The organism is Mycobacterium bulgaricum (assembly GCF_041287165.2).
GTDB classification, from domain to species: Bacteria; Actinomycetota; Actinomycetes; order Mycobacteriales; family Mycobacteriaceae; genus Mycobacterium; species Mycobacterium bulgaricum.
The window spans coordinates 1-55,939 of the sequence record NZ_JBGGKV020000018.1 but is presented as its reverse complement, the minus strand read 5'-3'; the positions used below and the strand labels follow the sequence as shown (position 1 = coordinate 55,939).

Genomic DNA, 55,939 nt, shown 5'->3' with positions numbered 1-55,939 from the left:
CCAGCGACGCCCGCATCCCGCAGGCCGTCGGCGACGACGTCGAATGGGTGGTGCTGTGCTCGGAGGGCTACACCTCCAGCCTGGCCGCCGCATCGCTGAAAGAGCTTGGGCTGCACCGCTCCACCGACGTCATCGGCGGTTACCACGCCCTCAAGGGCGTCCTCGTCTGACCCTACGACGATTCGCCGCTGTGCAGGAGCGGCCGCAACCTCTCCGTCTTCTGCTGCGTCCACCCCGGCGGTTCCATGATCGCCGCCCACGCGTCGGCGACGTTGCGCACGTAGACGTGGCCGTGTCCGTCGGGCACGTCGACCGCGACCGCCATATCCGCGGACACCTGCAGGAAGGTCACCACCGGAATCCACTCCATGTGCGGTGACACGTCATAGCCGCGCGCCTCGCGCAACCAGTCGGGTCGGGAGAACAGCAGATCGGTGTTCCACCACGCGATCGGGTCCGACGCGTGCTGCAGGTACACCACTCGCGGTGCAAGCCACGGATCGGAGGGGCGCTGCAGGTCCCGGGTCTCGGCGACGAAACGTACGTTGGCGCCGTTGTCGTAGATGGGCAGCCACTCCGGCGATCCGGCGTCGCGGTTGCGGGTGAGGTCGGTCCAGATCGTGTTGTTGAACGTCGGACCGCTGAACAGCGCACCGTCGGTGCGTGCGATCAGGTTGTTGAGTGCCAGGAACGGTGCCTCGCCGCCGAACGAACCCAGGCTTTCGCCGAAGACGACGAGCTTGGGGCGTTGCGCCTCGGGCATCTCGCGGATGAGTTCGTCGATTGCTTCGAACAGGTACTGGCCGGCTTGGCGGGCGTTCTCTCTGTCCACCAGGAATGACAACCAACTGGGCAGGAACGAGTACTGCATCGACACGATCGCGGTGTCGCCGTTGTACATGTATTCCAGCGCAGCGGCTTCCGCCGCGTTGATCCATCCGGTCCCGGTGGTGGTCGCCACCGCGACCACGGCGCGGTCCAGTCCGCCCGCGCGCTGCAACTCCCGGGCGGCCAGCGCGGCCGTCGCCTTGATGCCGTCCGCGGAATGCAGTCCGGCGTAAGCACGGATCGGCTCGATCGCCGGGACGCCGTTGAACTCCGACAGTTCTTCGACCGTAGGGCCGCTGGAGACGAACATCCGGCCTTGATGGCCCAGCGATTCCCAGGTGACAAGCGACTCGGGGCCGCCGGAGCGCAGATTGGATTCCGGCGCAGGGTTATCCGGGTCGGTCTCGTCGTTGACCGCGGCGAACGTCTTGTTGATGGTGCTCATCGCGAACCGGACGACGACGCCGTTCAGCAGCGCGATCGTCAGCGCGAGCAGCAGGGCGACCACGACGACGGCCGCGATCCGCGGCGGAGCGAATCTGTCCACCTGCCGAACCAGGAAGCGCACCAGCTTGCCGACCAACTGGCCGACCTCCACGAACAAGAACAGCGTCACCACCGAGATGACCGCGGCCAGTGGGTAATCCCAGAATGTCAGCCGGGGCACGCCCATCAGGTCGCGGACACTGTCCTGCCAGCTGTGGAAACGCCAGACCATGATCACGAGGCCGACCAGGCCGAGGACAGCCAGCGTCGGCCACGCCCACCGCGGGGCCGGGGGACTGGTGTCCTTGGAGCGCATGAAGCGCACCAGCCACACCGCGAACACGCCGAGGCCGTAGCCGATCGCACCGGCGCCGCCGCTGACGAGGCCCTGGAACAGCGGCCCGCGCGGCAGCAGCGACGGGGTCAGCGACAGGAACAGGAAGACCAGGCCGACCGCCGTGCCGGTGAACGTGTACCGGCGGATCCACCATCCGCGCCGCGGCGCCGGCGCCTGCGCGACCGGTGCAGGGACTGCCGGATCAGCGGACGCCCTCTCGTCAGCGGACGCGGTCTCGGTCACGCATGAACTTTAGCGATGCGTGAAGTTCGGCGAACGCTTCTCGGTGAACGCGTTCATGCCTTCGGTCTGGTCGTCGGTGGCGAAGGCCGAATGGAACAGCCGCCGCTCGTAGAGCAGGCCTTCGGCCAGCGTGGTCTCGAACGCGCGGTCGACAGCCTCCTTGGCCATCCGCGAAGCGGACAGCGACATGCCCGCGATGGTCTCGGCGACGGACTTGGCCTCTTCGAGCAACGAATCCGCGGGTACAACGCGCGACACCAGGCCCGCACGTTCGGCTTCCTCCGCGCCCATGTTGCGCCCCGTCAGGATCAGATCCATCGCCTTGGCCTTGCCGATCGCCCGTGTCAGCCGCTGCGATCCGCCCATGCCGGGCAGCACGCCCAGCTTGATCTCGGGCTGCCCGAATTTCGCGCTGTCCGCGGCGATCAGGATGTCGCACATCATCGCGAGCTCGCAGCCGCCACCCAGGGCGTACCCGGCAACCGCTGCGATGGTGGGGGTGCGGGTCGCGGCGAATCTGCCCCAGCCGGCGAAGAAGTCGGAGGAATAGACATCGGCGAACGACAGGCTCGCCATCTCCTTGATGTCCGCGCCCGCCGCGAACGCCTTTTCGCTGCCCGTGATGATGATGGCGCCGACCCCAGGATCGGCGTCCAGTTCGGCTGCGGCCGTGGTGACTTCGGCCATCACCTGGCTGTTGAGCGCATTGAGCGCTTTGGGCCGGTTCAGCGTGATCGTGGCGACGCGGCCGTCGCGGTCGACCAGGATCGTCTCGTAGGTCATGACTACTCCTCGAAGTTGATGTCGGGATCGGCGGAGACGAAGTACGCCTCGATGTCCTCGGTGGTCACCGCGGCGAGCGACCCGGGTTCCCACTGGGGGTTCTTGTCCTTGTCGATGAGCAACGCGCGGATGCCCTCGACGAGATCGTGCGACCGCAGCGCCGCGCAGGACGTCCGGAACTCCTGATGCAGCACGTCTTCCAGGGTGGCAAGCTTGGCCGCCCTTCGGACCGCTTCCAGCGCAACGGACGTGGCGACGGGGGAGCGCGAGGCGATCAGGTCCGCCGCTTTCCCCGCGGGTTCGGCGCCGTGCGCACGCAGCGCGGCGACGATGTCGGCGACCGTGTCACCGGCGTAGCAGCTGTCGATCCATTCTCGTTGCGCCATCAGCTCGCTCGCAGGCGGCTCCTGGACGTGCTCGGCGAGGGCGGCCTCGACACCCTCGACACGGACCTTCTCGGTGAACGCGTCGAGGTCGTCGTGCCGGACGAAGTGGTCGGCGAAGCCCATGGCGATGGCATCCGCCCCGGAGAACGGCGCTCCGGTCAGCGCCGCATGGACACCGAGCAACCCCGGCGTCCTGGCCAGGATGAAGGTGCCGCCGACGTCGGGGATGAAGCCGATGCCGACCTCGGGCATCGCCATCTTGGTGGTCTCGGTGACGACGCGGACACTGCCATGGGCACTCACGCCGACGCCGCCGCCCATCGTGATGCCGTCCATGACGGCGACGTAGGGCTTCGGGTACCGGCCGATGTAGGAGTTGAGCAGGTACTCGTCGTGCCAGAATTGGCGCGTTTCGGCGCCGCCCTTCTTCGCGTCGTGATAGATCGCGACGACGTCGCCGCCCGCGCAGAGCCCCCGTTCGCCCGCGCCGGTCAGCAGCACGGCGTTGACCGAGTCGTCGCGCTCCCACGACCGCAGGGCCTTCGAGATCTCGCCGACCATGTGGTGGGTGAGGGAGTTGATCGCCTTCGGCCTGTTGAGGGTGAGATGGCCGATTCCGTTGTCGACTGTTACTAGGACATCCTCGTTTTCGTCCACAGAATGCAATCTAGATCGTCTCCCGGGTCGAGGGCTGCCCGGGTAAGGTTTCCTGTGAAGCGCCTGGGAAGCTCGCAGTGAGATCTCACTGGGAACTGCGCAGGAACCTCGAACGTTGACCGTGTGATCGTCACAGGTCGAAAGCATTGATACGAGACAGGAAGGAACCGACGGTGCGCGAAAGCAGCAACCCGGTATTCCGCTCTCTGCCGAAAGAGCAGCAGGGCGGCTATGCGCAATTCGGTACCGGAGCCGCCGGCTACGGTGCCCAAGCGGTACACGCAGATCCCTACGTCGCGCAGCAGTACCCGGACCAGCAGCAGGCCGGCGTATCGCGCCCGCTGACCATCGATGACGTCGTCACCCGCACCGGCATCACGCTGGCCGTCGTGACCGCGGTCGCGGCGGTCTCGTACTTCATGGTCGACGCCAACCAGGGCCTGCTGTTCCCGCTGTTCCTGGTCGGCAGCCTGGGCGGTCTCGGCGTTCTGCTTCTGGCGATGTTCGGTCGCAAGCAGGACAACCCCGGCATCGTGATGACCTACGCGGCGTTCGAGGGCCTGTTCCTCGGCTCGGCGTCGTACCTGTTCGCGAACCTGGTCTCCACCGGCGGCCCTGCCATGATCTTCCAGGCGGTGGTCGGCACACTCGGCGTCTTCTTCGGCATGTTGGTCGTGTACCGCACCGGTGCCATCCGCGTCACGCCCAAGCTGACCCGCATGATCGTCGCCGGTATGTTCGGCGTGCTGGCCCTGGCGCTGGTGAACATCCTGTTCGCGGTCTTCACCGGCAACGCGCCGCTCACCAACGGCGGCCCGCTCGCCATCGGCTTCTCGCTGCTGTGCATCGCGCTGGCCGCGTTCAGCTTCCTGATCGACTTCGACGCTGCTGATCAGATGATCCGCGCCGGAGCTCCGGAGAAGGCGGCCTGGGGCATCGCGCTCGGCCTGACCGTCACCCTGGTCTGGCTGTACCTCGAGATCCTGCGCCTGCTGAGCTACTTCAACAACGACTAGCAGTTCGGCCAGAGAAAGGGCGTCCACGAAGTGGGCGCCCTTTTTCGCGCGCTCTGGCGGACGCCGGCCTCTCGCTTGTCCCGAGAGTGCGCCCAGATCGTCGAAAACTGCCATCCCGCGATCTGAGCGCCCTCTCGCTGGCAGTTATCCACAGCTCGAGCACCACGGACTGTCGACTTCGCCTTTCGGCACGCGAACCTCGAACCATGCAGATGCCCTTCATAGGGAGCGAAGCGGTGTCGGCTGGTCTGGTCGCGAAGCACCTACTGCGCACCAGGTTTGTCGCGCTCTATCCCGACGTGTACACCCGGCCCGACGCAGAACTGAGTGTGAAGCACCGGGCGACCGCAGCCTGGCTGTGGTCGCACCGCGAAGGAGTTGTCGCCGGACTCACCGCGGCAGCGCTGCACGGGACGCGATACGTCGACGACGCGCAACCGATCGAGTTGGTCTGGTCGAACGGGCGTGCGCCGCGCGGCATCACGACGCACAAGCAGCACTTGCATCCCGGCGAGATCGCGATGCGCCACGGGCTTCCGGTGACGACCGTGCAGCGGACGGCGTTCGACCTCGGCCGCAGATCGCCGCTCGATGTCGCGGTGGCCCGGGTCGATGCGCTCGGCAATGCCGCGACATTCGACGCCGCCGAACTGCTGCGGTGGGCGAAGGAGCACCATCCCGGTAAGCGTGGGATGCGACAGCTGGGGGAGGTGCTGACGCTGCACGACCCGGGTGCGCAGTCTCCGCGCGAGACCTGGCTGCGTCTGTTGCTGATCCGGGCCGGATTGCCTCGCCCGTCGACCCAGATTCCTGTGTTCAGTGCTGACGGCCGGCGGCGCTACTACCTCGACATGGGCTGGGAGAAGCTGAAGTTGGCCGTCGAATACGACGGCGACCACCATCGCGTCGACCCGTTGCAGTTCGCGCACGACATCCTCCGTGCCGAGGACCTCGACGAGCTCGAATGGACACGGATTCGCGTGGTCAAGTCCAACCTTCCGAGCGATGTCATCCGCCGGGTGAGGCGCGCCTACGACGCGAAAGTGCGCTCAGCGCGCGTCGCTCGGCCGATAGGCGATCTGGGCGCACTCTCGACGCAGGACTAGGGGACCCGGGGCGTGACGCGGCCCGCCGCCTCGACGGCGTTGCGACGCGCGGTGTCCACATCGTCGGCGTAGGCGAGGGCGACACCCATGCGGCGCTTGACGAAGCTCTCCGGCTTGCCGAACAGCCGAATGTCGGTGCGCGGCACCTGCAATGCCGCCTCGACCCCGTCGAACACCACACCTTCGGCGTCGACGCCGCCATAGATCACCGCGCTCGCGCCGGGAGACTTCAGCGTGGTGTCGACGGGCAGGCCGAGGATGGCACGAGCGTGCAGTTCGAACTCGTTCTGCCACTGCGTCACCATCGTCACCATGCCGGTGTCGTGCGGGCGCGGACTGACTTCGCTGAACCAGACGTCGTCACCCTTGACGAACAGCTCCACCCCGAAGATGCCCTGCCCGCCGAGGTCGGCGGTCACCGCTCCCGCGATCTGCCGCGCGCGTTCGAGCGCGGTCGCCGACATCGGGTGCGGCTGCCAGCTCTCGACGTAGTCGCCGCTGACCTGCCGGTGCCCGATGGGTTCGCAGAACCGCGTCTCGACCTCGCCGGAGGCGCCGACTGCCCGCACGGTCAGCAGCGTGATCTCGTAGTCGAAATCGACGAACCCCTCGACGATGATGCGCGTGTTGGTCACCCGACTGCCGGACATCGCGTACTCCCAGGCCGCCTCGACGCCGTCGGGGCCGTCGATCTTCGACTGGCCCTTCCCGGAACTGCTCATCACCGGTTTGACCACACACGGGAACCCGATCTCGGCGGCGGCGGCCTGCAACTCGGACAGCGAATCGCAGAACTGGTACGGGCTCGTCGGCAGGCCCAGCGTCTCGGCGGCCAGCCGGCGGATCCCTTCCCGGTCCATGGTCAGTCGGGCCGCGCGGGCGGTCGGGATCACTGTCACCACGCCCTCGGCTTCGAGCGCTTCGAGCGCCGGTGTCGCGATGGCCTCGATCTCGGGCACCACGAGACCGGGACGCTCGTCCTCGATCAGACTGCGCAGCTGATCGTGGTCGGTCATCGTGATCGTGCGCGCGTGGTGCGCGACCTGGTGTCCCGGCGCGTTCGGGTAGCGGTCGACGGCGATGGTCTCGACGCCGAGGCGCTGCAGGGCGATCAGCACTTCGCGGCCGAGCTCGCCCGAGCCGAGCAGCATGACTTTGGTGGCGCGCGGTGACAGCGGCGTTCCGATGGTGGTCATAGGAACGCCGATTCTAGGGGCGCAACTAGCTAAGGCGCTCCACGACCATCGCCATGCCCTGGCCGCCGCCGACGCACATCGACTCGATCCCGAACGTCTTGTCATGCGTGGTGAGGTTGTTCAGCAGCGTGGCCGTGATGCGGGCGCCGGTCATACCGAACGGGTGGCCCAGCGCGATCGCGCCGCCGGAGACGTTCAGCTTGTCCTCGTCCATCCCGAGCTCGCGCGCCGAACCCAGCACCTGCACAGCGAACGCCTCGTTGATCTCGTACAGATCGATGTCGCCGATCGACATCTTCGCGTTCGCGAGCGCCTTCTTGACCGCCTCGATCGGGCCGAGGCCCATGATCTCCGGCGACAGGCCCGACACACCCGTCGACACGATGCGCGCCAACGGCGTCAGGCCCAGCTCCTTGGCTTTGGTGTCGCTCATGATGACCACGGCGGCGGCGCCGTCGTTCAGGGGGCAGGCGTTGCCCGCGGTGATCGTGCCGTTGGGGCGGAAGACCGGCTTGAGCTGGCTGATCTTGTCGTAGGTGGTGCCGGCGCGCGGGCCGTCGTCCTTGGCGACGACGGTGCCGTCGGGCAGCGTCACCGGTGCGATCTCGCGGTCGAAGAAGCCGCTGTTGATGGCCTCCTCGGCCCGATTCTGCGACCGCACGCCCCAGTGGTCCTGGTCTTCGCGGCTGATGCCGGTGAAGTTCGCGACGTTCTCGGCGGTCTGGCCCATCGCGATGTAGACGTCGGGCAGCGAACCGTCCTCGCGCGGGTCGTGCCACTCCTCGGCGCCCGCGGCGGCCTGCTCGGAGCGGGACTGGGCGTCGGCGAAGATCGGGTTCTTCGAATCGGGTGCGCCGTCGGCGGCACCCTTGCCGAACCGCGACACCGTCTCGACACCCGCAGAGATGAACGCCGAGCCCTCGCCGGCCTTGATCGCGTGGAAGGCCATCCGCGTGGTCTGCAGCGAGGACGAGCAGTAGCGGTTCACCGTGGTGCCGGGCAGGAAGTCGTAGCCCAGTTCGACCGCGACGGCGCGAGCGATGTTGTAGCCGGCCTCACCGGCGGGCTGGGCGCAGCCCATCATCAGGTCGTCGATGTCGCGAGGATCCAGCGACGGCACCTTGTCGAGCGCGGCCCGCACCATCTGGGCGGCCAGGTCGTCGGGTCGCATGGAGACCAGCGAGCCCTTGTTGGCCCGGCCGATAGGAGAGCGTGCGGTGGCGACGATGACGGCTTCGGGCATGGGGAGCTCCTTGGCGAAGTACGAGTCCAGAACGTGTTCCAAGAACCTAGCCCGCGGCCACGACGATGGGCGCGGGGACCCCGGTCGAGCGGCGCCAGAGCCGGCTCAGCCCGCCGACGCGGGACAGCAGTGACGTGCCCTCACCGGTGCGCGACTCCAGCGCCTCCTCGGGAGGTTCGCCGGTGATGAACTCGCCCAACTCGTGGCAGAGCGCGGGCAGCAGCTGTTTGGCGGCGAGTTCGTACCCGGCCGCGGAGGGATGGAACATGTCCGCGGAGAACAGCAGCTCCGGGGTCTTGTAGAAGTGCGGTGAGAGCAGGTCGGAGAAGGGGACGGGGATGCCGCCCGCAGCCCGTACCGCCGCGGCCTGTGCGCGCGCGAGCCGCAGGCCCTGGCTGCGGGCCACCCATCGCAGCGGCTGCGGAATGGCCTTGATGACGCCGAAGTCGGGGCAGGTGCCGACCACGACGACCGCGCCCGCCGCCCGCAGGCGCCGGACCGCCCGGCCGACGCGCCTCGCGGACGGGCCGGTGCCGTTGGGTCTGGTGATGTCGTTGGCCCCGATCATGATCACCGCGGCGTCGGGGGGAGTGCCCGCGACGAACATCGCGTCGATCTGGCCGGCCAAACCCTTCGACGTGGCGCCCACGATGGCCTTGGTGCTCAGCCGGATCCGCTTGCCGGATTCCTCGGCCAGGCCGCGAGCGAGCAGCACCCCGGGCACCTCGTCGGCGACGACGCACCCGTACCCGGTGGCCGTGGAGTCGCCGAAGATCATCAGGTGCAGGTCGAACGGGATGCCGCGGTGCCAGCGTTCAGGCGGTCCGCCGCCGGGCGTGTAGACGCCGTCCGCGCGCGGGGGGACGTCCCAGGCCTTCGGGATGATCTGGCGGGCCTGGTCAGCCTGCCCGCTGAGCAGGTTCCTGGCTCCGACGTAGGCGGTGCCGGTCGACGCGAGCGTGGCCGCGGCCGCCAGGGCGACGGTCGATTTGCGCGGTGCGCTGAGGCGCACGCGGAGAGTGCCCACGGCGGCAAGTTTAGAGGGGGTTTCGGCGGATACGCGGGTGGTCGTGCGCCGAGGGGGTCACAGTGCGGTATCAACTCCGGTACCAAATGCGTTTAACCAATTGTGATAATGGTTACTAGTGCGAAGCTAAGTTACGAGGTTGTCTGACTAACTCGGCTCATCCCGGCTCTACATCGGCGTAGGAAGTGGTGGCGATGACGGCACCCAGCAAGGTTCCAGCAACTCCTCATGCTGCTATCAACGCAGCTCGTGGGCGTAAATCGCGGAAGTTCCCCGTTTCAGACGGCGCGCCGGTCGAGGTCGTCGAGGACGGACCGAGCGTCGCGGGCCGCCTGATGGGCCTGGCCGCGATGACCACGATCAAACCGTTCCTCGCCGTTGGCAGCTACGCCCCCAAACTCCCCTTTCCATGGGGATTGGTGGACTTCGCCGCGCGGGTGCTCAAGCCGGCGCCGGGAACCGTCCGCGCCACCATCGCACTGCCGCACTGCACGGCGCAGCTGGTCCGGGCGGCGGGCGTGCTGCCCGCGGACGGCAAGCGCACCGTGATTCTCTACCTGCACGGCGGGGCGTTCCTGACCTGCGGCGTGAACACCCACGGTCGCCTGGTGACGGCGCTGTCCAAATGTGCCGACGCGCCCGCGCTGGTCGTCAACTACCGGATGATCCCGAAGCACTCGGTCGGCACCGCGCTCGACGATTGCTACGACGCCTACAAGTGGCTGCGGCAGACCGGTTACGAGCCCGATCAGATCGTGCTGGCCGGTGACTCCGCGGGCGGCTACCTCGCACTGGCCCTCGCCGAGCGGCTGCAGGCCCAGGGCACCAACGGCTTCGTCGGGGAGACGCCCGCGGCGATCGTCACGATGTCGCCGCTGTTCGAGATCGACAACACGACGCGCGCCGATCACCCGAACGTCCGCTCCGACGCGATGTTCCCGCCGAAGGCCTTCCACGCGATCGTGGAGCTGATCGAGGATGCGGCGTCCCGCCGGATCGTCGACGGCAGGCCCGAAGAGGTCTACGAGCCGCTCGACCACATCGAGCCCGGGCTGCCTCGGACGTTGATCCACGTGTCCGGATCCGAGGTTCTGCTCAGCGATGCGCGGAAGGCAGCGCGCCTGCTCGCCGCGGCCGGCGTGCCGGTCGAGGTCCGCATCTGGCCTGGTCAGATGCACGTTTTTCAGCTCGGGGCGCCCGCCGTCGCGGAAGCGAGCCGTTCGATCAAGCAGATCGGCGAGTACATCCGAGAGGCCACCTGGTAGCCGCACGCCGGGCCTGAGAGCATGTACACATGCGCATCGCCCGGCACATCAGTGAGCTCATCGGCAAAACCCCTCTGGTGCAGCTGAACTCGGTCGTCCCGCCGGGATCGGGCACTGTCGCCGCCAAGGTCGAATACCTCAACCCCGGCGGCAGCTCGAAAGACCGCATCGCGATCAAGATGATCGACGCAGCCGAGGCCAGCGGCGAGCTGAAGCCCGGCGGCACCATCGTCGAACCCACGTCGGGAAACACCGGCGTCGGCCTTGCGCTCGTCGCCCAGCAGCGCGGCTACAAGTGCATCTTCGTCTGCCCCGACAAGGTGAGCGAGGACAAGCAGAACGTGCTGCGCGCCTACGGCGCCGAGGTCGTGGTGTGCCCGACGGCCGTGGCACCCGACGACCCGGCGAGCTACTACAGCGTGTCCAACCGGCTCGTCCGGGAGATCGAGGGCGCGTGGAAGCCCGACCAGTACTCCAACCCGATGGGCCCGGAAAGCCACTACGAGACGACCGGCCCGGAGATCTGGGCCGACACCGACGGCAAGATCACCCACTTCGTCACCGGCGTCGGCACCGGCGGCACGATCACCGGCACCGGCCGCTACCTCAAGGAGGTGTCCGGCGGGACAGTGAAGATCGTCGGCGTCGACCCGGAGGGTTCGGTGTACTCCGGCGGCACAGGGCGGCCCTACCTCGTGGAGGGTGTCGGCGAGGACTTCTGGCCGTCGGCCTACGATCCGAGCGTCCCCGACGAGATCATCGCGGTCTCGGATGCGGATTCGTTCGAGATGACGCGCCGGCTGGCGCGCGAGGAAGCGCTCCTCGTGGGTGGATCCTGCGGGATGGCCGCCGTCGGCGCGATCAGGGTCGCCGAGCGGGAAGGTCCCGACGCCCTCGTCGTCGTGCTGTTGCCCGACGGCGGACGTGGTTATCTCTCAAAGATTTTCAACGACGGATGGATGTCGTCCTACGGTTTCCTGCGCAGCAGGCTCGACGGTTCGGTCGAGGAGTCGACCGTCGGCGACGTGTTGCGCGGCAAGTCCGGGGCGCTGCCGGACCTCGTCCACACGCATCCGTCGGAAACCGTACGCGACGCCATCGGGATCCTGCGCGAATACGGCGTCTCCCAGATGCCGGTCGTCGGCGCCGAACCGCCGGTCATGGCCGGTGAGGTGGCGGGCAGCGTGTCCGAACGCGAGCTGGTCTCCGCCGTGTTCGAGGGACGGGCCAAGCTCGCCGACGCCGTGTCGCAGCACATGAGCCCGCCGCTGCCACTCATCGGTGCGGGAGAGCTCGTCAGCGCCGCGGCCAAGACCCTGCGGGAGTGCGACGCGGTGATGGTCGTGGAGGAGGGCAAGCCGGCCGGCGTGCTGACCCGCCACGATCTCCTCGGCTACCTGTCGGACGGCACGACGCGCCGCTGACACCCGCACGCGCGAGTCTGGCAAACATCGTCGGGCGGCGCGGGTGCCGCCGGTGTCGGAGGCGCGAAAACGCTGTACGAGCGGCGGTCTCGGGTAGGGTAAGCACGCTTGTTCCCAGCTCTGCGCGACCGGAGGGGCGTGATGACAGACCAACCGCCTGGTGCTGGGCCGCCCGTTTTGTCGCAGCAGACCTCCACGCTCGGGCATCTGCCGTTCCGTACACCGACGCTGGGCGGGCCCCCGCAAACGGGACCGTCTCTGTCGCCGTCGTCGTACATGCCGTGGCCGACAGCGGGCCGCCGCAGCCGTCATCGACCGTCTCGCACCGGTAACCATGGCGCCGCCACGTTCGGCCGGCCGATTGTTGATCTGTGTTGCGCTGTCGATTACCTTCCAGATCTGGAACCACGGCCATCGAACCGGGTTCAGCATCGGCAAGTCGGTCATGAAGTTTCACGTAGCGAGCGAGAAGACTTGGGAACCAAGTGGTTTCGGGCTTTCGACGGTCCGCCGGCTGGGCCACGCCATCGACGGGGCGATCTGCTACATCGGATATTCGTTCCCGCTGTGGGACATCAAGCGTCAAACCATTGCAGACAAGACAATGGGGACGGTCTGCACACCGCTGTGACCACTATCGAGATCAGGAGATATCGATGACAGAGAATCCGCCGCCCGGCGGCTACCCGCCTCCCCCGCCCGGGGGCTACCCGCCTCCGCCGCCGCCCAGCGGTGGTTTCCCGCCGCCCCCGCCCGGGGGTGGGTATCAGCCGCCGCCTCCGCCGCCCGGTGGCGGATTTTCTCCGCAGGATCCCGGCGGCTACCCGCCGCCTCCGCCTGCAGGCGGTTACGGGGCGCCGCAAGGCTTCGGACCGCCGCAGGGCGGCTTCGGACCGCCGCCGCAGGGCTACCCGCCCGTCGGCGGACCGCCCGCCTACAACGTCGGCGAAGCATTCGGTTGGGGGTGGAACAAGTTCACCAAGAACGCTGTCCCGCTCATCGTCGCCACGCTGGTGTTCCTCGTCGTCGTGGCGGCCCTGCAGGGGATCATCAACGTCGTCCAGATGCTGGTCTCGCCCGGCGACACGAGCTATGTCGCCGACGACAGCGGTCTGTCGTTCTCGTATGCGGCCACCGGTTTCGCCGGCATCCTCGTGTCGATCGTCGGCTGGTTCCTCACGCTCCTCGTGACGGCGGCCATCCAATCCGCCTACCTGGGCGGCATTTTCGACATCGCCAACGGCCAGCAGGTCAGCGTCGGGTCCTTCTTCAGGCCGCGCAACATCGGCAACGTCGTGATCGCAGGTCTGATCACCGGTGTCATCTCGACCATCGGCTACTTCCTGTGCGTCCTGCCCGGCCTGATCGCGAGCTTCCTGTTCATGTTCACGACCATCGCGGTGCTCGACCGCAACCTGTCGCCGATCGACGCGATCAAGTCGAGCTTCGAGACGGTGAAGAACAATCTCGGCCCCGCACTGCTGACCGCGCTGGCGATCGCCGCGGTCATGATCGTCGGCTTCCTGCTCTGCGGCGTCGGCCTCCTGGCAGCTGTCCCGCTCGCGACGCTGTTGCTGGTGTACGCCTACCGGCGGCTCAACGGCGGATACGTCGCACCGGTCACCCCGTAACCGCTCGTCTCTGATGTCGGCGTGCTCGATACTTCGGGCACGCCGACATCGCGTTGCGGAACGGCGGATGTGAACAGAAATCCCTATACCCGGTGGCTGACTCGGGTGGGGGCATCGGTGATCGACGGGACGCCCCTGCTGGTGGGGTGGGTCATCTGGGAAGTGGTGGCCGTCGGGAGTGCGCCCACCGATTGCGTGACCTACGACAACGGCGGGGTGTCGTGCACGGCCGTCCACTCACCGGCGGGCGGCATCGCGGGCGTGCTCACGGTCGTGTTCACCGTCGTCTACCTGGGATGGAACTTCGGCTACCGCCAGGGGCGGAGCGGGTCGAGCCTGGGCAAGGCGGTCATGGGTTTTCGGGTGCTCGCCGAAAGAACCTGGCAGCCAATCGGATTCGGAGCCTCGGTGCTGCGCGAGGCTCTTCATCTCCTCGACCTGGCACTGTGCGGCCTCGGCTTCCTCCTCCCGCTGCTCGACCCGAGGCGACAGACCCTGGCGGACAAGCTGATGGGTACGGTGTGCGTGCCGGTGCGGCCTAGCGGAACGCGCTGACGCCGGTCAGTGCCTCGCCGATCACCAGCTGATGCACCTCGGAGGTGCCTTCGTAGGTGAGCACCGACTCGAGATTGTTCGCGTGCCGAAGCACCGGATATTCAAGAGTGACCCCGTTGGCGCCCAGCAAGGTTCGGCACTGACGGGCGATCTTGAGTGCTTCGCGGACGTTGTTGAGCTTGCCGACGCTGACCTGCTCGGGACGGATCCGGCCGTCGTCCTTGAGGCGACCGAGGTGCAGTGCGAGCAACTGGGCCTTGCCGAGTTCGACGGCCATGTCGGCGATCTTTGCCTGCGTCAGCTGGTATCCCGAGAGCGGCTTGTCGAACACCTCACGCGTGCCGACATAGTCGATCGTGGCCTCCAGGCAGTCCCGTGCGGCCCCGACCGCACCGAACACGATGCCGAAACGCGCCTCCGACAGGCACGCCAGAGGGCCCGACAACCCCTGTGCGCCAGGTAGTCTCGCGTCCTCGGGCAAGCGCACGTCGTCGAGGCTGAATTCCGAGGTGACCGACGCCCGCAGTGACAGCTTGTGCGTCATCTCCCTGGCCGAGAATCCGGGTGTCGACGTCGGCACCGCGAATCCGACGATCCCCTCCTTGGATCTGGCCCATACGATCGCGACGTCGGCAATCGATGCATTGGTGATCCACATCTTGGAACCGTTGAGGATCCAGTCCGAGCCGTCGCGGCGGGCCGTGGTGCGCATCCCACCCGGGTTCGAGCCGAAGTCGGGCTCGGTCAGACCGAAGCAGCCGATCAGCTCACCGGCGGCCATTCCCGGCAGCCACTGCTCACGCTGCTCCTCGCTGCCCCAGCGATGGATCGCGAACATGGCCAGCGAGCCCTGCACCGACACCAGGCTGCGCAGGCCGCTGTCGACGGCCTCCAGCTCCTGACACACCAGCCCGTAGGCCGTCGCCGTCGACCCGCCGCAGCCGTAACCCGTCAGGTGCATGCCGAGCAGGCCCAGCTTGCCTATTTCGACGGCGAGCTCGCGGACCGGGACCTTGTCTTCGGGACGGGCGCTCTCGAACCATTCGGCGATGTGCGGGCGCAGCCGCTGCTCGCCGAACTCGCGCACCATTGTGCGCAGGTCGCGCTCCTCGGCGCTGAGCAGGGAATCGAGATCGAGAAGGCTTTCGATCGTCGTGGTTGCAGTGGTGGCCATGTCCAAGTTCTACACCGCTAGCCTTGCGACCATGAGCGAGCAGCGATCAGCAGCCGACCACTACCGCGCCTACGGCCCCGCCACCAAGGCCATTCACGCCGGTTATCGGCCGGATCCGGCCACCGGCGTCGTCAACCCGCCGATCTATGCGAGTTCGACGTTCGCGCAGGACGGTGTGGGCGGGCTGCGCGGCGGATTCGAGTACGCGCGGACCGGCAACCCCACGCGCTCGGTTTTGGAGAATGCCCTCGCCGCCGTCGAGGGAGCGTCCTACGGGCGGGCCTTCAGCTCCGGCATGTCCGCCACCGACTGCGTGCTGCGCGCGGTACTGCGGCCCGGCGACCACGTCGTGATCCCCGACGATGCGTACGGCGGCACGTTCCGGCTCATCGACAAGGTCTTCAGCCTGTGGGGCATCAGCTACACCGCGGTGGCCCTGTCGAACGTCGATCTGGTGCGCGCGGCGATCACCGACCGGACCAAGCTGATCTGGATCGAGACGCCCACCAACCCGCTGCTGTCGATCGCCGACATCGCCGCGATCTCCGCGCTGGGTGCCGAGAAGCGTACGAAAGTGTTGGTGGACAACACCTTCGCATCCCCGGCGCTGCAGCAGCCGTTGTCGCTGGGAGCCGACATCGTGCTGCATTCGACGACGAAGTACATCGGCGGGCACTCCGACGTCGTCGGGGGAGCGTTGCTGACCAACGACGAGGCCCTCGACGACGCGTTCGCGTTCCTGCAGAACGGTGCGGGCGCGGTGCCGGGGCCGTTCGACGCCTACCTGACCATCCGCGGCCTCAAAACGCTGCCGCTGCGGATGCAACGCCACAGCGAGAACGCCGCCGCCGTCGCGCAATTCCTCGACGGACACCCCGCGATCGATTCCGTCCTCTACCCGGGCCTGCCGTCGCACCCCGGACACGAGGTGGCGGCCAGGCAGATGAGCGGCTTCGGCGGCATGGTATCGGTGCGGCTCAAGGGTGGCCCGGAGGCCGCCCGCGACTTCTGCGCTCGCACAGAGATTTTCATTCTCGCCGAGTCTCTGGGCGGGGTGGAGTCGCTCATCGAGTACCCGGGCGCGATGACGCACGCGTCGACGGCAGGCTCCCAGTTGGAGGTGCCCGACGACCTGGTCCGCCTGTCCGTCGGCATCGAGGATGAGGCCGATCTGCTCGGTGACGTCGAGCAGGCGCTGGGCTCGCGGGGTTAGGACAGCTGCGCCAGCGCCTGCCGGACCGCGGACGCGGTGACCGCCAGGTTCACCTCGGGCAGCGCCGTCGGATACTCGTCAACCCAACTGCCGCCGGCGATTTCGCCCGCACGGGCGTGCACCCAGCGCCAGCCGCGGTCGTTGAGACTCAACAGCGCGCCGAGGCCGTCGACCGCGTGCAACACGGTGATGATCGCTGCCGTCACCGGCGCGGGCGGCTTCCGGTCGAACAGCGCAGCCATCAACGCGGCCCGCGCAGAGGCGACCCGGTCGCGATTGGTCAGCGGGAACGTATGGGTCCGCCGCAGAAGCTTGGCGGACGTGGTGGTTCGACGGATCTGTCCCGACCGTTCCAGGTGGGCGACCAGCCGTTCCTGGGTGTCTCTGCCCAGCTTCTTGATCGCCGCATCCGGGCGCAGCGGCTTGGCCTGCAGCAGTGAGAACGCCGGAGCCACCACAGGGTCGATCGGGCCCGCCGCGTCGAGTGCCACCAGGCGGCCGGGTTGCACCTGCTCGCCGTCGACAGCGGGACGGACGCGACAGTCCAGCGCCAGGTCGAGCAGTTCCGCCGCGGCCAGAACATGGTCACGGCGCGGACTGTCGAGCGCGGGCTCGGCAGATGCGTTGTCCAGCAGCAGCAGAAACAGGTCCTCTGCGATCTGGGCCATGCGGGGGAGACTAACCCGGCGTCACCGGGTGCGCCGAATCAGTTGTGGTAGGGCTCGGCGCTGAGCAGGGTGACCTTGACGGTGTTGCCGCTTGGCACGGTGTAGGACCGCGATTCGCCGACCTTGGCGTCGATCAGGGCGCCGCCGAGCGGGGAGTTCGGGGAGTAGACCTCGAGCTTGCCGTCGCTGACGCCCTGCTCGCGGGTGCCGATCAGGAACGTCTCGGTGTCCTTCTCGTCGTCGTCGTAATAGACCTTGACGACGGAGCCGGGCAATGCGATGCCGGACTGCTTGGGGGCCTCGCCGACCTTGGCGTTGTTCAGCAGTTCCTGCAGCTGCCGGATGCGGGCTTCTTCCTGGCCCTGCTGCTCGCGGGCGGCGTGGTAGCCACCGTTCTCGCGCAGGTCGCCCTCTTCGCGGCGGTCGTTGATCTCGGCGGCGATGACGGGCCGGTTGGCGATCAGCTGGTCCAGTTCGGCCTTCAGCCTGTCGTAGGACTCTTCGGTAAGCCAGGTGACCTGGGTGTCCGTCATGTCGCGCTCCTGTCGTCGTTAACTTCCGCGCTTTGCGTTGTAGAAGTGTGGTCTGTACACGGCGCCGGGAACTGCCGACGTGTATTGCCGCGATCGAGCTTCGGTTCTGAGCTCCAAAATGCAGCAATACACGGCCCCAGCAGGAACCGTGTATCGGTCAACCATACCACCGGGGGGCTACCCGAACTTCACGATTTCGCAGGCGGGCGTTTGTTGACGGTGGACCCGCTAGGGCTCGACGAGGTATCCGGGCACGTCTGTCCCGCAGCCGTAGACATCCCCCACGACGGCGGGCTTCGTCGACTTCACGGTGGTGATGACCTGCACCGTTGCCGCATCCGACGGCGGCACCAGCACCTCGCGTCGTCCCGTCTCGTGGCCGTCGTAGGACCGAGTCCGCACGATGCACACCACCGGCCGGGACGGGTCAGCCCTGGTGACGCTGATCGTCACGTCGACGGTGTTCGGGTCGACGATTTCGTATCCGGCCATCTCGCCCTCGACCTCGTTGGACCCGAAGCGGGTGAAGGCGATCGCCGCGACCGCCACGCCGATGACCGCCACCAGCGCGGTCAGCCCGATGGCGATCCAACGGCCGGTCCGCCGGTTCAGTCGCTGCCGCCCGTAGCGGGCGGTGGGACGCTCGATCATCTCGTTTTGCATGCCCGTCGGTCGGATGGGTCTACTAGACCTGGAACTATAGGGCCACTCTCGTGGTTGAACTGATGCGTGAGTGCCCAAGCAGCTGACCAGCTAAGAGGAACCAGGTTGAGCGAACTGCGGTTGATGGCCGTGCATGCGCACCCGGACGACGAGTCCAGCAAGGGTGCCGCGACGATGGCCCGCTACGTCGACGAGGGCGTGCGGGTGATGGTCGTGACGCTGACCGGCGGGGAGCGCGGCGACATCCTCAACCCGGCCATGGACATCCCCGAGGTGCACGGTCGCATCCACGAGATCCGCATCGACGAGATGGCGAAAGCCGCGGAGATCCTGGGCGTCGAACACCACTGGCTGGGGTTCGTCGACTCCGGACTGCCCGAAGGCGATCCGTTGCCGCCGTTGCCCGAGGGGTGTTTCGCGCTGGAGCCGCTCGAGCGGCCGACCGAGGCGCTCGTCAAGGTGATCCGCAACTTCAAGCCGCACGTCATCACCACCTATGACGAGAACGGCGGCTACCCGCATCCCGATCACATCAAGTGCCACCAGGTGTCCGTCGCCGCATTCGAGGCCGCCGCCGATCACGTGCTCTATCCCGATGCCGGCGAACCGTGGAGTGCGCACAAGCTCTACTACAACCACGGCTTCCTGCGTCAGCGGATGCAGGTACTGCAGGACGAGTTCGCCAAGCACGGCGAAGAGGGCCCCTTCGCGAAGTGGTTGGAGAAGTGGGACCCCGACGACGACATTCTCGACAAGCGCGTCACCACCCGTATCGAATGCTCGAAGTACTTCGCGCAACGTGACGAGGCGCTGCTGGCGCACGCCACGCAGATCGACCCCAAGAGCTTCTTCTTCACCACACCGATGGAGTGGCAGCAACGGCTGTGGCCTACCGAGGAGTTCGAGCTGGCGCGGTCGCGGGTACCCGTCACGCTGCCTGAGACCGACCTGTTCGCCGGGATTGAGGGACGCTAGTGAACGACGCGATGATGCTGGGCCTGGAGTTGATGACGCTGGCGCAGGAACCACGCCAGACGGGACCCGACTTCGGTAAGGCCAGCCCCGTCGGGCTGATCATCATCGTGCTGCTGCTGATCGGTGTGTTCCTGCTGGTGTGGTCGATGAACAAGCACCTCAAGCGGCTGCCCAAGAGCTTCGACGGCGACGCCGACGGCACGCCGGACGCCGATCCGGACGTGGCCACCGAGAACCCGGCCGACGGGACGAAACGTGAGTCGCCCTGACGGCAACGCGCTCGCCGAGGCGACCAGCCCGTATCTGAGGCAGCACGCCGACAACCCCGTCCACTGGAAGCAGTGGGGCGCCGATGCGCTCGCCGAGGCAGCTGAACGCGACGTGCCGATCTTGCTGTCGATCGGGTACGCGGCCTGTCACTGGTGCCATGTGATGGCCCACGAGTCGTTCGAGGATGCCGAAGTTGCCGCCGTCGCAAATCGGGACTTCGTCTGTATCAAGGTCGACCGGGAGGAGCGTCCGGACCTCGATGCCGTCTACATGAACGCGACCGTGGCGTTGACGGGGCAGGGCGGCTGGCCGATGACCTGTTTCCTGACGCCGGACGGCAGGCCGTTCTTCTGCGGCACCTACTACCCGAAACCGAGCTTCCTGCAGTTGCTCGCCGCGGTGCACGAGACGTGGCGCACCCGTCGCGCCGAAGTGGAGCAGACGTCGGACAACATCGCCGGCGAACTGCGTTCCATGGCGTCCGGTTTGCCCGGCGGCGGCCCCGCCGTGGCGCCCGAACTCTGTGACCATGCCGTCGCGGTGGTGCTGCGCGACGAGGACGCCGTCAACGGGGGTTTCGCGAACTCTCCCTCCGGCGCGCCGAAATTCCCGCCGTCGGCGCTGCTTGAGGCCCTGCTGCGCAACCACGAACGCACCGGGTCGTCGGCGTCGCTGGCGACGGTGACGCGCGCCTGCACGGCGATGGCCCGTGGCGGAATCTATGACCAGCTGGCCGGTGGCTTCGCCCGCTACAGCGTCGACTCCTCCTGGGTGGTACCGCATTTCGAGAAGATGCTCTACGACAACGCGCAGTTGCTGCGGGTCTATGCACACCTGGCCCGTCGTACCGCAGATCCGTTGGCGCACAAGGTTGCCGACGAGACAGCGCGGTTCCTGCTCGATGAACTGCGGCGCGACGGAATGTTCGTCTCCTCGCTGGACGCCGACACCGAGGGCGCCGAGGGGCTGACCTATGTGTGGACACCGGCGCAGCTGAACGCGGTGCTCGGTGAGGACGACGGATCCTGGGCGGCAACGGTTTTCGGAGTTACATCTGAGGGGACGTTCGAGCACGGAACGTCGGTGCTCCAACTGCGGTCCGGTCCTCACTCCGAACCTTGGAATGCCGACCGGTACGAGCGGGTGCGGTCCGCGCTGCGCGCCGCGCGCCGCGACCGGCCCCAGCCTGCGCGCGACGACAAGGTCGTGACGGCGTGGAACGGGTTGGCGATCACCGCGCTGGTGGAGGCGGCGTTCACGCTCGACCGTCCCGAATACTTCAGTGCCGCAAGCGACTGCGCGCGCGCACTGCTGGATCTGCACCTCGTGGGCGGCCGGCTCCGGCGCTCCAGCCTCGGGGGTGTGGTCGGCGAGAGCGTGGCGATTCTGGAAGACCACGCGGCATTGGCGACGGCGTTGCTGACGCTGCATCAGGCCACGGGCGCACCCGCATGGCTCGACGAGGCCCTCCGGTTGGTGGACATCGCGCTGGATCATTTCGCCGATCCGGAGGAGGCCGGCCGCTGGTACGACGCGGCCGACGACGCCGAGCGGCTGGTGCTGCGGCCGTCTGATCCGATGGATGGCGCGACCCCGTCGGGGGCGTCGCTGATGGCCGAAGCGCTGCAGCTGGCAGCGCATCTCGCCGAGGAAGGGTCCGCGGCGCGGTACGGAACCGCCGCCGACGCGACGCTGTCCAGTGCAACCGTGTTGCTGGATCGCGCCCCGCGTTCGGCCGGGCACTGGCTCGCTGTGGCGGAGGCGGCCGTGCGCGGACCGATCCAGATCGCGGTGGCGTGTGACCGGCCCGATTCCGAGTTGCTGGCTGCCGCCCGCGCGCTCGCGCCGGGCGGGGCCGTCGTCGTCGGGGGCGCACTGGATTCGTCGGAACTGCTGCGCGAGCGGCCCCGCGTTCGTGATTCCGACGCCGCGTATGTCTGCCGCGGACGGGTGTGTGACCTGCCCGTCACCACCGTCGAGGATCTCGCCGCCGCCCTGGGGCCGTCCGTGTAGCGTGCCGCACATGAGCTTCGAGCCCGATGTGCTGCAAGGTTTTGTCCAGCGCTACCTCGACACGGTTGCCGGCGGCAGCGCGGACGACGTCGCCGCGCTCTACGCCGAGGACGCCACCCTCGAGGACCCTGTCGGCGGCGGGGAGATCCACATCGGCCGGCAGGCGATCGCCGGTTTCTACAAGGTCATGGAAGCGGCCGAGATCAAGACGGAGCTCCTGAACTTCCGCGCGGGCGGACACGAGGCGGCGTTCGTCTTCGCCATCACCGTCTCCGGCGCGATGCGGATCGAGCCGATCGAGGTGATGAGCTTCAACGGCGACGGCCAGATCACGTCGATGAAGGCGTACTGGGGCCCGCAGAACATCACCCAGCTCTCCTAACCCTCCGCACCGCGAGCGCGCGTGTCTGCCCTGCGACACGCCAGGCGAGGCGGGGTTTTCCGCGCGCTCGTCGGCGCTGAGGGTGCGTGACATGCGCGAGGGGCCGGGGTGTCGACGGGCAGACACGCGCGCTCGCGGTGCGAGGCGGGCGGTGCGAGGCGGGCGCTCAGAAGACCGCGAACCACATCGCGATGTAGTGGCAGATCGCCGCGACGGCCGTGCACGCGTGGAAGAACTCATGGTGCCCGAACGTCGTCGGCCACGGGTTGGGCCACTTCAACGCATAGAGCACCCCGCCGATGCTGTAGAGCGCACCGCCGACGATCAGCAGCACCACAGCGGCGACCCCGGCGCCCTGCATGATCGGCCCGATGAACCACACCGCGACCCAGCCCAGCAGGATGTAGAGCGGCACACCGAGCCAGCGCGGCGACGACGGCCACAGCATCTTCAGAGCGACACCGGCCAACGCTCCGCCCCACACGATCCAGAACAGCACCATGCCGTCGTCGCCAGGCACGGCCAGCAGCGCGAACGGGGTGTAGCTACCCGCGATGAACACGAAGATCATCGAATGGTCGGCACGCTTCATCCACTTACGCGCCGTGTCGGACGTCCAGTTCACCCGGTGGTAGGTGCCGCTGACGGCGAACATCGCGACGATGGTGAACGTGTAGATCAGCGTCGCGATCCCGGCACGCGTCGACTCGAGTGACCAGGACACCGCGACCAGGGCGGCACCACAGATGACGGCGATGACCGCGGAGTACACATGGATCCAGCCGCGAAGGCGGGGCTTGCCCAGGAACTGAGTGACACCTTGGACCACCGCTTCGGGGAAATCCTCGGGTCCCCGTTCCGGTCCCTTCGAGGAATCTGCGGTGTACCACGGTTCGAGCGATGTCGGCATTTCACCTCCGCTGACTGGCCTTGGATGTCCCTGGCGCCACAGTAGTCTGGACCATCGTGGACCTCATTCCGCGGCGACTCAAGGAGCCGATGTACCGGCTCTACGAGATGCGGTTGCGCCAGGGGTTGTCACTCAAGAAATCCGAACTGCCGCGCCACATCGCCGTCCTGTGCGACGGCAACCGCCGCTGGGCCAGGGAATCGGGCTTCGACGATGTCAGCTACGGCTATCGCGTGGGGGCGCGCAAGATCGCCGACATGTTGCGCTGGTGCCAGGAGGCCGGCATCGAGATGGCCACGGTGTACCTGCTGTCCACGGAGAATCTGCAGCGCGACCGCGACGAGCTGACCTCACTGATCGACATCATCACCGACGTCGTCGAGGAGATCTGCGCACCGGCGAATCACTGGAGCGTGCGCACCGTCGGCGACCTGGAGCTCATCGGCGAGGAGCCCGCGCGGCGGCTGCGGGAGGCGGTCAACTCCACCGGGGGCAACGGCGGGTCTTTTCATGTCAACGTCGCCGTCGGCTACGGCGGCCGTCAGGAGATCGTCGACGCAGTCCGCGCACTGTTGGGCAAGGAGCTCGCCAACGGGGTCAGCGGCGACAAACTGATCGAATCCGTCACCGCAGAAGCCATTTCAGAGAACCTCTACACCTCTGGACAGCCCGATCCGGATCTGGTGATCCGCACCTCGGGGGAGCAGCGACTCTCGGGGTTCCTGCTGTGGCAGAGCGCGTACTCCGAGATGTGGTTCACCGAGGCGTACTGGCCGGAGTTCCGCCGGGTGGACTTCCTGCGTGCGCTGCGCGACTACAGCGCCAGGCACCGGCGTTACGGACGCTGACATGGTTGCCCTCTCCGCGCTGGTGTTCGCACTGAGTTGGTGGCTGGGGCTCTATCTGCTGGCTCGCGACCCGCGCAAGCTCGTGCTCGTCTTCGCAGCGATCGGCCTCACGAGTTTCGCGCTCGTGGTCGCGCTCGACGCGGTGCGCGTCATCAGCGGATCGGATGTGCTGAGCCGCCTGGAGATCTACCTCGTCGCGGTGCCGGGCATCGCATGGTTCGCGGTGCTGCTCGAGCTGTCGCAACCGCGCGATACGTGGCGCAGTCGCGCAGGCGAGGCCGGGCTGGTGGCAGCCGTGGCGGTGGTCGCGTTCCTCGGCGCGGCGATGGCCGGTGGAGTGGAGGGCCCGCTGCGGCTGGGCCACTGGGTGATGTTCGCGGCGGTGTCGGTGCCGTCGGTCGGCGCGATGATCCACGCCGTCGTCCGGCGTTCCCAGCCGCGGCCCGTGGTGCGCTTCATCGTCATAGCCACCCTGTTCTTCGCGCTCGGCAACGCGATCCTGGTGATTCCCCTGGGTCTCGTGCCGAGCTGGCTCGCGCTGGCGTCGACCGGCTTCGACGTGGCGTTACTCGGCATCGCGGTCGCGATCGGCGACGCGTTCGACGAAGGTCACGCGTTGCGCAAGGACATGCTGCGGTCGTTCGTGGGCACCACGGTCGTCGCGGTGCTGTTCGGTGGCCAGGTGCTCATCGGTCTGGCGGTGGCCGGACCCAGCGCGACACTCGCCGTGCTCCTCTTCACAAGCCTGGGCATCGCGATCGCGATCAACGTGCTCGCCGACCCGCTCGCCGACCTGCTGGACCGACTCGCGTTCTCGCGCTCGCCGGACCTGCGCGCTGACCGCGCCGCGCTGCGCAGCACCGAGGCTGCGTTGCCGCTGCGTTCGGCCAGCCCGCTCGACGGCATGGACGAGGAGACGTTCGTGCGGGTGACTCGCCGCGCACTGGGCCACTACGGCGACCTTTCCAAACTCGTCGCCAGCCCGCTGACGGCGCTGCCCGTCATCGACGAGCGTCTTGCACTGCGCGGAGCACCGGACCAGCCGCTGGAACGTGCCAACGAACTCCGCGCGCTGCTCGCCGAGCGCATCGCAGGCCTCAAGCCGCGCGACGGCGCCGACTTCGGGACCACGGAGCAGTGGCGGCACTACAACGCGCTCTATTTCCCGTATGTCGCAGGCGTGCGGGCCTACGCGCAGAACGCCACGGCCGCGGGACTGGACCCGCTCGCGCGGCAGGCCTGGCAGTGGTTCGTCACCGAGGTGCCGCAGCGCTCACTGCACAACTGGCAGAACGCGGCCGCGCGCGTCATCGCCACCGACCTGAGAAGCAACCTGGTCCCAGCGCGCTGACCTGCGGTTGGCAGTACTTGGCAGCGTCGTGTGCAGACCTGGCAGTGCAATCCGCGCACCGTAGGTGACATGACCGCCGTCACCACCCGGCACCGCCCGGCCACCCCCTCCGATCCGCAGTTGCTGCGCTTCGCGATCCGCGCCGACGCCACGCTGTGCGCCGGGCTCGGACTGTTCGTCGCGATGGCCGCCGATCCGCTCTCTCGACTCTCGGGTCTGACCCCCACCGCCGAATGGACTGCAGGCGCCGCGCTCGTCGCCTATGGAGCGCTGCTCTACTGCGCCGCCCGTCTGCGTGACATCCGCCGTGTCGGTGTCGGCGTCCTGACCGGCAACGTGGCCTTCACCGTCGCGGTCGTCATCGTCCTTGCGGCGGGATGGCTCCCTCTGACCCCGTTCGGCGTCGCGGCGACCGTCGCGTTCACGGCGGTCACGGTCGGCTTCGCCGGCCTGCAGTACCTCGGGGTGCGACGCACCCCCGCATGACTGGTCCGGAGTCGTCGCCTGAGAGGTCATGGCGCCGACTCCGGCACCGGTCGCCCGTCACCACACCGAGAAAGGAAGATCGATGACCGCAACCACCACTCCCGCCACAGGTGCCCGGGACGGACTGCTGCGATACGCCATGCGCCTCGACGCCGTGCTCGTCGGGATCACCGGCATCCCGTTCGTCGTCGCCGCCGGCTGGCTGTCCTCGCTGACCGGTGTGCCCGTCGCAGTCGAGTACGGGTTGGGAGTCTTCTTCCTCGTCTACGGCGTGGGCGTCTACTGGCTGGCCGGGCGGGATCGCGTCCGGCCGGGCGGCATCGCCACCATCGCGATGAACGCCATGTTCACCGTCGGCTTCGTGGCCGCGGAGGTGTCGGGAATCTGGCCGCTGACCGGATGGGGCGTGGCGCTGCTGCTGGGCGGCGCCGCCTACACCGCGGTGATCGGCACCGTGCAGTACGTCGGGCTGCGGCGCATCTAGGCCACCGGTAGCACAGGAAAGGAATCGCGAGATGACCACTTCGACGTCGCCGAAACTGAACGAGTCGACGGACTCTCTGTTGCGAATCGCGATGCGTGCGGACGCAATCCTCAGCGGCATCACCGGAGTCGTCCTGCTCGCCCTCGGGCGGCAGGTCGCGGAGTTGTCGGGAACCACTGCCGCGGTGGAGTACGCGACCGGAGCTTCGTTTGTGGTCTTCGGTCTCGTCGTGCTCGCCGTCGCGACGCGGCCGCGTATCCGCGCCGCAGGCTTCGCGCTGGCCGTGGGCAACGCGCTCTTCTCCGTGGCGACCGTCGCCGTCGTCGTCATCGGCGTCTGGCCCCTGACGGATACCGGCGTTCTCCTCGTCCTGGGGACCGGTGTCTACACGCTGGTGATGGCCGCACTGCAGTACGCGGGAGTACGCCGCATCCGCGGGTGAGCGTCAGAGCTTGCGCAGCCGCAACCGGTTGATGGAGTGGTCGGCGTCCTTGCGCAGCACCAGCGTGGCCCGCGGCCGGGTGGGCAGGATGTTGTCGATCAGGTTGGGCCGGTTGATCGAATGCCAGATGTCGCGGGCTGCGAACACGGCCTGCTCATCGGTCAGCGTCGAGTAATGGTGGAAGTGCGAGGCCGGGTCGGCGAACGCGCCGGCCCGCATCGACAGGAACCGGGAGATGTACCAATTCTCGATGTCTTCGATCCGCGCGTCGACGTACACCGAGAAATCGAACAGATCGGACACCATCAGCGCTGGGCCCGTCTGCAGCACGTTCAGGCCCTCGAGGATCAGGATGTCCGGGTGCTGGATGATCTGTTTCTCGCCGGGCACGATGTCGTAGAGCAGATGTGAGTACACCGGCGCACACGCCGCGTCGGCGCCGGACTTCACCGCCGTGACGAAGCGCATCAGGCCTCTGCGGTCGTAGCTCTCCGGGAAACCCTTGCGGTGCATCAGGTTTCGGCGGGACAGCTCCGCATTCGGGTACAGGAAGCCGTCGGTGGTGACGAGGTCCACGCGGGGATGGTGCTCCCACCGGGCCAGCAGCGCCTGAAGCACACGGGCCGTCGTCGACTTGCCCACCGCCACACTGCCCGCCACGCCGATGACGAACGGCACCGGGCGGTCCGGATTCTGGCTGGGCTCGCCGTTGGAGTCCCCGAGGAAGTGCGCGGTCGTGGCGAACAGCGCCTGGCGCGCCGCGACCTGTAGGTGGATGAGGCGGGCCAGCGGCAGATAGACCTCTTCGACTTCGAGCAGGTCGATCTTCTCGCCGAGGCCACGCAGCCGGACGAGCTCGTCCTCGGTCAGCTTGAGCGGTGTCGACATCCGCAGCGCCCGCCACTGAGCCCGGTCGAACTCCACGTAGGGGCTGGGTTCGCTCAGCCGCGCCATGCGCACAGTCTTGCAGTTAGCTTTGTACATATGGAGCCCGGCACCCTGATCCGCGAATACCTGTTGCTCGGTCTGCGCTTCGACAGGGTCGAGGAAGGCTATGTCGATTCGTTCACCGGAGACCCTGCGCTCAAGCGTGAGGTGGCCTCCGAACCCCGGCCCGACCCCGCCGAACTCGCGCGTCAGGCCGACCGTCTGCTGGCCGAACTGCCCGCCGGGCTGGAGCAGCCGCGCGCCGAGTTCATCGGCTCCCACCTGCGTGCCCTGGCGTGCGCGGGCCGCAAGTTCGCCGGCGAGGACGTCGGTTTCGTCGACGAGGTCGAGGCATATTTCGACGTCCGGATCAGCAAGGGCGATCCCGAGCGCTATCGGGAGGCGCACACGAAGCTCGACGAGGCGCTGGGCGGGACGGGCCCACTGGCCGAGCGGATCCAGGCTCACCGCACGTCCGAGGAGATCCCGCCCGAGCGCCTCGAAGAGGCCATCCACGCGTTCTCCAGCGCGCTGCGCGACAGGGTGCGCGCGACCTTCCCCCTGCCGGCCGGCGAGACCATCACCTACGAGGTCGTCACCGACAAGCCGTGGTCGGGCTTCAACTACTACAGGGGCGACTACCAGTCGACCGTCGCCGTCAATGCCGACCTCAAGCAGCAGATGTCGAACCTGCCGCGGCTGGTCGCCCACGAGTCCTATCCGGGGCATCACACCGAGCACTGCCGTAAAGAAGCGGGGCTGGTCGAGGGCAAGGGTCAGGCCGAGCAGACGATCTTCCTCGTCAACACCCCGCAGTGCCTGATGGCCGAGGGGCTGGCGGACTTGGCGCTGTATGCCGCGGTCGGGGCTGGTGGGGCGAGCGGAGCGACGGGGAATGGGCACGGCTGGGGGAGTTGGGCCGCCGACATCTACGCCGACCTCGGGCTGCGGTTCGACGGTGAACGCGCGGAGGCGATCTCGGAGGCGACGGCTGCGCTGGCCGACGTCCGTCAGGATGCGGCGCTGATGCTGCACGACGAACACCGCGACGTCGACGACGTCGTCGAGTTCCTGCAGACGTGGCTGCTGGTCAGCGACGAACGGGCCCGCCAGTCGCTGAGGTTCCTGTCCTCGCCGCTGTGGCGCGCGTACACGAGCACCTATGTCGAGGGTTATCGGCTGCTGCGCGGGTGGCTGGACGCCCGGCCTGACGGCGTCACGCTGACAGAACGTTTCGGCAGGCTGCTCGACGAGCCGCTGATCCCGTCGTCTCTGCGGGCCGCCTGAACGTTTAGGCTCGCAGGCATGACTGCCACGTCTGCTCAGGGTCAGGGCGCCGAGTACGCCGCCACCGCCAGCGAGGCCTATCAGGCCGCGCTGCGGGTCATCGAGTCCGTCGAGCCGCGCATCGCCGATGCCACCCGCAAAGAGCTTGCCGATCAACGGGATTCGCTCAAGCTGATCGCGAGCGAGAACTACGCCTCGCCCGCCGTGCTGCTGACGATGGGCACCTGGTTCTCCGACAAGTACGCCGAGGGCACCATCGGCCACCGGTTCTACGCGGCATGCCAGAACGTCGACACCGTCGAGGCGCTCGCCGCCGAGCACGCCCGCGAGCTGTTCGGCGCGCAGTATGCCTACGCCCAGCCGCACTCCGGGATCGATGCCAACCTCGTGGCCTACTGGGCGATCCTGGCCACCCGCGTCGAGGCCCCCGGCCTCGCTGAACTGGGCGCCAAGCACATCAACGACCTCTCGGAAGCCGACTGGGAAAGCCTGCGCGCCAAGCTCGGCAACCAGCGTCTGCTGGGCATGTCGCTGGACACCGGCGGGCATCTGACGCACGGCTTCCGGCCCAACATCTCGGGCAAGATGTTCCACCAGCGCCAGTACGGGACGGACCCGACGACGGGCTTCATCGACTACGACGCCGTGGCCGCCGCAGCCCGCGAGTTCAAGCCGCTGGTGCTGGTGGCGGGCTACTCGGCGTATCCGCGCCGGGTGAACTTCGCGAAGATGCGCGAGATCGCCGACGAGGTCGGCGCCACCCTGATGGTCGACATGGCGCACTTCGCCGGCCTGGTGGCGGGCAAGGTGTTCACCGGCGACGAGGACCCGGTGCCGCACGCCCACGTCGTGACGACGACGACGCACAAGTCGTTGCGCGGTCCGCGCGGCGGTCTGGTGCTGGCGACCGAGGAGTTCGCCCCTGCGGTCGACAAGGGTTGCCCGATGGTTCTCGGTGGACCGCTGTCGCACGTGATGGCCGCCAAGGCGGTCGCGCTGGCCGAGGCGCGCCAGCCGGAGTTCCGCACCTATGCGCAGGCGATCGCCGACAACGCTCAGGCGCTGGCGGACGGGTTCGTCAAACGCGACGCCGGGCTGGTCACCGGTGGCACAGACAACCACCTCGTGCTGCTGGACGTGACGTCGTTCGGTCTGACCGGGCGTCAGGCCGAGTCCGCGCTGCTGGACTCCGGCATCGTCACCAACCGCAACGCGATCCCCGCCGACCCGAACGGCGCCTGGTACACCAGCGGCATCCGCTTCGGGTCACCCGCACTGACCACACGCGGGTTCGGCGCCGACGACTTCGACCGCGTCGCCGATCTGGTCGTCGAGGTGTTGAAGAACACGCAGCCGGCCGCGGGGCCGAACGGACCGTCGAAGGCCAAGTACACGATCGCCGACGGTGTGGCCGCGCGCGTGCACGCGGCGGCTGCCGAGCTGCTGGAGGCCAATCCGCTCTACCCGGGCCTCACCCTCTGACCGTCGGCGTGTCGGGGATCGGAATTTTACGATTCCCACAGAATTGGGTTACTGTAACCGCATGGCACAGAAACCTGTCGCTAATGCGCTGACCCTCGAACTCGAGCCTGTCGTCCTGGAAGAACTCCGACGCCACCTCGACACCGAGGACATCTGGTACGCGCATGACTACGTGCCGTTCGACCAGGGCGAGAACTTCGCGTTCCTCGGTGGGCGCGACTGGGAGCAGTCCGACGAGACGCTGCCCCGGCACATCACCGACGCTCTCGAGATCCTGCTCATCACCAAGGACAACCTCGCCGGCTATCACCGCGAGTTCGTCGAGCACTTCATCCTCGAGGACAAGTGGGGCCGCTGGATGGGCCGGTGGACCGCCGAGGAGCACCTGCACGCCGTCGCGCTGCGCAACTACCTCGTGGTCACCCGCGAGGTCGACCCGTCGGCCAACGAGGACGTGCGCGTCGAACATGTGATGAAGGGTTACCGCGCCGACAGCTACACCCAGGTCGAGACGCTGGCGTTCATGGCGCTCTGGGAGCGCGCGCACGCCGTGTTCTGCCGCAACCTCGAAGCGCAGATCGACGAGCCGGTGCTCAAGGGATTGGTCGGCAAGATCGCAGCCGACGAGGAGCGGCACGAGCAGTTTTTCGCCAACCTCGTCGCCCACTGCCTGACCTACACGCGTGACGAGACGATCGACGCCATCGCGCGGCGCGCGGCGGGCCTCGACGTCGTCGGCGGGGACATCGACGCGTATCAGGACAAGGTCGCGGTGGCCGCGGCGGGCATCTTCGACCGCGATCAGCTGGCCAAGGTCGTCTCCGACCGCATCGCCGCGTGGGGGCTGGCCGACGAGCCTCTGCTCGCACAGTTCACCAGCTAGTAACGCGCGCGTCTTTCAGTCCCGGCGCGCCTGCAAGGCGTGATTGCCCCACCGGGAGTAGCGTCAAATCCGATGGCTAGCGACATGCTCTGCTGTCCGGGCGGTCCAGATTCGAAAGGACCGGCCCCGGTCCTGAGACCGCTTGTGTGTCCACCGAGTAGTTCGTGTGGGGTCGCATGAACACGCGCAGCCTCAAGGAGCGCTACGTGACTGATTCGCTTCGGACCTACGTGCTCGACACCTCCGTGTTGTTGTCCGATCCCTGGGCCATCACGCGGTTCGCCGAACACGAAGTGGTGGTTCCGCTGGTCGTTATCAGCGAACTGGAGGCCAAACGCCACCACCACGAGTTGGGTTGGTTTGCCCGGCAGGCCTTGCGCATGCTCGACGATCTGCGTTTGGAACACGGACGCCTTGATCAGCCGATTCCCGTTGGGGCAGAAGGCGGTACGCTGACCGTCGAGCTCAACCACAGTGATCCCTCGGTGCTGCCCGCCGGCTTCCGCAACGACAGCAACGACGCCCGCATCCTGACGGTGGCCGCGAACCTCGCCGCCGAGGGCAAACGCGTCACGCTGGTCAGCAAGGACATCCCGCTGCGCGTCAAGGCCGGCGCCGTCGGCCTGCTCGCCGACGAGTACCACGCCCAGGACGTGGTGACCTCGGGCTGGACCGGCATGGCCGAGGTCGAGGTGGCAGGCGAGGACGTCGACATGCTGTTCGCCGAAGGCGAGATCGATCTTGAGGCCGCCCGCGATCTTCCGTGCCATACCGGAGTTCGCTTGCTGGGCAGCAACTCTCACGCTCTCGGGCGCGTCAACCCCGACAAGAAGGTGCAGCTGGTCCGCGGCGACCGCGAAGTGTTCGGCCTCCGGGGAAGGTCAGCCGAACAACGCGTCGCCCTCGATCTGCTGCTCGACGAGTCCGTGGGCATCGTGTCGCTCGGCGGCAAGGCGGGCACCGGGAAGTCGGCACTCGCGCTGTGTGCCGGTCTGGAAGCCGTGCTCGAACGTCGCACGCAGCGCAAAGTCGTGGTGTTTCGTCCGCTCTACGCGGTGGGCGGCCAGGATCTCGGCTACCTGCCCGGCAGCGAGTCCGAGAAGATGGGGCCGTGGGCCCAGGCCGTCTTCGACACCCTCGAAGGTCTCGCCAGCCCGGCCGTCCTCGAAGAGGTGCTCTCGCGCGGCATGCTCGAGGTGTTGCCGCTGACCCACATTCGCGGCCGCTCGCTGCACGACTCGTTCGTGATCGTCGACGAGGCGCAGTCGCTGGAGCGCAACGTGCTCCTGACCGTGTTGTCGCGCCTCGGTGCAGGCTCGCGCGTGGTGCTGACCCACGATGTGGCGCAACGGGACAACCTTCGCGTCGGCCGCCACGACGGTGTCGCCGCGGTCATCGAGAAGCTCAAGGGCCACCCGCTCTTCGCGCACATCACGCTGCTGCGCAGTGAGCGGTCGCCGATCGCGGCGCTGGTCACCGAGATGCTGGAGGAGATCAGCCCCGGCGCCCTGCCATGACCGGGCGATTTCGGCGTGATTATCGTCGCTCAGCGGCGATTTTCACGCCGAAATCGCTGGCGGTGGTGGCTCTGCTGCTCGCGTTCGTCGTGACGACGCCGCCCGCCGCAGCCGACGCCGTCGATTGCGCGCGGGTGAAGTGCGTGGCACTGACGTTCGACGACGGGCCGGGCCCGTACACCGACCGGCTGCTGCAGATCCTGCGCGACCACGCCGCGCGGGCAACGTTCTTCCTGATCGGCGACAGGGTGGCTGCCGACCCCGCCGCCGCGCGCCGCATCGCCGAGGCGGGCATGGAGATCGGCAACCACACCTGGCAGCACCTCGACATGACGATGCTGCCGCCGCAGGACATCGCGGCCGAATTCCGCAGGGCCACAGACGCGCTCGTGGCGGCGACGGGGCGGCGATCCGTGTTGGCGCGCACCGGATTCGGTGCGGTCGACGACGCGGTGCTCGCCGAAGCGGGACGCCAAGGTCTGGCTGTCGTCAACTGGGATGTCAACACGCTCGACTACCGGAACGATCCGGCGGCCACCCGCCACCTGCTGAGTACACAGGTCAGACCGAACTCGGTGGTGCTGCTGCACGACACGTTGGCGCCGACGGTCGACCTGATGGCTGAGCTCGTCCCGGCGCTGACTGCCGAGGGCTACCACCTCGTGACGGTCTCGCAGATGCTGGGCCCGCGCCCACCGGGCAGCCTCTACGGCAGCCGCGACAGGGCCTGACGGCGCGCGTCCGGTTACTGGCGGCGACGACCTTCGACGAAGAACCACCCGGCGGCCGCCGCGCCGGAAACCGCCAACATGCGATCGGCGCCCCAGCCGTGCCTGGCTTTCGACAGATCCACCAGAGATGCCAGACCCAGCATGACAAAACCTGTCCGCAGGGCGGGCTGGCTGGTGGCCGTCGTGACCAGCGCAGCAGACGTGGACGTGATGTCGGGCTCGAGAGTAGCGGTCACCGCATCTCCTGAATTCGTACCTGGCGGCGAGCCGCCGCCAGCCCACAGGGCTGACGGCGAGTCGGATGTGCCCTAATCTTCTGCCCGTCTTGACGATTCGTCAGGCGTTTGGCAGATCTACCGCCACGAAAATTCGCACGCGGCGACGGACTAGTCGCCCTGCTTCACCTTCGCCATCTTCAGCACGTCGAGGCGCTTGTCCAGCTCTTCTTCGGACAGTTTGTCGCCGATCAGGCCGCGGTCGATGACCGTCTGCCGGATCGTCTTCTTCTCCTTGAGTGCCTGCTTGGCGACCTTGGCGGCCTCCTCGTACCCGATCGCCGAGTTCAGCGGGGTCACGATGGATGGTGACGATTCCGCCAGCTCGCGCAGCCGCTCGTCGTTGGCGACCAGGCCGTCGATGCATTTGGTGGCGAACAACTTCGACACGTTGGCCAGCAACTCGAACGACTCGAGAATGTTGCGCGCCATCATCGGGATGTAGACGTTGAGCTCGAACGCACCCGACAGGCCGCCGACGGCGACGGCCGCGTCGTTGCCGATGACCTGCGCCGCGACCTGCGTAACCGCCTCGGGCAATACGGGATTGACCTTGCCGGGCATGATCGAGCTGCCCGGCTGCAGGTCTGGGAGCTGGAGCTCGCCGAGGCCGGTCAGCGGACCCGAGCCCATCCAGCGGATGTCGTTGGCGATCTTGGTCAGTGAGACCGCGATGGTCTTGAGCGCACCGGACGCCTCGACGAGGCCGTCACGCGCGGCTTGGGCCTCGAAGTGGTCGACGCACGGGCGCAGCTCCTCGATGCCCGTCTGTGACCGGAGCACCTCGACGACCTTCTCGCCGAACCCATCGGGCGCGTTCAGCCCGGTCCCGACGGCGGTGCCGCCGATCGCGAGCTCGCCGAGGCGGGGGAGGGTCGACTTCACTCTCTCGATGCCGGCCTCGATCTGACGGGCATAGCCGCCGAACTCCTGCCCGAGCGTGACGGGGACGGCATCCATCAGGTGGGTGCGGCCGGACTTCACCGTCGTCTTCCACTGGCGGGCCTTGACCTCCAACGACTCGTGCAGCACCTCCAGCGCCGGAATCAGGTGCCGCACAGCGGCTTCGGTGGCCGCGATGTGCGTCGCCGTCGGGAATGTGTCGTTCGAGCTCTGCGACATGTTGACGTCGTCGTTCGGGTGGACGGTCACACCGCCCGCTGCCGCGATCGACGCGATCACCTCGTTGGCGTTCATGTTGGAGCTGGTGCCCGAGCCGGTCTGGAACACGTCGATCGGGAACTGGTCGTCGTGCTGCCCGTCGGCGATCTCGGCCGCCGCGGCGACGATCGCGTCGGCCTTGTCGGCATCCAGTAGGCCGAGGTCCTTGTTCACCTGCGCGCACGCCCCCTTGAGCAGGCCGAGTGCGCGGATCTGGGTGCGCTCCAGCGGCCGGAACGAGATGGGGAAGTTCTCCACGGCGCGCTGCGTCTGGGCTCGCCACAGCGCGTTCTTGGGCACCCGGACCTCACCCATGGTGTCGTGCTCGATCCGGTATTCCGTGCTGTCGACCTCTTTGTCGGGCATTCGCTTCCTGTTCGTGTCGGTTGACTAACGGGGGTTACGGCAAGGGGTATGCAGCGGTCTTGTCACCGGTGAAGTCCACGGCGGAGTACTCGTTGAGCTTGGCCAGCCGGTGGTAGGCCTCGATCATCCGGACCGTGCCGGATTTCGACCTCATCACGATCGACTGCGTGGTGCAGCCGCCGCCGTAGTACTGCACACCTTTGAGCAGGTCGCCGTCGGTGACGCCGGTGGCGCAGAAGAAGACGTTCTCGCCCGACACCAGGTCCTCGGTATTGAGCACCCGGTCCAGGTCGTAACCCCGGTCGACCGCCTTCTGGCGTTCGTCGTCGTCGGTGGGCGCCAGCTTGGCCTGGATGGCGCCGCCCATGCAGCGGATCGCTGCGGCGGCGATGATGCCCTCCGGCGTGCCGCCGATGCCGACGAGCATGTCGGTCCCGGATCCGGGGCGGCATGCCGCGATGGCGCCGGCCACGTCGCCGTCGGAGATCAGCCGGATGCGGGCGCCCGCCTCGCGGACGTCGGCCATCAGCTGGGTGTGCCGCGGGCGGTCGAGGATGCAGACGGTCAGATCGCGGACGCTGGACTTCTTCACAGCGGCCACCGCCTTGATGTTCTCGGCGATCGGTGCGTTGATGTCGATGACGTCCGCCGCGTCGGGACCGACGGCGATCTTGTGCATGTAGAACACTGCCGACGGGTCGAACATCGCGCCGCGCTCGGCCACTGCGAGCACCGAGATCGCGTTCGGCATGCCCTTGCTCATCAGCGTGGTGCCGTCGACGGGGTCGACGGCGAAGTCACATTCCGGTCCGTCGCCGTTGCCGACCTCTTCGCCGTTGTAAAGCATCGGCGCGTTGTCCTTCTCGCCCTCGCCGATCACGACGACGCCGCGCATGGACACCGAGTTCACCAGTTCGCGCATCGCGTCGACGGCGGCGCCGTCGCCGCCCTCCTTGTCGCCACGACCAACCCACCGGCCCGCCGCCATGGCGCCGGCTTCGGTGACCCGCACGAGCTCCAGGGCGAGGTTGCGGTCAGGGGCTTCACGTCGCGAGGCGCTCATGCGCCAGATTCTCCCATTAGGGGTTCTGCAATTGAGAGCTGGGATACTGGCTGTCATGACGACGCCGCCCGAGCCGGGCCACGAGGTCGCCGGTGACCCGGGTCGCGAGCCCGACATCGCAGGCCACGACGGTGCCGGCACGCCCGTCGAGGGCTACGCGATGCCGGCACCGAAGGCCGCCAAGTCTCGTCTTCTGCAGGACGGCCGCGACATGTTCTGGTCCATGGCGCCGCTGGTGGTGGCCTGCGTGGTGCTCGCCGGTGTGCTCGGAATGTGTTCGTTCGCGCCGACGGGGCCGGGCCCGGGGCCCGCGCCCGACTACGACGCGCCCGCGGCGCTGCAGGCCGATGCCGACGCGTTGAAGATCCCCATCCGGGTGCCGCAGCTTCCCGAGGGCTGGGCCGCCAACTCGGGTAGCCGCAAGGGGATCGAGGGCGGTCGCCGGGATCCGGTGACGGGCCAGCCCGTGCGCGCCGTCGGCTCCGTCGTGGGCTACCTGACGCCGAGTGGCATGTATCTGAGCATCACCCAGAGCAACGCCGACGAGGACAAGCTGATCGCGTCGTTCAGCCCCGACCTGGTGCCCACCGGGACCCAGGATGTCGACGGTGTCCGCTGGGTGGTCTACGAGGGCGGTGAGGTCGACGGCAAACCGAACGAGCCGGTGTGGACCGCGGAGGTCCGCGGGCCGACCGGGCCCGCGCAACTTGCGGTGACAGGCGCCGCAGGTACGGATGAGTACCGTACGCTGGCTGCGGCGACGCAGTCCCAGCCGCCGTTGACTGTCACCTAGCCCGGGAGACTCGATGACCGACCGCTACGCCGGCCTGACGGCTCCCGAAGCCGATCTCACGGGATGGGCGGCCGCGCCGTTCTCCGCTGCCGGGTTCACCTACGACGTGTATCGCAAGGGCGAGGGCCCCGGCGTCGTACTCATCCCGGAGATGCCAGGCCTGCACCCGGGGGTTCTCGCACTCGGAAACCACCTGGTAGACAACGGCTTCACGGTGGCCGCCCCTTCGCTCTACGGCACCCCCGGGGCGCCGGGGGTCCGGCCGGGCGCGGTTCCGGTGATGGTGCGCGGTTGCGTGGCAAAGGAATTCGCAGCGTTCGCCACGAACGCCGACCGGCCTGTCGCCCACTATCTGCGAGCGCTGGCGCGCGATCTCAACGAGCACTCGCCCGGCAAGGGTGTCGGCGTCATCGGCGAATGCTGGAGTGGCGGTTTTGCGCTGGCGGCCGCGGTGGACGACAGCGTGCTGGCGCCAGTGCTCAGCCAGCCGTCGCTGCCCATCGGGTTGACCGCCAAACAGCGCGCCGACCCGGGGCTCTCGGAAGCCGAGCTGAAGATCGTCGAGAAGCGTGCCGCCGAGGAGGGTCTGTGCGCGCTGGGTCTTCGCTTCAGCGAGGACCCGCTGGCGCCCGGCGCGCGGTTCACGACGCTGAAGAACCGGCTCGGTGATGCGTTCGAGGTGATCGAGATCGACTCGAAGAAGGGCAATGAGCACGCGTTCGGCAAGATGGCGCACTCGGTGCTGACCCTTGAGGTGCGCGAGGTCGACGGTCACCCGGCCTACGAGGCGCGTAAGCGCGTGGTCGCGTTCCTCAAAGAGCGCCTGCTCTGATCAGGCCGCTGCTCTGATCAGGCGGGAGCCGGTTCGGGGTCCTCTTCGGGTTTCGCCGCCTGCGGGGGTTTCGGCTTACCCGGCAGGATCCTTCGCCACCACGGCACCTGACGCTCCGCTTCGTCGTCCGCCGGGTCGGCGCTCGTCCCGGTGAGCGAATCCGTCGACGCGTCCTTGTAGACGACGAGGTAGACGCTGATCGTCGTCACGATCACGATCATCAGCACAGGACCGAGCACGATTCCCCAGAAGCCGAACATCTGCAGGCCCGCGAACACCGCGAGCAGCATCAGCGCAGGATGCAGATGGGCACTCTTGGGCACCAGGAACGGGCGCAGGAGGTTGTCGATGCTCGTCACGACCACGACGTGGAACACGACGACGAAGATGCCGCCGGCTACGTTGCCGAACACCGCCATCAGGATCCCGACGGGGATGGTGACGATGCCGCTGCCGAGCGGGATGAACGACAACGCGGTCAGGAAGATCAGGAACATGAAGAAGCCGTCGTGGAAACCGGCGATGTAGATCGAGATCGCGCCCGCCGCGCCCTGGAACACGGCGATGATGAACTGTCCCTTGACCGTCGCCGAGACCATCGCACCCACCTTCGCGAGGTAGATGTCGGAGACGTTTTCTCCCAACGGATTCAGGTCCCGGAACAGGGCGACGACCTTGTCTCCGTTGGTGAGCAGAGCGAGGAAGACGTAGAGGAAGATCACCAGCGCGGTGACGGTCGCGGCGAGTCCGCCGACGGAATCGCGAGCAACGCCGAGCGCGACCTCGCCGGCGTTCTGCCCGAGCGTGGTGGCCGCCTCGCGCACCGAATCCGGTGTGAGCGTGATGTTCATGAACGGGACGCGGGCCAGCAGCTGATTGGCTGAATCGAGTAGCTGTTGCGCCAGTGCGGTGAAGTCGGTCTGCTCGGCCCAGCGGCTGACGCTGTTCACGGCCTGGTCGATCTGAAGGATTGCGAGGAACACGACGCCGGCCAGCGGCAGGGCCACCGTCGCGATGGCCGCGAGCAGCGTCAGGGTCGCCGATACACCGACGTTCGTCTTCGTGCGCAGCCGCTGATACAGCGGTGCGAACAGGTAGGCGAGCACCGCTGCGATCGCGATCAGAAGGATGTAGCCGCGCAGGAAGTACGCGCCGAACCCGAGCGCGACCACCGTCAGGACTGCCAGCGCCCGCTTCTGGGTGAGGCTGAAGTCGTCCTTCATGTGCGCCCTCCCGGCCCCCGCACGCCTGGAGGCCGTCGCCACATTAACTCGGACCGGCGATCCCCGACGGCGATCGATCGACCTGCCGCGTCCGCTGGCCTGCCACGAAGCGCATCGCCAGGCGGTTCATCAACCCTGGCGCCAGGCGTGCCATCCACCACTGGGTATGGGCGACAGTCGGTTTCACGAGGATCGCCCTGTTGCGTTCGATCGCACGCAGGGTGTCGCGAGCGAGCTGGTCGGCGTCGTAGGGCTTGCCGCCCTGGGCCTGCAAGAAGTAGTCGCGACCGACGAAGCCGCCGACGGCGCCCTTGTCCAGGATCGGGGTCTCCACCGCGGCGGGACAGACCACCAGCACCCCGACTCCGCGCGGCACCGCCTCCGAGCGCAGCGCCATCGACAGGCCCACGACGGCGTGCTTGGTCGCGACGTAGCTGGTGACCTGACCTGCGGCGGTGAGCCCGGCCATCGACGCGGTGTTGACGATGTGGCCGTGTCCCTGCTTGAGCATCAGCGGATACGCCGCCGCGACGCCATGGACGACGCCGCGCACGTTGATGTCGATGATGGCGTTCCACTGGTCGAGGGTGAGCAACTCGGTGTCCCCGCCCCACACGATGCCAGCGTTGTTGAACATCAGATCCAGTCGGCCGGTTCGTGTGACAACCTCATCGATGGCGGCCTGCACCGCGGCGGCGTCGGTGACGTCGAGACGCGCGGCCCGCGCGCGTGAGCTCAGGGTCGACACGACGCGCTCGGCGGCGTCGGGGTCGATGTCGGTGCACAGCACGGACGCACCGGCCAGGTCGAGGGCGCGGCACAGCGCGGCGCCGATCCCGGAACCGCCACCGGTGACGATTGCCTGCTTGCCGGCGAAGCTCACGACTGCTCCACCAGTCGCATCACGTGGCCCATGACATCGGGGTAGCGCTTGAGGTGGGCGCCGCCGTTGATGTCGAGCACCTCGCCGGTGAGCCAGGAAGATCCCGGGGAGCTCAGGTACACAACGGCATTCGCGATGTCCTCCGGTGTGCCCGCGCGCCCCAGCGCCGTGTTGTCGACGTAGTCCTCGACGACACCGGGCACCGATGCGGCCGCCGCGGTCAGGGGGGTGTGGACGAATCCGGGCGCCACGGCGTTGACCCGGATGCCGCGTGGGCCCATCTCCAGCGCCGCCACCTGCGTCAGCATCGACAGCCCGGCCTTGGCCGCGCAGTACGCGCTCATGCCCGCGGCGGGCTGCCTGCCGTTGAGTGAGCTGATCTGGATCAGCGAGCCGCCCTCGCGCAGATGCCTTCCCGCGTGCTTGGCGACGATGAACGCTCCGTTGAGGCAGACGTCGATGACGGCGCGGAAGTCCTCGGCGGGCATGTCGGTGATCAGTCCGACATTGCTGAACCCTGCGCAGTTGACCGCGATGTCCAGCGGGCCGATGCCGTCGAAGAGCTGCTGCACCGAGTCCTCGTCGGTGACGTCGACCGTCGCGTGCGCGGCCCCCAGCTCCGACGCGCGGTCCCTGGCGCTCTCGCCGTTGAGGTCGGCGATCGTGACGCGACAGCCCTCGGCCGCAAGGGCCTGGGCCGTCGCCCACCCGATGCCCGATGCGCCGCCGATGACGACGGCTTCCCTCGGGCTGCGCTCGCTACCGTTGCTCATCCAGTTGGCCTCTCGATTGCGGACTAGAACGCGTTCCAACCTCACACTCGGCCGATGAAAGCGCAATAGCTGATGGCAGACTCGGGCCGTGACCGAATTGAAGCGATCAGAGTCGATATCCGTGGCTGTGTCGCCGGACGAGCTATACGCCATGGTGTCCGACGTGACCCGGATGGGTGAGTGGAGTCCGATCTGCAAGGCCTGCTGGTGGGACGAGGGCCAAGGTCCACAGGTCGGCGCCTGGTTCACCGGCCGCAACGAGCTTCCGGAGCGGACGTGGGAGACCCGCAGCCAGGTGGTGGCCGCCGACCCCGGCCGCACCTTCGCCTGGGAGGTCAACAACGGCTGGGTGTATTGGGGCTACACGTTCGAACCCGAGGGCGACGGCACCCGTCTCACCGAATCGTGGGAATTCCTCGACAAGGGGCTCGAAGGATTCCGGGAACGGTTCGGGGACGACGCCGACGCCGAGATCGCCAAGCGCAGCGACGCGGCGCGCGACGGCATCCCCGCCACGCTCGCGGCGATCAAGAAGGCGGCCGAATCAACCTGAGCATCTGGGTGTGAGGTGCTTCCTGGCCCTGTCGCAGCCGGAGGCCGGAGCCGGCGGGTCGAGGGTGTGGTCCGCATCGGACTTCTCAGGGTGGTTTAGTTAGCCATACCTACCGCGATGTGTCGGAAAACACTGCTGTCGCCAGCGCAGGATGGCCAAACGCACGTTCGCCGGTCGGTATTGGGATAGCGTCAGCGACTAGGAATGCAGTGGTAGGGCATGGGAGCGCCGTGGATGAACGCGGTTTCCGGCTTTTGACGAGGCCGTCGACAGCGGTACCGGTCGTACTGACGGCCGGATTTGCGGTTCTGCTCGTCTTCGCACGTGTCAGTGAGCCGGTCGGCATCGCCTACGAATTCGCGACCGTCGGATTGTCCACGTTCGTGACGACGTGCGCGGTGCTCGCCGCACGTTCCGCCGAGGGGCGACTGCGCACGGCGTGGAGCCTGATGGCCGGCGCCCTCGCCGCCTGGGCGATCGGTGACCTGATCTGGTTGGTCTGCGACTACGTGCTGCACATGTCGCCCTATCCCTCACCGGCGGATTTCTTCTACTTCTCGTTCATCGCGCTCGCGATCTACGCGATCCTGAGTCTGGGATCCTTCGAGACCGGGCCGAGGCGGCAGGCACAGCTGCGCATCGCGCTCGACGGGATCACGGTCGGCCTCTGCGTCTTTCTGCTGGCGTGGATCTTCGCGCTGCGCAGCGTCTACGAGGCCTATCGCGACGACAAGCTGGACCTGGTGCTGGCGCTGCTCTACCCGGTCGCCGACATCGTGGCGCTCGCGGTGGCAGTGGCAGTGCTCGCCCGCGCCGCCCGCGGCCAGCGATCGGTGCTGGCGCTGTTGGCCGTCGCTCTCGCCGTCACAACCGCCAGCGATGTCGCGTTCGCCTATCTCGTGGCCGCCGACCGCTATGAAGCCGGCAGTTTCATCGACATCGGGTGGGTCGTCGCGCTGTGCCTGTTCGCCGCCGCCGCCCTGGTGAGCCGTTCGGCGCCCCCGCTCCGTCCGCGGTCGCTGGTGGTGCCGTCGAACGCCTCGCTGTGGCTGCCCTACATTCCCCTGCTGCTCGCCGGAACCGTGGGCCCGATGATGATCATGTCCGGCGCCGAGAAATTCGTCGTGCCCGTCGTGGTGGTCGCCGTCTGCCTGCGGCAGGCGGTGGCGGCCTGGGAGAGTCGGAGGCTCCTGTCGCACGCTGCGAACCAGGCTCTGCGAGACCCGTTGACCGGCCTGGCGAACCGGACGCTGTTCAACGATCGCCTCGAGCACGCGTTGATGCTGCGTTCGCGCGACGACCGGCGCGTCGCCGTCGTGTCGCTCGATCTCGACGATTTCAAACTGGTCAACGACAGCCTCGGGCATCCCGCTGCCGACAGCCTGCTCATCCAGGCCGGTAGGCGGATCCTCGACTGCGTACGGACCGGTGACACGGTGGCGCGCGTAGGGGGTGACGAATTCGCCCTCCTGCTCGAAGGTGAGGTCGACGACGCGCACCTGATCGCGCAGCGCGTGGTCGAGGCATTCAACGAACCGTTCGTCGTCGACGGCCACCAGATCCTGATGCGGCCCAGCGTGGGCGTCGCTGTGGCGCCGCCCGACGAGGCGGACATCGGTCCGCAGACCCTGATCAAACGCGCCGACCTGGCCATGTACGCAGCCAAGAAGTCGCGCTCGTCGCTGGTGCACACCTACGACGCCGACATGGCATTGCATGTGGGCCACCCCGCCGAGATCACCGGCGAGGTCGAACAACTGCCCCACGTCTCCGGCGCGGCCAAGGTGCAGCTCCTCGGCGAGCTGCGCAACGCCATCGACAACGGCGACCTGACGATGGCCTATCAACCGAAGGTGTGTCTGCGAAACGGCCACATCGTCGGCGTCGAGGCTCTCCTGCGATGGCCGCATCCCCAGCGGGGCCTGCTGGCGCCCGATTCGTTCATGTCCCTGGTGCGTCAGCACGGATTGATGCGGCCCGTCACCAATCTCGTCCTCGACAAGGTGCTCGAAGACGCTGTCCGGTGGCACGCGTCCGGAACGCGAATCCCGGTGGCGGTCAACCTGTTCGCCCCGTTCTTCCGCGACATGCAGCTGCCGGCCAACCTCTCTCGCGCGCTCATCCGGCGTGATCTGCCCACCGACCTGTTGACGGTGGAGATCACCGAAGATCTCGTCCTCAGTGATCTGGCCGCGGTGACCGAGGTGTTGCGCCAACTGCGCGACCGCGGGATACGGGTGGCGATCGACGATTTCGGCAGCGGTTATTCGGCACTGTCCTACCTGCGGGATCTCCCGATCGACGAGATCAAGCTGGACCGCTTCTTCATCGCTCCGGTGCATCGCGACGGCCGTGCCGCCGCGGTGGTGCGCGCCGTCATCGAGCTCGCTCACGATCTGCAGATCACCGTCGTGGCCGAGGGCGTCGAGGAGGCCGCGACGGCCACCTGGCTTCGCGACAGGGGATGCGACATCGGCCAGGGCTATTACTTCGGGCGGCCCATGGATGCCTCCGGTGTGGCAGATCTGGTGCGCATATCAGCCGATCTCACCGAGCCGATGGGTCTCGGCTGATCGTCAGCACGTGACGCACCGGCCACCGGTGTGGCTCACGCCGGCGGGACGGTAGCGCAGGGGCGCCACCGTCAATTTTTCTGGCAAATCCGGATGCCGCGTGGAGTGAGCCTGTGCACACGGGTGCGCCTCGGCGGACACGGTCTGGGCGCTTGCTCCGCGGAGCAACGTGGGATCGGCGTCCATCAGAACGTCGGATGCTGGCTGGACGTACCTTGAAGTCGCAAGAACACGGACGGAGAAGTTTGGTGACTTTTCTCATAGGAAACATGTCGCGACGTGCAGGACCGCCGCGGCAGTCACGTCATGTGCGCGAATTCATCCCGGGTGATCCCGTAGGGTGAGCAAACCCGTGACCGTCCGTTCGAGTGCACGGTGACAGTTGCATGGGGGCGCCGTGAGTATTGGCCAGATGCGGCCTCTGGTGAGGCGCGGATTGTGGATACCGATCGGGCTGGCCGTCGGGTTGGCAGTCCTGCTCACCGTCGACGATGGGGGCGGGCTCATGGTGCGCACCATCGCCAACGTCATCACGCTGATGTTGTCCTGCTACGCAACGATCTACGCGGCTCTGGCCGCCCGGCATGCAGCGGGGCGCCCTCGCCGGTCATGGCTTCTCATCACGTGTGCACTGGCCGCCTACGTCGCCGGCGACCTGGTCTGCCTGGTACGCGAGAGCGCTGCGCACCCGCGGCCCTTCCCTTCGCTCGCCGACGCGTTCTATCTGCTGTTCACCGCGCTTGCGGTGCTTTCCCTGCTGACGATGGCGCGGTACGGGATGGGGTCCACCCGGCACTCGAAGCTGCGGGTCGCGCTCGACGGCGTGACCATTGCGCTGGCGGCGTTCCTGCTCGCCTGGATCATCGCGTTGCAGGACGTCTACGACGACCATCAGGGCGATCGGACCACGCTCGTGATCGCGATGCTCTATGCGACGCTCGACATCGTGGCCCTCGGGGTCGCGGTGTCCGTCCTGGTGCGTTCCGACACGCGCGACCGGAGTGTGCTGATCCTCGTCGTGGCTGCGTTCGCCCTGACCACCGTTTCCGACATCGGATTCGCTCATGCCGTGGTCAACGGCACCTATGCGACCGGCAGCATGCTGGACATCGGATGGGCCGCCGGTCTTGTGCTGCTGGCCGCCGCGGCGCAACTGGCCCGGCTCACCGACGTTCCGCGCCGCCGGTCGCTCTCCGTACCTCCCGGCGTGTCGGTGTGGCTGCCGTACATGCCGTTCATGGTGGCGGGCACGGTCGGGCCGCTGCTCGTCATGTCCGGCGTCGAACGTTTCATCGTGCCCCTCATGACGCTCGCGGTATGCCTGCGGCAGGCGGTGGCGGCATGGGAGAACCGCCACCTGCTGTCGGTTGCGGCCGAGCGGGCCTTGCGCGATCCGTTGACCGGCTTGGCGAACCGGACGGTGTTCCACGACCGGTTGTCACACGCGCTGACGCTGCAGGCGCAGGACCGCCCCTGGCTCGCCGTGATCTCGATCGATCTCGACGACTTCAAACTCGTGAACGACAGCCTGGGACATCCGGTGGCCGACAGTCTCCTGGTCGGGGCCGGACGTCGCATCGTCGCGTGTGTGCGCAGCGGTGACGTCGTGGCCCGAGTCGGAGGCGACGAATTCGCGCTGCTGCTCCAGGGTGACGCCGATGCGTCGGATCTGATCGCGCAACGGGTCGCGGAGGCCTTCGCCGAACCCTTCACCGTCGACGGTCATCAAATTCTGATGCATGCCAGCATCGGCGTCGCCGTGGCCTCACCCGACGAGCCGGCGCTCGGAGCAGAGACTTTGATCAAACGGGCCGATCTGGCGATGTACACCGCGAAGAAGTCGCGCTCGTCGCGGGTCCACACCTTCGACCCCGACATGACGCTGCCCGCGCCCGATGCGGAGTTGATCGCCGACAACCCGGATCGATCGCCCGGTGCCGGCGCGGCCAAGGTGCAGCTTCTCGGCGAGCTGCGTCACGCCATCGATGCCGGCGAGCTGGAGATGGTCTATCAGCCCAAGGTCGCGTTGCGGACCGGCAGCATGATCGGTGTCGAGGCGCTGCTGCGGTGGCCCCATCCGCGGCTCGGGCTGCTGAACCCGGGCGCGTTCATGTCGCTGGTCCGTCAGCACGGGCTCATGCGACCGGTGTCAGAGCTTGTGATCGACATGGTGCTCGACGCGGCCGCGGACTGGATGGCCCAAGGCGTGCGGATACCGGTGGCGGTCAACCTCTTCGCGCCGACCTTGCGTGACGCGCAGCTGCCGGGGCGGCTTCTCGACGCCCTGGGCGAGCGCGGTCTGGCTGCCGACATGCTGACCGTCGAGATCACCGAAGACCTCGTCGTCGACGATCTCGGGACGGTGACCGATGTCCTTCATCAGTTGCGCGGCTGCGGAATCCGGGTTGCCGTCGACGATTTCGGCAGCGGCTACTCGGCGCTGTCCTACCTGCGCGACCTGCCGATCGACGAGGTCAAGCTGGACCGCTCCTTCGTGGCGCCGGTGACCGTGAATCCGCGTGCGGCCGCCGTCGTTTCGGCGGTCATCGACCTCGCGCAGGATCTGGGCATCACCGTGGTCGCCGAAGGAGTCGAAGAGGCCGCCACCGCATTCTGGTTGCGCGACAAGCGGTGTGACATCGCTCAGGGTTATTACTTCGGCAGGCCCGTCGCGGGGGACGGGGTGCCGGCTCTGATCTCCTCGGCCCCCCGGCCGTCACGCCGAGTCGACGTGCTCGCGGACTAGGCGCGGATAGCGGCCCCGCTCGGGCCGGAAGATGTCGTGCGGTGAGTCCGCGAATTCGTGCAGTCGGGCTGACGGGTACAGAGATCGGTAGCGGGCCCAGGTGGCGTCGTCGATCAGCGGCGAGCCCAGGGCGCGCACCGCGAGCAGCGGAGGCTGCCATCGTGCGAGCGGCTCCCAGAACGACTGCGTCCGCGCCGACTGCAAGGTCGCGATGCCGGCCTGGCGGTCGACCCGCTCGTGCACCGGTGTTCCGCGCCAGCGCCCGTCGAGCAGTCCGACGATGATGTCGTCGGTGAGCTCGATCTCCTCGGGCACATAATCACCGATCGCCAGTGAGCGGACCCGACCGGTATTCGCCAGCGCCCACACCAGCGCGTAGGGCGTACCGCGGGAGAACGTCGCGAGGTGCACAGGTCCGTCGGTGATCGTGTCGATGACCGCGCCGACGTCGCGGCCGAGCGTGTCAGAGTCGTAATCGCCTGGCGGAGCGCTGCTTTGACCGTGGCCGCGGAGCTCGATCACAATCGTCCGGCGGCCGAACAGCGGTAGGACCTCGAGGTAGTCCTCGGCGACGCAGGTGAAGCCGGGGACGAACACGATCGGCGCACCGCGGTCGTCGCCGCCGGAATCGAGGAAGCGGATCCGTGCGCCGTCGCTGTCGGCGACGTGATACTGCGGCATGCGCCGTAGTGTGTCAGCCCTTCGGCGGTGCGGGCACCGCGGCCTGGACGGCGGGGTGGCCGGACTCGGACTTCATCCGGTGGAACAGTTCCACGTAGTAGGGCGTGCACTGCGCCAGCGCCTGCTCGGTGGTGAAGAGCGGCGTGTAGCCGAGGTCGCGCTCGGCTTTGGCGATGGAGAAGTAGTTGTCGAGGTAAATCCGTTCCACTGCAAGGGGTTCCAGGAGCGGCTTGGGAAGCCCGAATTTGAAGTGGAGGAACTGCCAGATCTTCATGATGAACCACACCAGCCGTCCGGGTATCCGGACCGTCGGCCACGGCTCGCCGCAGGCCTCGACCACCGGGCGGGAGAACTCGAACATGTTGATCGGTTCGCCGTCGTTGATGAAATACGCCTGGCCGGGCGCGGTTCCGCCCTCGACGAGGTGCTGGGCGGCCAGGATGAAACCGTGCACGAGGTTGTGCACATAGGAGTTGTCCAGCTTGACGTCCTTGCTACCGACCAGCACCTTGACGTGCCCGGCCAGGACGCTCTCGAACACCTTGCGGAACATCGTCTGATCGCCGCGGCCCCAGATTCCGCTGGGTCGGATCGAGCACGTCAGCATGCCCGAGACGCCGTTCTGGGACAGCACGAACTTCTCGGCGACCACCTTGGTCTCGGTGTAGAGATCGTTGAAACGCTCGGTGTACGGCAACGTCTCGTCCCCGCCGGCGATGCGCTGCCCGCCCATCACGACGCTGTTGGAGGCGGTGTACACGAACCGCTTCGTACCGGCCTTCTGTGCGGCATGCACGAGGTTCTTGGTGCCGTCGACGTTCACGGCGAAGCTGCGCCGGCGGTACTCCTGGGTGGCCGAGCCGCCGCCCATCAGGTCGATGATGGCCGCGGTGTGGAAGACGGTGTCGATGTCGTCGACCGCGGCGGCGACGTCGTCGACGCTGGTGATGTCTCCCTGGAAGACCTCCAGGCGGGGGTGGGCGGGAAGAGGCGACGGCACCCGGTCGAAGGAACGCACCTCCAGGCCGCGGTCCAGCAGTTCGCTGACCAGGTTCGCTCCTACGAAGCCTGAACCCCCGGTAACCAGAACCCGGCCGAGGTCTGTCTGCAGCGATGCGTCACCCATGCCGGGAAGAATAACTGAAACGTGTTCCAATTTCGAGATCCCGTCTCCGGGATCTTTCCCGCGTCAATCTTCGGCAGGGTCGTCGGCCGCGATCGCCTTCTCGACTCTCTCACGCGCGCCAGCTAAGTGCTCCTCACAACATTTGGCCAGCTGTTCACCCCGTTCCCACAGCTTCAGCGACGCATCCAGGTCGAGCCCGCCATGCTCGAGACGCTCCACCACGTCGATGAGTTCGTCGCGGGCTTCCTCGTATCCCAGTTCACTAATGGGCTTCACTGCTCACCTTCACTCGTCGCCAGCACCGCGCCGTCGCCCACCCGCACCCGCAGGCGCGTCCCCGGCGGCGCATCCGCGACAGACTGCACCACATGCGGATCACCGGAGGCGGGCACTGCCTGCACCACCGCGTAACCCCGCGCCAGCGTCGCTGCCGGCCCCAGTGTCATCAGGCGGGCCGACAAGTGGCCGACGCGGTCCGACTCGCCGGTGATGAATCGCGTGATGTCGCGCCGGGCGGCACTGCGCGCGCGCCTGATCTCGTCGGCACGCGCGTCGATCGCCGACAGCGGGCGGGCCAGCACGGGCCTGCTCCGCAACTGCGCGACGACGTGCGCTTCCCGATTCACCCAGTTGCGCAGCGCCCGGGCGCTGCGCCGGCGCAGATCGGTGATCAGCGCCTGCTCGGCCGCGGTGTCGGGCACGATCCGCTTCGCGGCATCGGTCGGCGTCGCCGCGCGCAGGTCGGCGACCAGATCGCAGATCGGGTTGTCGGGCTCGTGACCGATCGCGCTGACCACCGGCGTCGTGCACCGGGCGATCTCGCGGCACAGCGTCTCGTCGGAGAACGGCAGCAGATCCTCGACGCTGCCGCCGCCGCGCGCCAGCACGATGACGTCGACCTCGGGGTCGGCGTCGAGTGCGCGCAGGGCTTCGACGATCTGGGGCACCGCGTTGGGCCCCTGCACCACGGTGTTGCGGACGGCGAACCGGACAGCGGGCCACCGACTGGACGCGACGGCGGTGATGTCGTGCTCGGCGGCCGACGCCCGCCCCGTGATCAACCCGATCGTGTCCGGCAGGAAGGGGATGGGCCGCTTCAGGCGCGGATCGAACAGCCCCTCGGCGTCGAGCAGCCTGCGCAGCCGCTCGATGCGCGCCAGCAGCTCACCGATGCCGACCGCCCTGATCTCGGTGACGCGCAGCGAGAAGGTGCCGCGGCCCGTGTAGAAGCTGGGCTTGCCGTAGACGATCACCTGCGTGCCGTCCGACATCCGGACGGGCGCGTTGACGACCAGGTCGCGCGGACACGTCAGCGACAGCGACATGTCGGCTGCCGGGTCGCGCAGCGTGATGAACGCGGTGTTGGAGTTCGGGCGCAGCGTCAACTGCGCGATCTGGCCCTCCACCCAGACCGCGCCGAGCTTGTCGATCCACCCGGCGACGCGGATTGCCACCCCACGGACCGGGAACGGGTTGTCCGCAGACTGCCCGGGCGCCGCGTCGGTGCTCACTTCCCGGCTCGCCGGGTCACTTCGCCGAAGCGCGGGTGATCCTGTTGGCCAGCAGCGTCTGATACGGGGCGCGTGCCTTGGTCGACTCCTCGTAGGCGAGCAGCGCCTCCAGGTCGGGCACGCGCAGCGACGTCAGGCGAGCCCGCAGCTGCGCCAGCGTCAGCGACTCGTATTCGATCTCGGCGACGATCTCGGGGGCATCCTCCGACGGCTCGGCCGTGGTGGACGTCTCGGTGGCCTTCGCCGGCTCCGGGTCGCCGCTGAACAGCGCGAAGCGCCCTTCGGTGAGGCGATCGCCGTCGCGCACGGGCAGCTCCACCACATCGGCCGCACCGTCGGCGTCCACGCCGTCGGCGACGCTCACGTCGTCGTCGAACGTCGCCCATTCCGGTTGTTCGTCCTTGGGTGGGAAGATCGACTCCAGGGTTTCGTCGCCCTTGATCACCAGGACGGCGACGTCCTGCTGCATCTTCATGACCAGCTGCGCGATCTGGCTGGCGATGGTCATGGGGTACATGAGGATCGTCTGGGGGAGCTTGCGGGTCTCCTCGATGGCGGTCACTGCCGCGCCCACGAGCAGGCGGACCCCATACGGTGCAGTTGACATGCTCACAGCCTACGGCTGGGCGGTTGGAGGGGCAGGTAAGTACCCTGGTGTCATGCCGCCGACTGTCAACATGGGGATCCCGGGCGCCGCGAGCTCGGTCGTTGAACGGACGACCGGCAAACGCGTGTTGCTGGCCGAGCCACGCGGATACTGCGCCGGCGTCGACCGCGCCGTCGAGACCGTGGAACGCGCCCTCGAAAAGCACGGAGCCCCGATCTACGTACGGCACGAGATCGTGCACAACCGCTACGTCGTCGACACGCTGGCGAAGGCCGGCGCGATCTTCGTCGAGCAGACCGACGAGGTGCCCGAGGGTGCCATCGTCGTGTTCTCGGCCCACGGCGTCGCGCCGACGGTCCACGTCGAGGCCAAGGCCCGCAACCTGCAGACGATCGACGCGACGTGCCCGCTGGTGACGAAGGTGCACAACGAGGCGAAGCGTTTCGCCCGCGACGACTACGACATCCTGCTCGTCGGCCACGAAGGCCACGAGGAGGTCGTCGGCACCGCGGGCGAGGCGCCCGATCACGTTCAGGTTGTCGACAACCCCGATGCGGTCGACAACGTCACCGTGCGCGATCCCGACAAGGTCATCTGGCTCTCGCAGACCACGCTGAGCGTCGACGAGACGATGGAGACCGTGCGCAGGCTCCGCGAGAAGTTCCCGACGCTGCAGGATCCGCCCAGCGACGACATCTGCTATGCCACGCAGAATCGTCAGGTCGCGGTCAAGGCGATGGCGCCGGAATGCGACCTCGTGATCGTCGTCGGGTCGAAGAACTCGTCGAACTCGGTGCGCCTGGTCGAGGTAGCGCTCAACGCGGGCTCCCACGCCGCGCATCTGGTCGACTACGCCGAGGACATCGATCCGGCCTGGCTGGAGGGCGTCACCACCGTCGGTGTCACCTCCGGCGCGTCGGTCCCCGAGATCCTGGTGCGCGGCGTACTGGATCGTCTCGCCGAGCACGGCTACGGCACCGTGCAGCCGGTGACCACCGCGAACGAGACACTCGTCTTCGCCCTGCCCCGAGAGATCCGCCCGGCTCGCCAGTGACGGCCCTGCGACGCGGCACCGCGCTCGTCCTCCTCGCCGTCCTGCTCCTGGTCTCGGGCTGCAGTGATGCCGAGGACCGCCTCACCTCGACGGTGCAGGGCTTCGCCGAGGCGCTGACCCGCGGCGACGCGCAGGCCGCTGCCGCGCTGACGAACGATGAGACCGCGGCCGCCGACACGTTGGACAAGCTGTACGCCAGCCTCGGCAAGGACGTCCAGTTCGCGGTCACCGGCTCGCAGCGCGAGGAGAACCAGGCGAGCTTCACGGTGTCGGCCACCTGGAAATTCGGTCCCGAGAAGACGATCGAGTGGAGCTACACCGCCGACGGCACAGCGACCCAGCAGGGCGACGACTGGACAATCCAGTGGAACCCCGCCGCGGTCGCCCCCGGGCTCGACGAAGGGCCGCTGTCGTTCAGCACTCTCGCGCCGGTACCCGCGGCCCGGGTGCTGGACCGGACCGGCGCCGAGCTACTGACCCAGCACATCGTCACCCTGGTCGACATCGCACCCGGCGCAGATGTCAATACCGTTGCGTCGCTGCTCAATCCGATCGCCCCGGCGATCACGCCCCAGTCGCTGACCGACGAGCTGGCCGCCGGTGAGCCGGTCACCGCGATTACGCTTCGCGACGACGACCTGGCACCGATCCAGGCACAGCTGTCAGCGCTGCCGAACGTCACACTGCGGCCGCAGACCCGGCTGCTGGCCACCGACCGCGCATTGACGTCGCCCACGTTGGCGGGACTGTCCGACCTGTGGCAGCAGCGCACCGACGGCGCCGCCGGCTGGGCGGTCACCGCGGAAACCGCCACCGGCCCGAAGCGGGTGGGCGGACAGGACGCCGCAGCTGTCGGCGACATCGCCAGCACCCTCGACGCCGGCATGCTGCTCGCCGGCGAGGCGGCGCTGGCGCCTTTACCCACCCCCGCCGCGATCGTCGCGATTCAGCCGTCGACGGGCGATGTGCTCGCCGTCACCCAGAACGCCCCCGCCGACGCCCAGGGGCCGATCGCGCTGACCGGCCTCTATCCGCCGGGGTCGACGTTCAAGACGGTGACGGTGTCGGCGGCGCTGCAGGCCGGCCAGGTCACCCCCGACAGCATCGTGGGCTGCCCGGGCACCGAGAACATCGAGGGCAGGCAGATCCCCAACGACGACAACTTCGAGCTCGGGGACGTCCCGCTGCACACCGCGTTCGCGCGGTCGTGCAACACCACGATGGGCCGCCTCGCGGTCGACCTCCCACCGGACGCGTTGACCAAGGCGGCCGCGCAGCTCGGTCTCGGCATCGACTTCGTCGCCCCCGGCATGACCACCGTCACCGGCTCGGTGCCCGTCGCCGACACGTCCGCGCTGCGCGTCGAGGAGGGCATCGGCCAGGGCAAGGTCACCGCGTCGCCGTTCGGGATGGCGTTGGTCGCCGCGACGCTGGCGCGCGGCTCGGTGCCCGCCCCGACCATCGTCGACGGCGAACCGGGTGTGCCCGACCGCGCGCCGGATCCGGTGCCGGCGGCTGTCGACGAGCAGGTGCAGGCGATGATGCGGGAGACGATCACCGGCGGCACCGCGACCCAGCTGCAGGACATCCCGGGAATGCTCGGCAAGACGGGCACGGCCGAGTACGTCGCCCAGGACGGGGCCACCCACGCCCACGGCTGGTTCGTGGGCATCCGGGGTGATCTTGCCCTGGCCGTATTCGTCAGCGACGCAGGCAGTTCCACCCCTGCGGTGGACGCGGCGGGTCGGTTCCTGCGCGCGGTTCCCTGACGGCCTCGCGCCGACACTGCATTCCAGCAGAGGAAGTGCGAGTGGTTTCAGTCTCGCCGAGCCGTCAGATGTCGTATTCCCAGCGGTCGGCCTCGGCATCGCGGGATGCACGCCTGCGAGGCCGGTACTCACCGCGTTCCTCGGAGTCCTCGCCGCGGTAGCGCACCCGTGAGACCGGATGGTGCGAGGTCGACGACCCGTACGGGTCGTAGGAGTCGTACTCGTCGTACCGGCTGCGCCGCACAGGACGTTCACGCCGGGCACGTTCGTAGCGGTCGTCGCGCTCGTAGCGGGCCCTGCGTTCGCGTGGCTCCCGCTCGCGGGGCTCCCGCTCACGCGACTCTCGCTCGCGCGGCTCCCGCGATGACGGTGGCCGGGGGCGGCGGCGCGGCTCGGACGGTGGCGGCTCGCTGAGCCGTTCGCGGCGCCGGCGCGGCCGGTCGTCGATGACGGGCTCGATGATCTCGGTCTCGGCGGCACGGGGGTGCCGCGACCGCGGAGGAGTTCGCTTGGCCGGCCGTTCGCCGCGTGCCTTCGCAGCCGTCGGCTTCGACTGGCGGGCACGGCGCCGGTCGGCGGCGCGACGCTCCTTGGGATCCTCGTCGGACTCGTCGGTCTTGCCACCGAGAAGCCCCGAGAACGCGGACAACTTCGCGGACAGGCCGGGTCCGGCATCCTTCGGGGCGCGCTCGGGTTCCTTCGCGGGCGCGGTGCGTGCCGCCTTGCCGAAGTACCACCGCGCCAAACCGATCAGCAGCACCGCAGCGGAGGTGAAGAACATCAACGGAAAGCGTTCGATCAGCGGGTAGCCGCAGTTGATCAGGATGTCTTTCAGCCCCTGGATCTCACTGCTGTGCATCAGGAAGTACGCCCCGGGCACTGTGACGAACAACACCAGCGGAGGCTGGATCACCGCGGTGAACAGACCGGACTGTTGGACTGCCAGGACCGCGACCAGGCAGCCGATGACATAGAGCGACGCGAACACGGCGGTCAAGTGCCCGCCGCCGGAACCCGCGTCGAAAGCGAAGCCGATCGCGGCGGCGAAAACGGCGGTCAGAACCGCACCCCACCACGGAATCCCTGCGACATTGGGGTGTGCGGAGCGGTGATCGGCGGCCACTGCCGACCGGGCGCGCTGTCCTGACACACGTCGACCCTACTGGCTTGAGCAACTACTCGTCGCCAGCGCGCGATGGTGTGGCGATCACATTGCCTACACTGTGGACTCCGTGGGCCTCAATCTCGGAATCGTCGGACTGCCGAACGTCGGTAAGTCGACTCTGTTCAATGCACTGACGCGCAACGACGTGCTGGCTGCCAACTACCCGTTCGCGACGATCGAACCGAACGAGGGCGTGGTGGCGCTCCCGGACGAGCGGCTCACCGAACTGGCAAAGATGTTCGGCTCGGAGAAGATCGTGCCGGCGCCCGTCACGTTCGTCGACATTGCGGGCATCGTGAAGGGCGCCTCCGAGGGCGCGGGCCTGGGCAACAAATTCCTCGCCAACATCCGCGAGAGCGACGCGATCTGTCAGGTGGTCCGGGTGTTCGCCGACGACGACGTCGTCCACGTCGACGGCCGGGTCGACCCCAAGTCCGACATCGAGGTGATCGAGACCGAGCTGATCCTCGCCGACATGCAGACCCTGGAGCGCGCATTGCCGAGGCTGGAGAAGGAAGCGCGGACCAACAAGGACCGCCGGCCCGTCTACGAGGCCGCCCAAGCGGCCAACGCGGTGCTCGACACGGGCAAGACCCTGTTCTCAGCGGGGACGGACGTGTCCCTGCTGCGCGAGCTGAACCTGATGACTTCCAAGCCTTTTCTGTATGTGTTCAACGCCGACGAGTCCGTGCTGACCGACGAGGCGCGGGTGACGGCGCTGCGCGAACTGGTGGCCCCGGCCGATGCGGTGTTCCTCGACGCGAAGATCGAGGCCGAGTTGCAGGAGCTCGACGAGGAGTCGGCCGCGGAGCTGCTGGAGTCGATCGGTCAGACCGAGCGGGGCCTGGATGCGTTGGCGCGAGCGGGTTTTCACACGCTGAAGTTGCAGACGTATCTGACGGCGGGGCCCAAGGAAGCGCGGGCGTGGACCATCCATCAGGGCGACACCGCGCCCAAGGCGGCCGGCGTCATCCACACCGACTTCGAGAAGGGCTTCATCAAGGCCGAGATCGTCTCGTACGACGACCTCGTCGAGGCCGGGTCGATGGCGGCGGCCAAGGCCGCGGGCAAGGTCCGGATGGAGGGCAAGGACTACGTGATGGCTGACGGCGACGTGGTGGAGTTCCGGTTCAACGTGTAGCGGCGTGTTAATGTCCGTTCGCGCTTCCAGGTGACGATCACCTGAATCATTGCGGAGAGGCCTGCGCTCGCAGGACATGTCCTCGATGGGGTGCTGCACCCATTGGTGCGCCGACTCCATTGCGCCGATAGACCATCGGCGGACGAAAGGACTCTCAATGAAGAAGTCAAGCCGCGGCGGTGACCGGGGGTGAATCAGGTTGCCAGGTCCGGTTGTCACGGA

The 55,939-nt window shown here is 67.8% G+C and carries 54 protein-coding genes and 1 pseudogene (1 of these 55 cut by a window edge); 31 read left to right on the top strand and 24 right to left on the bottom strand.

The features are described from left to right. Window positions 1-170 carry the 3' portion of a rhodanese-like domain-containing protein gene (locus tag ACAG24_RS27700; protein ID WP_370475937.1) on the top strand. 199 nt of this gene lie to the left of the window's left edge, so the window shows 170 of its 369 coding nt (coding positions 200-369); the start codon falls outside the window, past its left edge; the stop codon is at window positions 168-170. A gap of 2 nt (window positions 171-172) precedes the next feature. Here ACAG24_RS27700 and ACAG24_RS27695 read toward each other — a convergent pair whose 3' ends face one another. Genes ACAG24_RS27695 through ACAG24_RS27685 form a run of 3 tightly spaced genes read right to left on the bottom strand, consistent with a single transcriptional unit; the run spans window position 173 to window position 3,720 of the window. After that, window positions 173-1,894, bottom strand: coding sequence for an alpha/beta hydrolase (locus ACAG24_RS27695; protein WP_370475936.1), 1,722 nt, complete (start codon window positions 1,892-1,894; stop codon window positions 173-175). A 9-nt stretch (window positions 1,895-1,903) separates the two neighbouring features. Beyond that, a complete protein-coding gene (locus tag ACAG24_RS27690) occupies window positions 1,904-2,677 on the bottom strand; it encodes an enoyl-CoA hydratase (RefSeq protein ID WP_370475935.1) in 774 nt (257 codons plus the stop codon). Between the two features lie 2 nt (window positions 2,678-2,679). Then, window positions 2,680-3,720, bottom strand: a complete 1,041-nt coding sequence (locus tag ACAG24_RS27685; RefSeq protein ID WP_370475934.1) for an enoyl-CoA hydratase/isomerase family protein — start codon at window positions 3,718-3,720, stop codon at window positions 2,680-2,682. 173 nt (window positions 3,721-3,893) lie between these two features. On the opposite strand from ACAG24_RS27685, the gene ACAG24_RS27680 reads away from it, so the two are divergent. Together ACAG24_RS27680 and ACAG24_RS27675 are read left to right on the top strand one after the other, a co-directional pair. Then, a complete protein-coding gene (locus ACAG24_RS27680) occupies window positions 3,894-4,736 on the top strand; it encodes a Bax inhibitor-1/YccA family protein (RefSeq protein ID WP_370475933.1) in 843 nt (280 codons plus the stop codon). A gap of 206 nt (window positions 4,737-4,942) precedes the next feature. After that, window positions 4,943-5,842 carry an endonuclease domain-containing protein gene (locus tag ACAG24_RS27675; protein ID WP_370475932.1) on the top strand — a complete coding sequence of 300 codons (900 nt, stop codon included), beginning with the start codon at window positions 4,943-4,945 and terminating at the stop codon, window positions 5,840-5,842. Here the strand turns inward: ACAG24_RS27675 and purT are convergent. From purT to ACAG24_RS27660, 3 genes are read right to left on the bottom strand one after another with little or no spacing between them, the layout of a single operon-like run. Continuing rightward, on the bottom strand, window positions 5,839-7,038 hold the full coding sequence (purT, locus tag ACAG24_RS27670; RefSeq protein ID WP_370475931.1) for a formate-dependent phosphoribosylglycinamide formyltransferase: 1,200 nt from the start codon (window positions 7,036-7,038) through the stop codon (window positions 5,839-5,841). The two genes, ACAG24_RS27675 and purT, sit on opposite strands and share 4 nt — an antisense overlap. Window positions 7,039-7,063: 25 nt before the next feature. Then, window positions 7,064-8,281 carry an acetyl-CoA C-acetyltransferase gene (locus tag ACAG24_RS27665; protein WP_370475930.1) on the bottom strand — a complete coding sequence of 406 codons (1,218 nt, stop codon included), beginning with the start codon at window positions 8,279-8,281 and terminating at the stop codon, window positions 7,064-7,066. Window positions 8,282-8,327: 46 nt separating this feature from the next. Then, window positions 8,328-9,293 (bottom strand): SGNH/GDSL hydrolase family protein, encoded by a 966-nt coding sequence (locus ACAG24_RS27660; RefSeq protein ID WP_370475944.1) that lies wholly within the window; start codon window positions 9,291-9,293, stop codon window positions 8,328-8,330. 209 nt (window positions 9,294-9,502) lie between these two features. Here ACAG24_RS27660 and ACAG24_RS27655 point away from each other — a divergent pair, with 209 nt between their 5' ends. The 5 genes and pseudogenes from ACAG24_RS27655 (at window position 9,503) to ACAG24_RS27635 (ending at window position 14,183) form a co-directional block, all read left to right on the top strand. After that, entirely contained in the window at window positions 9,503-10,573 is a 1,071-nt protein-coding gene (locus ACAG24_RS27655) for an alpha/beta hydrolase (protein ID WP_370475929.1), read from the top strand. A 29-nt stretch (window positions 10,574-10,602) separates the two neighbouring features. Beyond that, window positions 10,603-11,997: a cystathionine beta-synthase gene (locus ACAG24_RS27650; protein WP_370475928.1), complete on the top strand. Its 1,395-nt coding sequence runs from the start codon at window positions 10,603-10,605 to the stop codon at window positions 11,995-11,997. 361 nt (window positions 11,998-12,358) lie between these two features. Next, window positions 12,359-12,628, top strand: a pseudogene (locus ACAG24_RS27645) (RDD family protein); the annotation flags it as partial. Window positions 12,629-12,653: 25 nt separating this feature from the next. Continuing rightward, window positions 12,654-13,628 (top strand): DUF2189 domain-containing protein, encoded by a 975-nt coding sequence (locus ACAG24_RS27640; protein WP_370475926.1) that lies wholly within the window; start codon window positions 12,654-12,656, stop codon window positions 13,626-13,628. A 69-nt stretch (window positions 13,629-13,697) separates the two neighbouring features. After that, window positions 13,698-14,183 (top strand): Rv1078 family RDD domain-containing protein, encoded by a 486-nt coding sequence (locus ACAG24_RS27635; RefSeq protein WP_374150809.1) that lies wholly within the window; start codon window positions 13,698-13,700, stop codon window positions 14,181-14,183. On the opposite strand, the gene ACAG24_RS27630 is transcribed toward ACAG24_RS27635, so the two are convergent. Beyond that, complete coding sequence (locus tag ACAG24_RS27630) at window positions 14,167-15,357, bottom strand: acyl-CoA dehydrogenase family protein (protein WP_370475924.1); 1,191 nt, start codon at window positions 15,355-15,357, stop codon at window positions 14,167-14,169. The genes ACAG24_RS27635 and ACAG24_RS27630 overlap by 17 nt on opposite strands. A 31-nt stretch (window positions 15,358-15,388) precedes the next feature. On the opposite strand from ACAG24_RS27630, the gene ACAG24_RS27625 reads away from it, so the two are divergent. Then, a complete protein-coding gene (locus ACAG24_RS27625) occupies window positions 15,389-16,570 on the top strand; it encodes a cystathionine gamma-synthase (protein WP_370475923.1) in 1,182 nt (393 codons plus the stop codon). Here the strand turns inward: ACAG24_RS27625 and ACAG24_RS27620 are convergent. The 3 genes from ACAG24_RS27620 to ACAG24_RS27610 form a co-directional block, all read right to left on the bottom strand. After that, window positions 16,567-17,238, bottom strand: a complete 672-nt coding sequence (locus ACAG24_RS27620; protein ID WP_370475922.1) for a GOLPH3/VPS74 family protein — start codon at window positions 17,236-17,238, stop codon at window positions 16,567-16,569. The two genes, ACAG24_RS27625 and ACAG24_RS27620, sit on opposite strands and share 4 nt — an antisense overlap. Before the next feature lie 38 nt (window positions 17,239-17,276). Continuing rightward, window positions 17,277-17,771 carry a transcription elongation factor GreA gene (greA, locus tag ACAG24_RS27615; protein ID WP_370475921.1) on the bottom strand — a complete coding sequence of 165 codons (495 nt, stop codon included), beginning with the start codon at window positions 17,769-17,771 and terminating at the stop codon, window positions 17,277-17,279. A gap of 228 nt (window positions 17,772-17,999) precedes the next feature. Continuing rightward, window positions 18,000-18,434 carry a DUF4307 domain-containing protein gene (locus tag ACAG24_RS27610; RefSeq protein WP_370475920.1) on the bottom strand — a complete coding sequence of 145 codons (435 nt, stop codon included), beginning with the start codon at window positions 18,432-18,434 and terminating at the stop codon, window positions 18,000-18,002. Window positions 18,435-18,539: 105 nt separating this feature from the next. On the opposite strand from ACAG24_RS27610, the gene mca reads away from it, so the two are divergent. From mca to ACAG24_RS27590, 4 genes are read left to right on the top strand one after another with little or no spacing between them, the layout of a single operon-like run. Then, the gene (gene mca, locus ACAG24_RS27605; RefSeq protein ID WP_370475919.1) at window positions 18,540-19,409 is read left to right on the top strand and encodes a mycothiol conjugate amidase Mca; all 870 of its coding nucleotides are present in this window, start codon (window positions 18,540-18,542) and stop codon (window positions 19,407-19,409) included. Continuing rightward, complete coding sequence (locus ACAG24_RS27600) at window positions 19,409-19,678, top strand: hypothetical protein (RefSeq protein ID WP_370475918.1); 270 nt, start codon at window positions 19,409-19,411, stop codon at window positions 19,676-19,678. The genes mca and ACAG24_RS27600 overlap by 1 nt, the downstream gene beginning before the upstream one ends. Next, window positions 19,665-21,692, top strand: a complete 2,028-nt coding sequence (locus ACAG24_RS27595) for a thioredoxin domain-containing protein (RefSeq protein WP_370475917.1) — start codon at window positions 19,665-19,667, stop codon at window positions 21,690-21,692. The genes ACAG24_RS27600 and ACAG24_RS27595 overlap by 14 nt, the downstream gene beginning before the upstream one ends. Before the next feature lie 10 nt (window positions 21,693-21,702). Next, on the top strand, window positions 21,703-22,074 hold the full coding sequence (locus ACAG24_RS27590; RefSeq protein WP_370475916.1) for a nuclear transport factor 2 family protein: 372 nt from the start codon (window positions 21,703-21,705) through the stop codon (window positions 22,072-22,074). 166 nt (window positions 22,075-22,240) lie between these two features. Here ACAG24_RS27590 and trhA read toward each other — a convergent pair whose 3' ends face one another. Beyond that, the gene (gene trhA, locus ACAG24_RS27585) at window positions 22,241-22,984 is read right to left on the bottom strand and encodes a PAQR family membrane homeostasis protein TrhA (RefSeq protein WP_370475915.1); all 744 of its coding nucleotides are present in this window, start codon (window positions 22,982-22,984) and stop codon (window positions 22,241-22,243) included. Window positions 22,985-23,040: 56 nt separating this feature from the next. Here trhA and ACAG24_RS27580 point away from each other — a divergent pair, with 56 nt between their 5' ends. From ACAG24_RS27580 to ACAG24_RS27560, 5 genes are all read left to right on the top strand, one after another. Next, entirely contained in the window at window positions 23,041-23,832 is a 792-nt protein-coding gene (locus ACAG24_RS27580; protein WP_370475914.1) for a (2Z,6E)-farnesyl diphosphate synthase, read from the top strand. A 1-nt stretch (window position 23,833) separates the two neighbouring features. Beyond that, complete coding sequence (locus ACAG24_RS27575) at window positions 23,834-25,183, top strand: hypothetical protein (RefSeq protein ID WP_370475913.1); 1,350 nt, start codon at window positions 23,834-23,836, stop codon at window positions 25,181-25,183. Window positions 25,184-25,252: 69 nt separating this feature from the next. After that, window positions 25,253-25,669: a hypothetical protein gene (locus ACAG24_RS27570; RefSeq protein ID WP_370475912.1), complete on the top strand. Its 417-nt coding sequence runs from the start codon at window positions 25,253-25,255 to the stop codon at window positions 25,667-25,669. A gap of 82 nt (window positions 25,670-25,751) precedes the next feature. Beyond that, on the top strand, window positions 25,752-26,153 hold the full coding sequence (locus tag ACAG24_RS27565) for a hypothetical protein (RefSeq protein ID WP_370475911.1): 402 nt from the start codon (window positions 25,752-25,754) through the stop codon (window positions 26,151-26,153). A 31-nt stretch (window positions 26,154-26,184) separates the two neighbouring features. Further along, window positions 26,185-26,595 carry a hypothetical protein gene (locus tag ACAG24_RS27560; RefSeq protein WP_370475910.1) on the top strand — a complete coding sequence of 137 codons (411 nt, stop codon included), beginning with the start codon at window positions 26,185-26,187 and terminating at the stop codon, window positions 26,593-26,595. Between the two features lie 3 nt (window positions 26,596-26,598). Here the strand turns inward: ACAG24_RS27560 and coaA are convergent, their stop codons facing one another. Then, window positions 26,599-27,549 (bottom strand): type I pantothenate kinase, encoded by a 951-nt coding sequence (gene coaA / locus ACAG24_RS27555; protein WP_370475909.1) that lies wholly within the window; start codon window positions 27,547-27,549, stop codon window positions 26,599-26,601. A gap of 30 nt (window positions 27,550-27,579) precedes the next feature. Between coaA and ACAG24_RS27550 the strand changes: the two genes are divergently transcribed. The 5 genes from ACAG24_RS27550 (at window position 27,580) to ACAG24_RS27530 (ending at window position 33,422) form a co-directional block, all read left to right on the top strand. Beyond that, on the top strand, window positions 27,580-28,809 hold the full coding sequence (locus ACAG24_RS27550; RefSeq protein WP_370475908.1) for a DUF885 domain-containing protein: 1,230 nt from the start codon (window positions 27,580-27,582) through the stop codon (window positions 28,807-28,809). An 18-nt stretch (window positions 28,810-28,827) separates the two neighbouring features. Continuing rightward, the gene (locus ACAG24_RS27545; protein ID WP_370475907.1) at window positions 28,828-30,291 is read left to right on the top strand and encodes a glycine hydroxymethyltransferase; all 1,464 of its coding nucleotides are present in this window, start codon (window positions 28,828-28,830) and stop codon (window positions 30,289-30,291) included. A gap of 61 nt (window positions 30,292-30,352) precedes the next feature. Beyond that, window positions 30,353-31,174 (top strand): acyl-ACP desaturase, encoded by an 822-nt coding sequence (locus ACAG24_RS27540; protein ID WP_370475906.1) that lies wholly within the window; start codon window positions 30,353-30,355, stop codon window positions 31,172-31,174. A gap of 176 nt (window positions 31,175-31,350) precedes the next feature. Beyond that, window positions 31,351-32,691 carry an RNA 5'-3' helicase PhoH2 gene (phoH2, locus tag ACAG24_RS27535; RefSeq protein WP_445206235.1) on the top strand — a complete coding sequence of 447 codons (1,341 nt, stop codon included), beginning with the start codon at window positions 31,351-31,353 and terminating at the stop codon, window positions 32,689-32,691. Then, window positions 32,688-33,422, top strand: coding sequence for a polysaccharide deacetylase family protein (locus tag ACAG24_RS27530; RefSeq protein WP_370475904.1), 735 nt, complete (start codon window positions 32,688-32,690; stop codon window positions 33,420-33,422). Before phoH2 ends, ACAG24_RS27530 begins: the two co-directional genes overlap by 4 nt. Before the next feature lie 14 nt (window positions 33,423-33,436). Here ACAG24_RS27530 and ACAG24_RS27525 read toward each other — a convergent pair whose 3' ends face one another. From ACAG24_RS27525 to glpX, 3 genes are all read right to left on the bottom strand, one after another. Next, window positions 33,437-33,658, bottom strand: coding sequence for a hypothetical protein (locus tag ACAG24_RS27525; RefSeq protein ID WP_370475903.1), 222 nt, complete (start codon window positions 33,656-33,658; stop codon window positions 33,437-33,439). A gap of 150 nt (window positions 33,659-33,808) precedes the next feature. Further along, a complete protein-coding gene (locus ACAG24_RS27520; protein WP_370475902.1) occupies window positions 33,809-35,224 on the bottom strand; it encodes a class II fumarate hydratase in 1,416 nt (471 codons plus the stop codon). Between the two features lie 34 nt (window positions 35,225-35,258). Continuing rightward, window positions 35,259-36,287 (bottom strand): class II fructose-bisphosphatase, encoded by a 1,029-nt coding sequence (gene glpX / locus ACAG24_RS27515; RefSeq protein ID WP_370475901.1) that lies wholly within the window; start codon window positions 36,285-36,287, stop codon window positions 35,259-35,261. Between the two features lie 55 nt (window positions 36,288-36,342). Between glpX and ACAG24_RS27510 the strand changes: the two genes are divergently transcribed. Beyond that, on the top strand, window positions 36,343-37,080 hold the full coding sequence (locus ACAG24_RS27510) for a DUF4245 domain-containing protein (RefSeq protein WP_370475900.1): 738 nt from the start codon (window positions 36,343-36,345) through the stop codon (window positions 37,078-37,080). A 13-nt stretch (window positions 37,081-37,093) separates the two neighbouring features. Further along, a complete protein-coding gene (locus ACAG24_RS27505) occupies window positions 37,094-37,912 on the top strand; it encodes a dienelactone hydrolase family protein (RefSeq protein WP_370475899.1) in 819 nt (272 codons plus the stop codon). Window positions 37,913-37,929: 17 nt separating this feature from the next. Here the strand turns inward: ACAG24_RS27505 and ACAG24_RS27500 are convergent, their stop codons facing one another. The 3 genes from ACAG24_RS27500 to ACAG24_RS27490 are packed head-to-tail and all read right to left on the bottom strand — an operon-like array spanning window position 37,930 to window position 40,791. Next, the gene (locus ACAG24_RS27500) at window positions 37,930-39,135 is read right to left on the bottom strand and encodes an AI-2E family transporter (RefSeq protein ID WP_370475898.1); all 1,206 of its coding nucleotides are present in this window, start codon (window positions 39,133-39,135) and stop codon (window positions 37,930-37,932) included. 43 nt (window positions 39,136-39,178) lie between these two features. Further along, window positions 39,179-40,018, bottom strand: a complete 840-nt coding sequence (locus ACAG24_RS27495; RefSeq protein ID WP_370475897.1) for an SDR family oxidoreductase — start codon at window positions 40,016-40,018, stop codon at window positions 39,179-39,181. Continuing rightward, window positions 40,015-40,791, bottom strand: coding sequence for an SDR family NAD(P)-dependent oxidoreductase (locus ACAG24_RS27490; RefSeq protein ID WP_370475896.1), 777 nt, complete (start codon window positions 40,789-40,791; stop codon window positions 40,015-40,017). The genes ACAG24_RS27495 and ACAG24_RS27490 overlap by 4 nt, the downstream gene beginning before the upstream one ends. Window positions 40,792-40,879: 88 nt before the next feature. Between ACAG24_RS27490 and ACAG24_RS27485 the strand changes: the two genes are divergently transcribed. The 3 genes from ACAG24_RS27485 to ACAG24_RS27475 all read left to right on the top strand — a co-directional run bounded on the left by ACAG24_RS27485 (window position 40,880) and on the right by ACAG24_RS27475 (window position 46,663). Further along, window positions 40,880-41,344, top strand: coding sequence for an SRPBCC family protein (locus tag ACAG24_RS27485; RefSeq protein WP_370475895.1), 465 nt, complete (start codon window positions 40,880-40,882; stop codon window positions 41,342-41,344). A 230-nt stretch (window positions 41,345-41,574) separates the two neighbouring features. Next, the gene (locus ACAG24_RS27480; protein ID WP_370475894.1) at window positions 41,575-43,917 is read left to right on the top strand and encodes a putative bifunctional diguanylate cyclase/phosphodiesterase; all 2,343 of its coding nucleotides are present in this window, start codon (window positions 41,575-41,577) and stop codon (window positions 43,915-43,917) included. 397 nt (window positions 43,918-44,314) lie between these two features. Continuing rightward, a complete protein-coding gene (locus ACAG24_RS27475) occupies window positions 44,315-46,663 on the top strand; it encodes a putative bifunctional diguanylate cyclase/phosphodiesterase (RefSeq protein WP_370475893.1) in 2,349 nt (782 codons plus the stop codon). On the opposite strand, the gene ACAG24_RS27470 is transcribed toward ACAG24_RS27475, so the two are convergent. The 5 genes from ACAG24_RS27470 to ACAG24_RS27450 all read right to left on the bottom strand — a co-directional run bounded on the left by ACAG24_RS27470 (window position 46,634) and on the right by ACAG24_RS27450 (window position 50,588). Then, window positions 46,634-47,344, bottom strand: coding sequence for an alpha/beta fold hydrolase (locus ACAG24_RS27470; RefSeq protein ID WP_370475892.1), 711 nt, complete (start codon window positions 47,342-47,344; stop codon window positions 46,634-46,636). The genes ACAG24_RS27475 and ACAG24_RS27470 overlap by 30 nt on opposite strands. A 13-nt stretch (window positions 47,345-47,357) precedes the next feature. After that, a complete protein-coding gene (locus tag ACAG24_RS27465; RefSeq protein ID WP_445206234.1) occupies window positions 47,358-48,470 on the bottom strand; it encodes a 3-beta-hydroxysteroid dehydrogenase in 1,113 nt (370 codons plus the stop codon). Between the two features lie 63 nt (window positions 48,471-48,533). After that, complete coding sequence (locus ACAG24_RS27460; RefSeq protein ID WP_370475891.1) at window positions 48,534-48,746, bottom strand: exodeoxyribonuclease VII small subunit; 213 nt, start codon at window positions 48,744-48,746, stop codon at window positions 48,534-48,536. Then, window positions 48,743-49,981 (bottom strand): exodeoxyribonuclease VII large subunit, encoded by a 1,239-nt coding sequence (gene xseA / locus ACAG24_RS27455; protein WP_370475890.1) that lies wholly within the window; start codon window positions 49,979-49,981, stop codon window positions 48,743-48,745. Before xseA ends, ACAG24_RS27460 begins: the two co-directional genes overlap by 4 nt. Before the next feature lie 16 nt (window positions 49,982-49,997). Further along, the gene (locus ACAG24_RS27450; RefSeq protein WP_370475889.1) at window positions 49,998-50,588 is read right to left on the bottom strand and encodes a lipid droplet-associated protein; all 591 of its coding nucleotides are present in this window, start codon (window positions 50,586-50,588) and stop codon (window positions 49,998-50,000) included. 52 nt (window positions 50,589-50,640) lie between these two features. Between ACAG24_RS27450 and ACAG24_RS27445 the strand changes: the two genes are divergently transcribed. Together ACAG24_RS27445 and ACAG24_RS27440 are read left to right on the top strand one after the other, a co-directional pair. Then, window positions 50,641-51,642, top strand: coding sequence for a 4-hydroxy-3-methylbut-2-enyl diphosphate reductase (locus ACAG24_RS27445; RefSeq protein WP_370475888.1), 1,002 nt, complete (start codon window positions 50,641-50,643; stop codon window positions 51,640-51,642). Continuing rightward, window positions 51,639-53,411 carry a penicillin-binding transpeptidase domain-containing protein gene (locus tag ACAG24_RS27440; RefSeq protein WP_370475887.1) on the top strand — a complete coding sequence of 591 codons (1,773 nt, stop codon included), beginning with the start codon at window positions 51,639-51,641 and terminating at the stop codon, window positions 53,409-53,411. The genes ACAG24_RS27445 and ACAG24_RS27440 overlap by 4 nt, the downstream gene beginning before the upstream one ends. A gap of 64 nt (window positions 53,412-53,475) precedes the next feature. On the opposite strand, the gene ACAG24_RS27435 is transcribed toward ACAG24_RS27440, so the two are convergent. Further along, on the bottom strand, window positions 53,476-54,561 hold the full coding sequence (locus ACAG24_RS27435; RefSeq protein WP_370475886.1) for a DUF6542 domain-containing protein: 1,086 nt from the start codon (window positions 54,559-54,561) through the stop codon (window positions 53,476-53,478). Between the two features lie 82 nt (window positions 54,562-54,643). Here ACAG24_RS27435 and ychF point away from each other — a divergent pair, with 82 nt between their 5' ends. After that, window positions 54,644-55,717 (top strand): redox-regulated ATPase YchF, encoded by a 1,074-nt coding sequence (ychF, locus tag ACAG24_RS27430; protein WP_370475885.1) that lies wholly within the window; start codon window positions 54,644-54,646, stop codon window positions 55,715-55,717. The last annotated feature ends 222 nt before the right edge of the window (window positions 55,718-55,939 follow it).

Coding starts and splice junctions, on each gene's coding strand:
- ACAG24_RS27690 (WP_370475935.1), bottom strand. CDS start 2,677: ATGACCTACGAGACGATCCTGGTCGACCGCGACGGCCGCGTCGCCACG.
- ACAG24_RS27675 (WP_370475932.1), top strand. CDS start 4,943: ATGCAGATGCCCTTCATAGGGAGCGAAGCGGTGTCGGCTGGTCTGGTC.
- purT (WP_370475931.1), bottom strand. CDS start 7,038: ATGACCACCATCGGAACGCCGCTGTCACCGCGCGCCACCAAAGTCATG.
- ACAG24_RS27665 (WP_370475930.1), bottom strand. CDS start 8,281: ATGCCCGAAGCCGTCATCGTCGCCACCGCACGCTCTCCTATCGGCCGG.
- ACAG24_RS27655 (WP_370475929.1), top strand. CDS start 9,503: ATGACGGCACCCAGCAAGGTTCCAGCAACTCCTCATGCTGCTATCAAC.
- ACAG24_RS27650 (WP_370475928.1), top strand. CDS start 10,603: ATGCGCATCGCCCGGCACATCAGTGAGCTCATCGGCAAAACCCCTCTG.
- ACAG24_RS27640 (WP_370475926.1), top strand. CDS start 12,654: ATGACAGAGAATCCGCCGCCCGGCGGCTACCCGCCTCCCCCGCCCGGG.
- ACAG24_RS27630 (WP_370475924.1), bottom strand. CDS start 15,357: ATGGCCACCACTGCAACCACGACGATCGAAAGCCTTCTCGATCTCGAT.
- ACAG24_RS27625 (WP_370475923.1), top strand. CDS start 15,389: ATGAGCGAGCAGCGATCAGCAGCCGACCACTACCGCGCCTACGGCCCC.
- ACAG24_RS27620 (WP_370475922.1), bottom strand. CDS start 17,238: ATGGCCCAGATCGCAGAGGACCTGTTTCTGCTGCTGCTGGACAACGCA.
- greA (WP_370475921.1), bottom strand. CDS start 17,771: ATGACGGACACCCAGGTCACCTGGCTTACCGAAGAGTCCTACGACAGG.
- ACAG24_RS27610 (WP_370475920.1), bottom strand. CDS start 18,434: ATGCAAAACGAGATGATCGAGCGTCCCACCGCCCGCTACGGGCGGCAG.
- ACAG24_RS27590 (WP_370475916.1), top strand. CDS start 21,703: ATGAGCTTCGAGCCCGATGTGCTGCAAGGTTTTGTCCAGCGCTACCTC.
- trhA (WP_370475915.1), bottom strand. CDS start 22,984: ATGCCGACATCGCTCGAACCGTGGTACACCGCAGATTCCTCGAAGGGA.
- ACAG24_RS27575 (WP_370475913.1), top strand. CDS start 23,834: ATGGTTGCCCTCTCCGCGCTGGTGTTCGCACTGAGTTGGTGGCTGGGG.
- ACAG24_RS27570 (WP_370475912.1), top strand. CDS start 25,253: ATGACCGCCGTCACCACCCGGCACCGCCCGGCCACCCCCTCCGATCCG.
- ACAG24_RS27565 (WP_370475911.1), top strand. CDS start 25,752: ATGACCGCAACCACCACTCCCGCCACAGGTGCCCGGGACGGACTGCTG.
- ACAG24_RS27560 (WP_370475910.1), top strand. CDS start 26,185: ATGACCACTTCGACGTCGCCGAAACTGAACGAGTCGACGGACTCTCTG.
- coaA (WP_370475909.1), bottom strand. CDS start 27,549: ATGGCGCGGCTGAGCGAACCCAGCCCCTACGTGGAGTTCGACCGGGCT.
- ACAG24_RS27550 (WP_370475908.1), top strand. CDS start 27,580: ATGGAGCCCGGCACCCTGATCCGCGAATACCTGTTGCTCGGTCTGCGC.
- ACAG24_RS27545 (WP_370475907.1), top strand. CDS start 28,828: ATGACTGCCACGTCTGCTCAGGGTCAGGGCGCCGAGTACGCCGCCACC.
- ACAG24_RS27540 (WP_370475906.1), top strand. CDS start 30,353: ATGGCACAGAAACCTGTCGCTAATGCGCTGACCCTCGAACTCGAGCCT.
- phoH2 (WP_445206235.1), top strand. CDS start 31,351: ATGAACACGCGCAGCCTCAAGGAGCGCTACGTGACTGATTCGCTTCGG.
- ACAG24_RS27530 (WP_370475904.1), top strand. CDS start 32,688: ATGACCGGGCGATTTCGGCGTGATTATCGTCGCTCAGCGGCGATTTTC.
- ACAG24_RS27520 (WP_370475902.1), bottom strand. CDS start 35,224: ATGCCCGACAAAGAGGTCGACAGCACGGAATACCGGATCGAGCACGAC.
- glpX (WP_370475901.1), bottom strand. CDS start 36,287: ATGAGCGCCTCGCGACGTGAAGCCCCTGACCGCAACCTCGCCCTGGAG.
- ACAG24_RS27510 (WP_370475900.1), top strand. CDS start 36,343: ATGACGACGCCGCCCGAGCCGGGCCACGAGGTCGCCGGTGACCCGGGT.
- ACAG24_RS27505 (WP_370475899.1), top strand. CDS start 37,094: ATGACCGACCGCTACGCCGGCCTGACGGCTCCCGAAGCCGATCTCACG.
- ACAG24_RS27500 (WP_370475898.1), bottom strand. CDS start 39,135: ATGAAGGACGACTTCAGCCTCACCCAGAAGCGGGCGCTGGCAGTCCTG.
- ACAG24_RS27490 (WP_370475896.1), bottom strand. CDS start 40,791: ATGAGCAACGGTAGCGAGCGCAGCCCGAGGGAAGCCGTCGTCATCGGC.
- ACAG24_RS27470 (WP_370475892.1), bottom strand. CDS start 47,344: ATGCCGCAGTATCACGTCGCCGACAGCGACGGCGCACGGATCCGCTTC.
- ACAG24_RS27465 (WP_445206234.1), bottom strand. CDS start 48,470: ATGGGTGACGCATCGCTGCAGACAGACCTCGGCCGGGTTCTGGTTACC.
- ACAG24_RS27450 (WP_370475889.1), bottom strand. CDS start 50,588: ATGTCAACTGCACCGTATGGGGTCCGCCTGCTCGTGGGCGCGGCAGTG.
- ACAG24_RS27445 (WP_370475888.1), top strand. CDS start 50,641: ATGCCGCCGACTGTCAACATGGGGATCCCGGGCGCCGCGAGCTCGGTC.